Annotated in this window: 36 protein-coding genes and 1 pseudogene (1 of these 37 running past the window's edge); 10 read left to right on the forward strand and 27 right to left on the reverse strand. The window is 66.1% G+C overall.

The features are described 5' to 3' along the window. Together ACCQ07_RS17180 and ACCQ07_RS17185 are read right to left on the reverse strand one after the other, a co-directional pair. Positions 1-696 carry the 5' portion of a hypothetical protein gene (locus tag ACCQ07_RS17180; protein ID WP_209261399.1) on the reverse strand. 339 nt of this gene lie to the left of the window's left edge, so the window shows 696 of its 1035 coding nt (coding positions 1-696); it begins with the start codon at positions 694-696; the stop codon falls past the left edge of the window. A 128-nt stretch (positions 697-824) separates the two neighbouring features. After that, the gene (locus ACCQ07_RS17185; protein ID WP_011348572.1) at positions 825-1664 is read right to left on the reverse strand and encodes a glycosyltransferase family 2 protein; all 840 of its coding nucleotides are present in this window, start codon (positions 1662-1664) and stop codon (positions 825-827) included. Between the two features lie 603 nt (positions 1665-2267). Here ACCQ07_RS17185 and ACCQ07_RS17190 point away from each other — a divergent pair. The 4 genes from ACCQ07_RS17190 to ACCQ07_RS17205 all read left to right on the forward strand — a co-directional run bounded on the left by ACCQ07_RS17190 (position 2268) and on the right by ACCQ07_RS17205 (position 7209). Continuing rightward, a complete protein-coding gene (locus tag ACCQ07_RS17190; protein ID WP_071118496.1) occupies positions 2268-3425 on the forward strand; it encodes a phosphotransferase enzyme family protein in 1158 nt (385 codons plus the stop codon). A 31-nt stretch (positions 3426-3456) separates the two neighbouring features. Then, positions 3457-5619 carry a TonB-dependent receptor gene (locus ACCQ07_RS17195; protein ID WP_372363486.1) on the forward strand — a complete coding sequence of 721 codons (2163 nt, stop codon included), beginning with the start codon at positions 3457-3459 and terminating at the stop codon, positions 5617-5619. Positions 5620-5799: 180 nt separating this feature from the next. Next, positions 5800-6375, forward strand: coding sequence for a nicotinamide riboside transporter PnuC (gene pnuC / locus ACCQ07_RS17200; protein WP_008573740.1), 576 nt, complete (start codon positions 5800-5802; stop codon positions 6373-6375). A gap of 105 nt (positions 6376-6480) precedes the next feature. Continuing rightward, the gene (locus ACCQ07_RS17205; protein ID WP_008573738.1) at positions 6481-7209 is read left to right on the forward strand and encodes a UTRA domain-containing protein; all 729 of its coding nucleotides are present in this window, start codon (positions 6481-6483) and stop codon (positions 7207-7209) included. A gap of 433 nt (positions 7210-7642) precedes the next feature. Here the strand turns inward: ACCQ07_RS17205 and ACCQ07_RS17210 are convergent, their stop codons facing one another. From ACCQ07_RS17210 to xerD, 20 genes and pseudogenes are all read right to left on the reverse strand, one after another. Continuing rightward, positions 7643-8482, reverse strand: coding sequence for a glycosyltransferase family 2 protein (locus ACCQ07_RS17210; protein WP_372356802.1), 840 nt, complete (start codon positions 8480-8482; stop codon positions 7643-7645). Then, positions 8479-10788 (reverse strand): type II secretion system secretin GspD, encoded by a 2310-nt coding sequence (gspD, locus tag ACCQ07_RS17215; RefSeq protein WP_372363487.1) that lies wholly within the window; start codon positions 10786-10788, stop codon positions 8479-8481. Before gspD ends, ACCQ07_RS17210 begins: the two co-directional genes overlap by 4 nt. After that, entirely contained in the window at positions 10785-11582 is a 798-nt protein-coding gene (gene xpsN, locus ACCQ07_RS17220) for a type II secretion system protein XpsN (protein ID WP_011348579.1), read from the reverse strand. Before xpsN ends, gspD begins: the two co-directional genes overlap by 4 nt. Then, the gene (gene gspM, locus ACCQ07_RS17225; RefSeq protein WP_005913511.1) at positions 11572-12225 is read right to left on the reverse strand and encodes a type II secretion system protein GspM; all 654 of its coding nucleotides are present in this window, start codon (positions 12223-12225) and stop codon (positions 11572-11574) included. The genes xpsN and gspM overlap by 11 nt, the downstream gene beginning before the upstream one ends. Further along, positions 12209-13330 carry a PilN domain-containing protein gene (locus ACCQ07_RS17230; RefSeq protein ID WP_005913509.1) on the reverse strand — a complete coding sequence of 374 codons (1122 nt, stop codon included), beginning with the start codon at positions 13328-13330 and terminating at the stop codon, positions 12209-12211. Before ACCQ07_RS17230 ends, gspM begins: the two co-directional genes overlap by 17 nt. Beyond that, positions 13327-14178: a type II secretion system minor pseudopilin gene (locus ACCQ07_RS17235; protein ID WP_005913507.1), complete on the reverse strand. Its 852-nt coding sequence runs from the start codon at positions 14176-14178 to the stop codon at positions 13327-13329. The genes ACCQ07_RS17230 and ACCQ07_RS17235 overlap by 4 nt, the downstream gene beginning before the upstream one ends. Next, positions 14175-14810 carry a type II secretion system protein J gene (locus ACCQ07_RS17240; RefSeq protein ID WP_218507103.1) on the reverse strand — a complete coding sequence of 212 codons (636 nt, stop codon included), beginning with the start codon at positions 14808-14810 and terminating at the stop codon, positions 14175-14177. The genes ACCQ07_RS17235 and ACCQ07_RS17240 overlap by 4 nt, the downstream gene beginning before the upstream one ends. After that, complete coding sequence (xpsI, locus tag ACCQ07_RS17245) at positions 14807-15223, reverse strand: type II secretion system protein XpsI (protein WP_008576216.1); 417 nt, start codon at positions 15221-15223, stop codon at positions 14807-14809. Before xpsI ends, ACCQ07_RS17240 begins: the two co-directional genes overlap by 4 nt. After that, a complete protein-coding gene (gene xpsH / locus ACCQ07_RS17250) occupies positions 15220-15729 on the reverse strand; it encodes a type II secretion system protein XpsH (RefSeq protein WP_372363489.1) in 510 nt (169 codons plus the stop codon). Before xpsH ends, xpsI begins: the two co-directional genes overlap by 4 nt. Before the next feature lie 9 nt (positions 15730-15738). Then, positions 15739-16170: a type II secretion system major pseudopilin GspG gene (gene gspG / locus ACCQ07_RS17255; protein WP_003490502.1), complete on the reverse strand. Its 432-nt coding sequence runs from the start codon at positions 16168-16170 to the stop codon at positions 15739-15741. Between the two features lie 270 nt (positions 16171-16440). After that, positions 16441-17658 (reverse strand): type II secretion system protein XpsF, encoded by a 1218-nt coding sequence (xpsF, locus tag ACCQ07_RS17260; protein ID WP_003490504.1) that lies wholly within the window; start codon positions 17656-17658, stop codon positions 16441-16443. A gap of 175 nt (positions 17659-17833) precedes the next feature. After that, the gene (gene gspE / locus ACCQ07_RS17265) at positions 17834-19561 is read right to left on the reverse strand and encodes a type II secretion system ATPase GspE (RefSeq protein ID WP_014091052.1); all 1728 of its coding nucleotides are present in this window, start codon (positions 19559-19561) and stop codon (positions 17834-17836) included. A gap of 129 nt (positions 19562-19690) precedes the next feature. Continuing rightward, on the reverse strand, positions 19691-21574 hold the full coding sequence (locus tag ACCQ07_RS17270; RefSeq protein WP_372363490.1) for a diffusible signal factor-regulated S8 family serine peptidase: 1884 nt from the start codon (positions 21572-21574) through the stop codon (positions 19691-19693). 223 nt (positions 21575-21797) lie between these two features. Then, positions 21798-28871, reverse strand: coding sequence for an ESPR-type extended signal peptide-containing protein (locus ACCQ07_RS17275; protein ID WP_372363491.1), 7074 nt, complete (start codon positions 28869-28871; stop codon positions 21798-21800). 538 nt (positions 28872-29409) lie between these two features. Then, on the reverse strand, positions 29410-31293 hold the full coding sequence (locus tag ACCQ07_RS17280; RefSeq protein WP_033478556.1) for a S8 family peptidase: 1884 nt from the start codon (positions 31291-31293) through the stop codon (positions 29410-29412). 102 nt (positions 31294-31395) lie between these two features. Next, positions 31396-34593 (reverse strand): YadA-like family protein, encoded by a 3198-nt coding sequence (locus ACCQ07_RS17285; protein WP_218507099.1) that lies wholly within the window; start codon positions 34591-34593, stop codon positions 31396-31398. Positions 34594-35240: 647 nt separating this feature from the next. After that, positions 35241-39287 carry a phosphoribosylformylglycinamidine synthase gene (purL, locus tag ACCQ07_RS17290; protein WP_372363493.1) on the reverse strand — a complete coding sequence of 1349 codons (4047 nt, stop codon included), beginning with the start codon at positions 39285-39287 and terminating at the stop codon, positions 35241-35243. Positions 39288-39591: 304 nt separating this feature from the next. Further along, the gene (locus tag ACCQ07_RS17295) at positions 39592-40389 is read right to left on the reverse strand and encodes a DsbC family protein (protein ID WP_008571787.1); all 798 of its coding nucleotides are present in this window, start codon (positions 40387-40389) and stop codon (positions 39592-39594) included. A 226-nt stretch (positions 40390-40615) separates the two neighbouring features. Continuing rightward, positions 40616-40851: pseudogene (locus ACCQ07_RS17300) on the reverse strand (hypothetical protein); the annotation flags it as partial. A gap of 18 nt (positions 40852-40869) precedes the next feature. Next, positions 40870-41841, reverse strand: a complete 972-nt coding sequence (gene xerD, locus ACCQ07_RS17305) for a site-specific tyrosine recombinase XerD (protein ID WP_041470163.1) — start codon at positions 41839-41841, stop codon at positions 40870-40872. Positions 41842-42196: 355 nt separating this feature from the next. Between xerD and ACCQ07_RS17310 the strand changes: the two genes are divergently transcribed. Beyond that, the gene (locus ACCQ07_RS17310; protein WP_057680831.1) at positions 42197-42664 is read left to right on the forward strand and encodes an RDD family protein; all 468 of its coding nucleotides are present in this window, start codon (positions 42197-42199) and stop codon (positions 42662-42664) included. Between the two features lie 110 nt (positions 42665-42774). Here ACCQ07_RS17310 and ACCQ07_RS17315 read toward each other — a convergent pair whose 3' ends face one another. From ACCQ07_RS17315 to lptF, 3 genes are read right to left on the reverse strand one after another with little or no spacing between them, the layout of a single operon-like run. Further along, positions 42775-43074 carry a hypothetical protein gene (locus tag ACCQ07_RS17315; protein ID WP_014091062.1) on the reverse strand — a complete coding sequence of 100 codons (300 nt, stop codon included), beginning with the start codon at positions 43072-43074 and terminating at the stop codon, positions 42775-42777. A gap of 4 nt (positions 43075-43078) precedes the next feature. Further along, positions 43079-44185 (reverse strand): LPS export ABC transporter permease LptG, encoded by a 1107-nt coding sequence (gene lptG, locus ACCQ07_RS17320; protein ID WP_014091063.1) that lies wholly within the window; start codon positions 44183-44185, stop codon positions 43079-43081. Continuing rightward, entirely contained in the window at positions 44182-45264 is a 1083-nt protein-coding gene (gene lptF / locus ACCQ07_RS17325; RefSeq protein ID WP_008571793.1) for an LPS export ABC transporter permease LptF, read from the reverse strand. The genes lptG and lptF overlap by 4 nt, the downstream gene beginning before the upstream one ends. Positions 45265-45371: 107 nt before the next feature. On the opposite strand from lptF, the gene ACCQ07_RS17330 reads away from it, so the two are divergent. From ACCQ07_RS17330 to ACCQ07_RS17345, 4 genes are all read left to right on the forward strand, one after another. Then, entirely contained in the window at positions 45372-46844 is a 1473-nt protein-coding gene (locus ACCQ07_RS17330) for a leucyl aminopeptidase (protein WP_011348593.1), read from the forward strand. Continuing rightward, a complete protein-coding gene (locus ACCQ07_RS17335) occupies positions 46844-47215 on the forward strand; it encodes a hypothetical protein (protein WP_008571795.1) in 372 nt (123 codons plus the stop codon). Before ACCQ07_RS17330 ends, ACCQ07_RS17335 begins: the two co-directional genes overlap by 1 nt. Then, positions 47215-47640: a DNA polymerase III subunit chi gene (locus ACCQ07_RS17340; protein WP_008571796.1), complete on the forward strand. Its 426-nt coding sequence runs from the start codon at positions 47215-47217 to the stop codon at positions 47638-47640. The genes ACCQ07_RS17335 and ACCQ07_RS17340 overlap by 1 nt, the downstream gene beginning before the upstream one ends. A gap of 198 nt (positions 47641-47838) precedes the next feature. Then, the gene (locus tag ACCQ07_RS17345; RefSeq protein ID WP_372363494.1) at positions 47839-50673 is read left to right on the forward strand and encodes a valine--tRNA ligase; all 2835 of its coding nucleotides are present in this window, start codon (positions 47839-47841) and stop codon (positions 50671-50673) included. Between the two features lie 294 nt (positions 50674-50967). On the opposite strand, the gene ACCQ07_RS17350 is transcribed toward ACCQ07_RS17345, so the two are convergent. After that, positions 50968-53847, reverse strand: coding sequence for a TonB-dependent receptor (locus tag ACCQ07_RS17350; protein WP_372363495.1), 2880 nt, complete (start codon positions 53845-53847; stop codon positions 50968-50970). A 260-nt stretch (positions 53848-54107) separates the two neighbouring features. Between ACCQ07_RS17350 and ACCQ07_RS17355 the strand changes: the two genes are divergently transcribed. Further along, positions 54108-56081 carry a transglycosylase SLT domain-containing protein gene (locus ACCQ07_RS17355; protein WP_127166886.1) on the forward strand — a complete coding sequence of 658 codons (1974 nt, stop codon included), beginning with the start codon at positions 54108-54110 and terminating at the stop codon, positions 56079-56081. Positions 56082-56386: 305 nt separating this feature from the next. On the opposite strand, the gene ACCQ07_RS17360 is transcribed toward ACCQ07_RS17355, so the two are convergent. After that, entirely contained in the window at positions 56387-57520 is a 1134-nt protein-coding gene (locus ACCQ07_RS17360) for a pectate lyase family protein (RefSeq protein WP_008576993.1), read from the reverse strand. Between the last annotated feature and the right edge of the window lie 151 nt (positions 57521-57671).

The following is a 57671-nucleotide window of genomic DNA, read 5'->3' on the forward strand; positions in this document are numbered from 1 at the left end:
CAGATCGACATAGCCGTTGCGGCCGCCCAGCGTGTAGCCACGGCCGCGGCTGTAGCGCAGCTCAAGGCCATAGTCGCCCAGGCCAAGCGCAGGGTCGGAATTGGCAGAAGGATTGTTCGGGTGGTAGGTCTTGCTGCGCCCATACGCGGGGATGCTCACCAGGGCCTGCACGGCACTGCGCCAGACATCGTTCTGCGCGCTCGGCAACGCATAGCGCAAGCCGATTTCCTGATCGGCAAAACCGGTCGTCGTGGTTTGCTGACGGCCGTTGACGGCATCGTGGTTGCTGAAACCCACGTCGTTGAAATAGAAGTTGCCGATGAAGCTGAGCTTTTCGGTCAGACCATGCTCGACATAGACGTTGAGCTGGTCCTGACGGCTGCGGCCATTGCCATCGAACTGCTGGCCGTCGCCGAAGGTCGTGCGGTGGTGGCTGTCGTCGAACCACCCGCGGCCATCGCTATGCAGCGCCTTGACGATCACCAGGGTGTCGCCCTGCGGCTGGGTCCACGCACCGGCCAATGCGGTGCCTGGCAATGCGGCCAGCACACAGCTCAGTGCAAGCGCCGATGCCAGGACCGACAGCGCACGCGGTTGGGTTGGATGGGGATGACACGGCGAGGCAATCGAACTGGACTGCAGCGGGGTAGCGCACGACCGACGTACCCGCCTTTGCGGGTCGTTCTGTAAAGACATTGCACGATTCCTGATGGGGGACCCGGAAGGGACAGGAAGCTAGGGTTGATCACACTTCGGGGCGAAACGTATCACAGTTGCGGCCGGCGCCCCATCACCGACTTATCACAAATTTAACGCGATCCAACTCATTTGTTTTGCAACAAACGCGGCACCTGGGCCACTGCGTGGATCCAGATCGCAAGCCACACGCCAAGCCGCGTCGGCAGCCCGCGTCGATCGGCCTCGAATTTACGAAAATAGCGCCACAATCCACGATGTTTGTGCCACTCCACAAAGAACGGCCGCGCGCGGCTGGAGACCCCGCGTACGTGGAGCACCTGCAGATCGTTGGCCACCGCCACCAGGGCACCGGCCTGGCGGGCGCGCCGGCACAGATCCAGGTCTTCAGCATGCAGCCGGTAATTGCCGTCCCAGCCGCCCAGCCGGTCGAACAGGCTGCGCTGCATCAGCATCAACGCCCCGGAAATGGCATCCACCGGCTGCAGGGCGCGCGACGGATCGGCCGGCACCGCCAGATTGGCGGCGGCGCGCGGCGCGCGCAGCATCGCGGCGAAGTCAGGGTCGCGGCGGCGCACGGCCGCATCCGGGCGCCCCTGCTCATCCACCTGCTCCACCCCCAGCAACACCGCCGGATGTCCCGCTGCCCGGTCGTACAGCTGCAGCAAGGTATCGCGCGCGACCATCAGGTCCGGGTTGATGAAGACCAGCCAGGGTGCCTGCGAATCGCGCGCGCCCTGGTTGCAGGCAGTCGCAAAACCAGGGTTGTCGGGATTGGCGATGAAATGCAGCCGCGCATCGGCCAGGGCATGACGCTGCACCACTTCCAGGGTGTCGTCGCTGGAAGCGTTGTCGACCACGCGGATCTCGCTGATGCCCTCGGCCGCGCGCAATCGCGACAGGCACGCATCGATGGTGCTGCTGCTTTCATAAGTGACGACGACGGCGGCGATCTGGACGGGAGTCATCCGGCCATTATCCGGTGCCGGAGCGGCGCAGCGCCATCTTGGATTGGCCGACGCTCGCTGCGCGACAGGCGCTGCCGCGGCCGCATCGCGCCGACGTCCGGACGCGATTGGAACTGCGCCACGCTTCCGCTTGCACGCAGTGCCCGGGCGCGAACGCGCCTTGCAGCATGGCGACCCACCGCCGCAAGGCGCATACTGCGCGCCCGGAGCCGCACGCGGTTTCCGTTGCCACACTTTTGTGCAACCGGCAAACCGACTGCGCAGCCAGGCAAGCGCGGGCAGCACGCGATGCATGTACCAGGAGTACATCTGCGTCAGAGCGCGTCGCCCGCTGCACCTGATCGCCAGCCGGGTTGCAGGTTGCTTTTGGTGCACTCCCACACCTGATTGTTGAGATGACGGTTAGCGACCTTGCGGTTTCGCGCTGCCTTTTCATTGCTTGCATCGCCGCGACCTGATGGCGGATGCGATGCGACAACGGCCCGGCAGCGCCGTTCTTGTTCTTGCCGGCGCGCGCGCCGCGTCCGCCGCCTCACTCCCGATAACCTGGTCTATACCACTCACCGGCGCAGCACGGTTGCCGCGCCCGTCGGGAGTCAGGCCATGAACGTGCCGCATCAGGTGCATGGCATGAGCCTGGAACTGGCATTGCCGGACTGGCCAGTCCTGACCACCGATGAAATCCATCGCGTGCTGCAGCGGTTTGCGGCGGTGGGCCACCTCACTGCGGTGCGCTGGCATAGCGCGCGCCCGTTCTCGGCAGCGGCCTGCGTGGACACTGCAAGCGGCCCGGTCATCGTCAAACGCCACCACTGCAGTGTGCGCAGCGTAGCCGCGCTGCGCGAGGAACACAGCTTCATGGCCCATCTGCGCTGGGCCGGCGCGCCGGTGGTGGAGGTGCTGCACGACGCCCGGGGCCGCACTGCGCTGGCGCACGCCGATTGGGTGTACGAAGTGCAGCGGGTGGGTGCGGGGCACGACCTCTACCGCGATGCATTGTCGTGGACGCCGTTCTCCGATGTTGCGCATGCGCGGGCGGCCGGCGCCGCGTTGGCGCAACTGCATTGCGCGGCCCAGGGTTTCGATGCGCCGGCACGCTCCACCAGCGTGCTGGTCGCCAATCTGCGATTGTTTGCCCAGGCAGACCCCCTGCAGGCGTTGCACGATGCCTTGCCAACGCGGCCGCACCTTGAAGCAGCCCTTCAGGACCGCCCCTGGCCAGACGATCTGGCCACCCACGTGCTGCCCTGGCATGCCCAGGCGTGGCCGCTGCTGTCTGCGCCAGGCGCGCTACCGCCGCTGTGGACCCACGGCGATTGGCATGCGTCCAACCTGCTGTGGGACACCACCGACGGAGCCACCCGCGTCAGCGCCGTCTTCGATTTCGGATTGAGCGATTGCAGCAGCGCGCTATTCGATCTGGCCACCGCGATCGAACGCAACCTCATCCCCTGGTTGCGGCTGGACACCGGCGCACGCGCACAGGCCGAGCTCGACCAGCTCGACGCGCTGCTGGAGGGCTACGCGCAGCATCGCCCACTGGACGCAAACCACTTGCACCGCCTGGCTGCGCTGCTGCCGATCGTGCATGCCGACTTCGCCTTGAGCGAAATGGAATATTTCGCCGGCATCACGCGTTCGCCCGCCAATGTCGATATCGCCTATCACCGCTATCTGCTCGGCCACGCGGACTGGTTCGCCAGCACCGATGGCCAGCACCTGCTCGCGCATCTGCACGCACGTGCGCGCCGGCTGCCGTGAGCACTTTCCTTTCTCTGTCGAGTCCTGCCCAATGTCCGTTGCCTTCCCCCTGCTGTCCCGCTGCCCACTCGCGCTTGCACTGGCATTGTGCTGCGCCCCCGCACTGGCGCAGCAACAACCCGGCGCCGATGCGGTCGAACTGGACGCGGTCAACGTGCGTGGCGAGCGCGCGCAGACCAGCACGGCATTGAGCGGATTTGGCGCCACCCGGCTGCTGGACGCCCCCGCCTCGATCGCGATCATCGATCGTGCGCAATTGCTCGATCGCCAGGCGCGCGTACTCAGCGAGGTCTTGCGCGCCGATGCATCTGCCGGCGATGCGTATGCGCCGATCGGCTATTACGAAAACTTCGTGGTGCGCGGCTATTCGCTCAATGCCGCCAACAGTTACCGCATCAACGGCATGAGCGCGGTGGGCGAACAATCGATCGCACTGGAGAACAAACAGCAGGTGCAACTGCTCAAGGGCCTGGCCGGGCTGCAATCGGGCGTCAACGAACCGGCCGGACTGATCGACTACCGCACCAAGCGACCCGAGCACGTGCGCAGCGTCACCCTGGGCACCGACGAACAGGGCTCGCGCTATGTTGCCGCCGATCTGGGCGACTGGTTCGGTGCCGAACGCACGCTGGGCTTACGCGTCAACGCCGCACGCGAAGACATCGACAGCTATGTCGATCACGCCGACGGCTACCGCAATTTCCTGTCGCTGGCCGGCGACTGGAAGATCACCCCGCAGGCGCTGCTGCAGCTGGACGTGGAGTATCAGCACCGGCAACAGCGCTCGGTGCCCGGCTATCAACTGCTGGGCGGCACGCAGGTACCGCGCGATATCGATGTGCACCGCCTGCTCGGCTACCAGCCGTGGGCGCGGCCGGTGGAAATGGATGCGCTCAACGCGCAGCTGCGTTACGCCTACCAGTTCAACGACGACTGGCGCGCCACCGCCGAAGCATCGCGCAGTCGCTCGAAGATCAACGATTTCTCTGCATTCGCCTGGGGCTGTTATGGCGCGGCAAGTTGCGCCGACATCGCCACGCCGAACTTCTTCAGCGCGCAGGGCGAATACGACATCTACGATTACCGCAGCCCCGACGACACCCGCATGCACGATCAGCTGCGTGCCACGCTCGAAGGACACGTCGCGACCGGCGCGTTTGAGCAACACCTGAGCATCGGCGGCGAGTGGCTGCGCCGCACCATCGACCGTTTTGGTTCGGTCAACGAATTCGTCGGCGGCGGCAGCATCGATCGCGACCCGGAGGTCTTTGCGCAGACCGATGTTGCGCTGGACCCCAAGCAGCGCCGTCTGGACAGCCGCCAACGCGCGCTGGTCATGGCCGACCGGATCGGCCTGGGCGCGCAGTGGGAACTGTCGCTTGGCGCGCGCTACGTGCAACTGAACGAACGCAGCTTCGATCGCGACGGCCTGCTGGAGCGACGCACGCGCAAAGACACGGTACTGCCGCAGGCGGCGCTGCTGTTCAAACCGCAGCAGAACATGTCGCTGTATGCCAGCTACGCCAAGAGCCTGGCGGCCGGCGGCACGGCGCCGTGGTTTGCCGATAACGCCGACCAGATCCTGCCGCCCACCAATGCGTACCAACTGGAAACCGGCGCAAAGATCGACCTGCAGGGCCTGCGTCTGGGCGCGGCACTGTTCGACATCCGCCAGGCCTATCAGTTCACCCAACCGCAGGCCGACGGCGGTCTGCTCTATGTGCAGCAGGGCCGCCTGCACAACCGCGGTCTGGAGCTATCTGCCGACGGTGCAGCGACCCGGCAGCTGCGTCTGTTCGCCAGCGTCGCGGCAATCCGCGCGCGTGCAGAGGACACCGACATTGCCGAGTACGAAGGCCATCAGGCGATCAACGTGCCCAAGCTGCGCGCCAGCGTGCAGGCCGATTACAGCGTGCCCGGTATCGATGGTCTGGCCCTGCTGGGCGGTGTGCAATACAGCGGGCGCAAGTTTGCCGACCGCCTCGGCAACGCCAACGTGCCGGCCTATACCGTAGCCAACCTGGGTGCCCGCTACGCCACGGCGCTGGGCGGGCTGGCGACCACCTGGCGCGTGAACGTGGACAACGTGTTCGACAAGCGCTATTGGCGCGATTCCGGCGAATATCAGGGCGATGCGTATCTGTTCCCCGGTGCGCCGCGCACCGCACGGCTGACGGTGCAGGTGGATTTCTAACCTGCAGTGTAGGCACACATTGTCGGGCAGCGTCGACAGCCGGTCACCGGCGCTGCCAGCTCGCCTGCGGATTGTGCTCGTGGACGACGAGGTGCCGTGTTCCAAGGCTGAACTGTATGCACCGTCGTCCCAACGCCTCCTACGCCGCAACACGTTGACCTATCACGCACCAGGTACCGCATGTCGCTGCTCGAATCCATCGCTGTCGTGATCAACCTGCTGGGCGTGTGGCTCACCGCGCGGCGCATTCGCTGGTGCTGGCCGGTGGGCATCGTGGCGGTGGCGTTGTATGCGTGGCTGTTCTACCAGTGGAAGCTGTACTCGGACATGCTGCTGCAAGGGGTCTACGTGCTGACCCAGCTCTACGGATGGTGGCACTGGCAACCCGGCAACGCTGCAGACACGCGGATACGCCCGCTGCCGATGCCGTCCGCCGAACGCTGGCTTTCGCTGGGCATCGGCGCGGCGTTCGCTGCGGCGCTCGGCGCCTATATGCATTACCGCACCGATGCGGTGCTGCCGTGGCTGGACGCGGCGCTGGCCAGTTTCAGCCTGGTGGCCAGCGTATGGGCAGCACGCAAGCGCATCGCCAACTGGGTATTGTGGATCGTGCTCGACTGCGTCTACGTCGGCGTCTTCATCAGCAAGGGGCTGTACCCTACTGCCCTGCTCTACGCAGGCTTCGTGGCGCTTGCGGTGTACGGCTGGCATAGCTGGAAAACCCAACAGAAACAGAACCTGGCCGTCGCACGCTAAGCCGGTCGCGGTTTGTGCGCGCGTTCTTCTTTACCATCGCAACATGCACGCCTGCCACCTCATTGCCTTGCTCACGCCCTGCGTCTTCCGCCTGCGGTTCGCCGCATGAGCGTGTCGCGCCAACACACCATCACCGAAGCGATCTCCGCACAAATCTCTGCCGGCGAATGGGGACCGGATCAACGCCTGCCGGTGGAACGCGCGTTGGCCGAGCGATTTTCCTGCACCCGCATCACGCTGCGCGAAGCGCTGCAGCAGCTTGAAGCCGAAGGCCGCATCTATCGCGAAAACCGCCGCGGCTGGTTCGTCAGCGCGCCGCGCGTGCGCTACGACCCCACCAGCATCGCCGGCTTCATGCAGTACGTGGCGGCGCAAGGACGCAAGCCGCGCACTGAATTATTGAGCGCCACCCGGCAGGTCGCGGGCGCGGCTTACGCCGCGGCGTTGCGACTGGACAGCCCGTACGACGAGGTGTTCGTCCTGCAACGTCGGCGCTGGATCGACCGCCGCGCAGTGCTGCTGGAAACCAATGTGGTGCTTGCGGACTGGGCGCCGGGCCTGCTCGAACACGATCTGGCAGGGTCGCTGTCCAGCGTGTTCAACCAGCGGCTGGGACTGTTCCTGAGCCGCGCGCAGCTGTCGATGCATCCGGCCGGATTGGACGCGACACAGGCGATGCTGCTGCAGTCCACGCCCGGCACGCCGTGTTTTCGGCTGCAGCGGATCAGCTTTGCCGAAGACGGCCGCGCGGTGGAACTGGATATCGAATCCTGGCGCCACGACGCATTGGATGTGGTGGTGCGGACCGAGGCGCCGACGCGGTCTGCTTTTTAGGGCCGGGAATTGGGAATGGGAATTGGGAATTGGGAATTGGGAATTGGGAATCGTTGAAGAGCGTGCCGCATTGCTGCGTTCGTGGTGTGTGCGGCTTTGCTGCCACCTCGGTGTCATCAACAGCAGATTCGAAGCTACTTGATAGGCCGGATGACGTTTCGGCCAGAACGCATCGGTGACGTGCCGGCGGCATCGACGGGGCACGGCTGCTGATTGGGCGGTGGTTCCGCCTTTCGCCTGATGCAGGCATCACGACATCGATCCGGTCATGCGACAAGTGCGATCGCGAGAGCAGCGAGTGCGGCAGCGGAGTGGAACCTGCAGTTGCGATGTGCGCATGATCGGATGACGAACGTCGTCGTGCCTGCGTGATCCATGTAGATTGCGGACGATCACCGTGCCTGGCGGTGGGCAGGTCGTTCCGGCGGCGACGCTAGGCGTCGAACAACGCGCGTTGCAGATCCGGTGGCGGGAGGTGCGCCAGGAGTTGCGTCAGCTGGTCGCGCTGCGCGCGCAACGGGTCGTGCATGAGGAAATTGGCCAGGCGCGCATGCCAGGCCGGCCAGCGGGTAGCCAGCGCGTCCACGTCGCCTTCGGCCGGGCGGCCCTCGTGCGGGGAGGCAACGAAGGCGGTGTCGCACAGCACGTTACGCCAGCCCAGCCCACCCATGCGCAGGCTCAGATCCACCAGCGCCGCGTACCAGGAGCCGTAACTGCTGGCGTCCAGGCCACCGGCCTTGCGCCGCGCCGTTCCGCGCAACAGCACCGCATGCCCGATCGCCGACGGCAGTTCCGGGTGCAGCGGCGGCATCGCGGCACAGGCAGCCGCAAGCCGCTCGGATGAATCCGGCATCGGGTTGAGTTCGCCCAGCCGCGGCCAGCTGCAGGCCTCGCCCACATTGCTCCATGGCGTGGCGGTGGCGATCGCGGCGTCGCGTGCAAAACACGCGGTCAGCTGCCGCAACCACCCCGGCAACGGGCAAGCATCCAACCCCAGCACCACCACGTCGGCATCGCCGCAGGCGCTGAGCATTTCGTCCAGATGCGCCACCTCGCCCAGCATGCGCTGGCGACGGGTGTAATGCGCCTGCAATGGCGTGCGTGCCAGCCAATGTTCGATCACTGCGCGCCCGCGCGGGCCGGCCTGCGCATCATCGGCCAGCCACACGCGTGTTCCTGCAGGCGTGGCCGCATCCAATGCGCCCAGACACGCATCCAGCGCCTCGTCGTCGGTGCCCACCGGCACCAGCACGACCGGCAGCGCTGCACTCATTGCGGCTTCTGGTTGGGTTTCAGAGGTTCCATGGCCTTGAATTTCTGGCCATATTCGTCGGTGAGATTGCGCGCTTCCTGCGGGTTGCGCACGATCGACGGGGTGATCAGCACGATGACTTCGCGGCGGTTGCTGGTGCGGCTCTTGGTGCCGAACAGCGCACCGACCACCGGCAACTTGCTCAGGAACGGCACGCCATTGCTTCCATTGGTGGTGCTGTCGTCGATCAAGCCGGCCAACATGATGGTGTCGCCGCTCTGCACGGCGGCCTCGGTCTTGACCCGGCGCGTATTGATGTCGACATTACAGGCGGCCGCGTTGATGGTGGCGGTTGCAGACAAGCACGCGGTCGGTCGATCGCCCGGGCTGCTGACCTCCTGCACGATATCCAGGAACACCATGCCGTCCTTGGTGACACGCGGGCGCACCTTGAGGATCACACCGGTATCGATGTACTGCACCGACGAATAGCTGCTATCCACACCGATGCCGGTATTGATCGAGGTGGAGTTGATGGCGATGCGCGAGCCGACGTTGAGCGTGGCCTCGGCATTGTTGCGCACGAATACCGACGGGGTCTGCAGCAGACGCACGTCGGTGACCTTGTCCAGCGCAGTGATGATTGCGGCGGCATTCTTGCCGAGGAAGCTCCACGCCACCCCGTCACCAGTGACCTTGCCGGCAATATCGCCCCAGATATTGCGCCCTGCAGCACTGGGAAGTCCTGCACCTCCACCGAAGCCCGGGCCGTTGCTATTCGAGTCAGTGGCCGCATTGACCGCATTCTCGAAATACCAATTGACGCCATAGCTCAACTGGCCCGTCAGGTTGACCTCGGCTACCTGCGCCTCGATATGCACCTGCATCGGCATCACGTCGAGCTTCTCGATGACGTCGCGGATCGAGCTCCATGCCTGCGGCGTGGAGCGCACCAGCAAGGTATTGGTCTCGGCCACCGCCGAGACACCCACCTTGTCGCCGGCCACTTCCAGCGTCACTGCGCCGTTGCCATTGCTGCGCGGCGACAGCTGCAGGCTGCCGTTACCCAAACCACCACTGCTGCTACCGCTGGTGCCGAAACCGCTGCCCGACGAACTGCCATCGCTGCTGTCGCCGATGCTGCCGCCGGTCATGCCGGAGCTGCTGCCCAGGCTGCTGTCGCGGTTGCCGAGCGTGCCACCGAGCACGCTGGTTTCCGACCCCGGCGCCAGCGACGCATTGGAATCGCCACCGTTGCTGCGGCCACCGAACACTTCCGAAAGCCGATCGGCCAGGTCCTTGGCCTTGATGTACTTCAGCTCGTAGGAGAACAGCCGCACGCCGCCACCGGCGCTGTCGATACGGTCCAGCCATTGCTGGATCTGATCCAGATAACGCGGCTGCGGGGTGATCACCAGCACCGCGTTGGCGTTTTCCAGCGGCATGAAACGGAACATGCCGGCGCTGGGGGTCTTGCTCTGCTCGCCGAACACCTTTTCCAGATCCGCACTGACCTTTTCGGCCTTGCCGGACTGGATCGGAAACACGCCCACCGACATGCCCGACAACCAGTCCACGTCGAAGATCTGCACGGTGCGCAGATAGTTTTCCAGCTCGGCGCGAGTGCCGCCCAGGGTGATCACATTGCGCGCCGGGTCGGTGCCGACGATGGCATTCGGGCGCGCGTACGGCTCCAGCACCTTTTTCATTTCGCTGGCGGAAATGAACTTCAGCGGCACCACGCGCACCTCGAAACCGCGTGCGGCAGAGGGCGATGCGGTGCTGGGCGCCACGGTGCCGGCCAACGCCTGGTCGGCCGGCACGATGTTGTAGCGGCCACCGCTGAATACCATGCGGGCGTTGTTCCAGCCCAGCACCATCTCCAGCAGGTTCAGCGCCTGCGCGGGCGACACCGGATTGGGCGTGGCCAAGGTCACGGTGCCCTGCACGCCGGGCGCGATGACGTAGTTCTGGCCGAGCATGTCGCCCAGGATCGCCTTGACCACCGCCTGCACCGATTCGCCTTCGAAATTGAAGGTGGCACTGCCGCTGCTGGCCATGCCCAGCGTGGGCGCCGGCGCGGACGCGGCGCCCTGGTTGATCATGGTGCCGCTGCCGCGCCGGATCACCGGACTGGGCTTGGCACTGGCGTTGGCGTTGCCATCGGCAGCCTGCTCGGCGGCGGTCTGGGTGGCGCCGGCAGCACCGACTTGCGGATCCAGGCGCGCGTTGCGGCGCACGTCCGGCGGCGGAGTGGTGGCGCAACCGGCCAGCAGGCCAATCAGCAGGGACACGGGAAACAGGCGCGGCGTCATGCGTTCACTCATTGGGTCTGACCGGGGGTAGAGCCGCTCTGGCGCTGCTGTTGCAGCTGGCGGCGTCGGGCTTCGATGCGTTCGCGGATGGCACGCATCTGATCGTCGGAGGGGCGTGGGGCTTCCTGCGCGCCATCGCTGCGCTGCGGCGGCACGGTTGGCGGTGTCTGCCCGCCTGGCTGCTGCTGTTGCACCGGCGCGACCGGTTGCGGTTGCGGCGGCTGCGGCGGGGCAAGTGCGGCAGCGTCGGGGGACGGTACCGGCGGGGTGGCAGTGGCGGCACCCCGTGCGGCGGCATTGGCGGTGGGCGGCTGCCCGCCCTGGCCGTTGAACACATGCAATTCCAGGGTTTGCGTGCCGCTGGGGCCTTCGATGGTTGCGCTACGCGGCTGCAGGGCGAGCAGGCGCCAGCCTTTCACCGCTTCGCCGCCCAGCTGCACGCGCACCGAATCCTGCGGGTCCAGGGTCAACGTCGCCATCTTGAAGTTGTCCGTCAGCAGCACGCCGGTCAGGCGTACTGTCGAAGCGGCGCTGCTGCCATCGTTGCCGGACAGGAAGAACGGATGCGGCAGGCGGTCTTCGGCAAACGCCGGGTGCGCGGCGATTTCCGAATATTTCTCGAATGGGCCCAGGCGCTCCGGCGCCGGTGCCGGCAACGTGGGCAGACGCTGCACCAGCGCCGGGTCGTCGGGCAGCAGCTCGACGCGCTTGCCCAGGCCGGCGACGGCCAGCACGCACACCAACAGCGCCCAACCGACCACGGTGGCCAGCAGCCAGGTGCGCAGGCCGATCATGTCAAGGCGCATTGCTGGCCTCCGCCGCGTTGGGGGCAGCAGGTGCGGCCTCGTTGTTCAGCGGTGCGGCGCTGGCGCCCGGGCGCAGATAGCCGGCCAGCTCGAAGGCGATATCCAGGCCGTTGCCGCTTTCGTTGGGCGAGAGCTGGTAGCGCTGCGCCATCACGTTGAGGTTGTCCACGAACAAGCGCGGCGTGCCGTTTTCCAGGCTGTACAGCACCGAGGCCAGTTCCGGCGTGCCGCAGCGCAGACGCACCTGCACCGCCACGCGGGTGAAGCGGTTCTTGCTCTCCGGCTGCAACGGCGAGCGATTGCTGATGGCGCAGCTGCGGTTGCCAGGACTGGCCTCCACCACCGCGCGTTCCAGCCGCTGCACCAGCCCGGCGGAGGCGAGTTCGGCCGAGGTTTCCGGCAGGAAGCCCGGGCGGCTTTCCAGCGTCTGCCGCGCCTGCTGCAGCCGCTTGCTGACTTCCGGCGCCTGCTGCAATTGCACGCGCACGCGCAGCTCGCGTTCGCGCAGCGCCTGCAGGTCGTCCTGCACCGCGATCATCGGTTGGGTGAACCATGGGTGCACCAGCACCAGGTAGGCCACGCCGATCACCAGCAACAGCAGGCCCAAAGCGATCCAGCGATCGCGCTTAACGCTGCGTGGCATCGGCCGCCTCCTTCGCATCGGGGCCGGCAAGCTCGGCGGTGATGGTGAAACGGTCGACATTCCGGCCGGCATCGCTCTGCAGCACGCCGGTCAACGACGGCGTACGCCACAACGGCGAGCCTTCCAGACGACGCACCAGCGAAGAGGCTTCGTTGCTCAATCCGATCAACTGCAGTTGCCCGCCTTCGACCGAAAATTTTTCTAGATACGTGCCACCGGGCAGGCGCCGGCTCAGTTCGTCCCAGATTTCGACCGAGGTCGGGCGGGTGGCGCGTTGCTGCTGGAAGAACCGCGCGCCTTCGACCAGGTCCATCAATTGCTGCCGTTCGGCAGCGACCTTGCGCGCGCGCGCGGCGTTGGCCTGCACCTTGGCGCGCAGATCGTCGGCGGCCTGACGGCGGTTGTCGAGCAGCAGCCAGCCGGCAACGGCCAGCAGCACCAGCGCAGAGGCGGCCAGCAACAGGTTCCAGCGCTGCATCGGGTCGCTGCGGCGCAGGCGTCGCGTCGGCGGCAGCAGGTTCACGCCCAACGGCAGGCCATTGGCGTCGGTCACATCGATGCCCGACAGCGCGCTGTTCCATGCGTCCGGCACACCGGCCGGGCCATCGATCATGCGTCGCGGCACCACCACCAGTTCGGCATCGAGCTGGCCGTCTTCGCGCACATCGAGCACGCGCGCATCGAAATACACCTGGTCGGCAGTGAACGGGGTTTGTCGATCGATCTCGAAACGCGCCACGTCCTGCAGGCGTGCCGCTGCCGCTGCGGGCAGGCGCAATGGCCGGCGCAAGGCGTGCGCGGCCGGCAACAGCCAATGCCGCGGCAGGCCTTCAAGCGCTGTCGGCAGCAAGCCATTGACTTCCTGCGGATGCACCGGCCACGGCAGGCTGGCGACGGTGTCGCAGCTGTGATCGCGCTGGCGCAGCAACTGCAGCGTGTCGCCATCCTGTTGCAACAGCAGGCGTGCCTGCGACAGGCCCAACTGCCATTGCCACCGCTGCGGCAGCCAGGCCAGCAGCGATTGTTGCCACCAACGCCAGAAGCCTCCGGCTCCCGGCATGGCGCGTACGCCGATACGACCCAAGGTATCCCGCCATGCGGTCATTGCACTGCTGCTCCCTCTTCCCAACGCAACACGGTATAGGCCGACCCTGGTAATGCGGACGCGCTGGTCGACACCACCGCCCGCAACACGGCCTCGCGTCCCTGACTCAGTCGCGCCCGGCTCTCGATACTATAAGTGTCAGACCCACCGACCGTCGCCTCGCTGCCCGGCAAACCCAGCGGCGCGTCACGCTGGGCCAGCAGTTGCTGCGCGTCCAGACCCATCGCGGTGAGCACCGGGGCGGGCGCAAAACGCGCTTCAGGCCGCGAACGACCGCTGTACAGCGTGACGTTGGGCAACAGCTTGCGATACAGCTCGCCGTCGATGCCCAACACCAGGCGCAGTTCGCCCAGGGTTTCGAATGGACTGTCTTTTGCGCCATACGGCAGCCCGGCATCGGCGTAATCGCGATCTTCCGCGCCACCGCCGGGCTGGCTCAATGAATCGCCATCGCGCCAATCGACGATGGCACCGGCGATGCGCCCGGCACTGGCCTGCTCGCCGCCCACCGCGCGCACCAGACCGGCGAGCAAGGTGGGCTCGGCCATGTTCAGATCCACCTTGCCGCTTTCATCGGTGATACGAATCTCCACGCTGGCATCGTCCATCTGCCAGCGATAACGTCGGCCGTCCGGGCGCCAGCGTGCCTGGGTGTCGGCATCTTGCAAGCGAAACAATGCGTATTCCAGGCCAGAACGTGCGTACTCCTGCGCCTGCGCGCCGTTGCGCAGCATGCTGCCCTGCAGCGCTTCCACGCGCGCGGTGAGCGCGAACGCACCGATCATCGCGGTAAGCAATGCGATCAACCACAACACCAGCACCAGCGCGGCACCGCGCGAACGACTCATTGCCCTGCCCCCGGGTTGCTGGATTGCGGCAACGCCACCACCAGCGGCGGCCATGCGGCATCGTCGCTGCGGATGTCGATGCGCACCATCAGCGGCAAGCGGTCGTGCCATTCCCACTGCGGCAGCCATGCGCTCAGGCGCCCGGTTTGCGGATCCATCCCGCGATACCGAAAACTCACCTGTTGCACGCCTTGGGCAAGGGTCTCCGGCGGCAGCGGGCTGCTTTCTTCGATCGACTTGCCGGACTGCAGCATGGTCAAGGCAATCAGCAGGTTGCGCCGATCGCCATCGCCGGCGACCGACAGGTCGTGCAGATACGGCCCGCCGCGGCCCAGGTAATCGGGCACGTCTGCGGCAAAGCGCAGGCGTTGCGGCTCGCCGATGAACAGGATCGGCTGCTGGCTTTGCGTATCGATGCCCATGGCGATCGGCAATGCGGCGGCCAGCCGCCGCCGCAGGAATTCTTCCACCGCACGTACGCGCTCGCTGCGCTGTGCGATCGCTTCGCCGCGCTGACTCACCGCACTGGCCGAGCGCAAGGTGGCAAACGCCAACGCCAACCCACCGACCAGCAACATCGTGGCCAGCAGCACTTCGATCAAGGTGAAGCCTGCGCTGCGCGAACGGCTCATGGCGGGCTGCCCTGCGTGTTGGCCGCCACCAGCCGCAACGTGCGCCATTGCAGCATCTGATTGGGCTGCTCGCCCCAGCGCACCACCAAGGTCAATTGCAGCAGCCGGTGCGCGCCGGGCGACATCGGCGCCTGCGGGTTGCGCCGTGGCTCGTCGTACGGGCGCACGTCCATCGACCAGCGAAAGTGGCCGTTTTCGAACGTGCCTTGCTGCTGCTCGGGCTGCAGCGGCTTGTCGATGCCCTGCACGGCCAGCAGCGACTGCGCGTGCAAGGTGGCGCGCGTGCTTTCATCGGCCGCGCGCACCTGGCGTGCGGCGCCGGACAACGACCCCAGCAACAGGGTCAATGCCAACGCCAGCAACGCGAAGGCAACGATCACTTCGATCAGGGTGTAACCGCGCTGACGCTTCATGGCGCCGGCGTCCGCAAGGGGCCCGAACGCACCTCACCGGTGATCCAGCCCACGTCCACGCGCCATCGGGCGTCCTTGACCTGCAGATCGATGCGCCCGCCGGTGGACGCACCATCCGGAAAGAACTGGATCGCGCCCTGATCCTGCCGCGATTGCACCTGGCGCGCGCCGGTGAAGCGCACTTCCAGCGACGGCGGCAGATCGCCGTGATGGCCGCCGGGTGCTTCCCAGCGCCGCTGCTGCGGGTCGATCAGAAACCGCTGCGGTGTGCCGGTGGCAATCGCCTGGGTGCGCGTGTAGCGCAGCTGCGAGGCGATGGCCTTGCCGGCAGTGCGCAGGCGCATGCCGTCGATGCCGCCGTTCAATGCTGCGGCAGCAAGCACGCCGGCTATTGCGATCAACGCGATCACCAGCAGCATCTCCAGCAACGAGGTGCCACGCGCGCGTGCCCGACCAGGGCCGACCACTTCATGCCGATGACGCAACGGCTGACACGCAACGCGCATGGCGAGCGCTTATTGGTACTTGATGTCCGCGTCGTAACTGCTGCCACCGGGCTTGCCGTCCTTGCCCAGGCTGATCAGATCGAACGGCTGACCGTCGCCGGGCGCGCGGTATTCGATGGCGTGGCCCCATGGGTCGTTGAGTTCGGCCGGCTTGGCGTACGGGCCCAGCCAACCGCTGCTGTCGCCGGGCTGGGTGACCAGGTCATCGAGTTTGCTCGGCAGCTTGCCGGTGTCGAGCTGGAAATTCTCGATCTTGCCGGCCAGCGTCTGGATCTGCGACTTGGCCAGATTGGCCTTGCCGCGATCGGCACCGCCCAGCACGCGGCTGCCGACCAGCGTGAGCACCGCACCGATCAGCACGATGACGATGATGATTTCCAGCAAGCTCATACCGGCCTGGCCTGCGCGCGACGGACTGCGGGTGATGGAACGCTTGATCATGAACGATTTCCTTGCACGTCGATGAAGGATGCTGCCGCCAACACATGACACGGCGGGCATTGCAAAGGTTCCCGCATGGGTGTCGTGCGGTCACCGGAACGTTGTGGTGAATACGCTGCCCGGTCAAGCGCGTGGCTGACAGGGCATTGCGCGCGCTTGGCCGTTGGACGCGGCACACGCGCGGGATGTGCAGTGTACGAGCGCGCCATGCCGATTCCGAGCAGCGGCTGTGCTCGGGTGAAGACTGCACCGTTGCACAGAGCTCCGCTCTCAGCCGATTGCATTGGTGAGGTCATACAGCGGGACCAGGACCGAAATGATGACAAGCCCCACCACCGAGGCCAGTACCAGCGTGATGAACGGCACCAGCGCAGCCAGTGCGCGGTCGATGGCCTGCGCGGTTTCCAGCTCGAAGGTGTCGGCGGTCTTGAGCAGCATCGTGTCCAATGCGCCGGACTCTTCGCCCACCTGGATCATCTGCAGCGCCAGCCGCGGAAAGCGCTTGCCGCGTGCCAGCGACATCGACAGGCCATGGCCGTTCTTGACGTCGTCGGCCGCATTGGCAACATCCTCCACCAACGCCAGATTGGACATGACGTTGCGCGCGATGCCGATCGCCGCCAGCAACGGCACGCCATTGCGCAGCAAGGTGCCCAGGGTGCGCGTCAGGCGTGCGGTTTCCAGCCGGGCAATCAGGCTGCCGACCACCTTCTGGCGCAGCAGCCATTGGTCCAGCGATGCACGGAACGCGGCATTGCGACGCTTGCGATCCAGCCACAGCCCCAGCACGCCCGGCACGACGATCAGCACGATCCACCAGTCGCGCACCAGCAGGCCCACGCTCAACACCGCCTGGGTAAACCATGGCAGTGCCACATCCAGGCTTTCGTACATCTGCGCAAATTGCGGCACCACGTAACCGAGCAGGAACAGCAACGCACAGCCCACCACCGCCAGCAGGATGGCCGGGTAGATCAGCGCGTTGATCACCTTGCCCCTGAGCGCACGGCTGCGCTCCAGATAATCGGCCAGCCGCTGCAGCGTGTCCTGCATGCTGCCGCCAGCTTCGCCGGCGCGCACCATGTTGATGTACAGCTTGGAAAACAGCCCGTGCTGGCGCTCGAGTGCGGACGACAACGGCGCACCGCCGCGCACGGTATCGCGCACATCGCCGATCACCCGCCGGCTTTTTTCGTCTTCGGGCAGATCCATCAGAATCGACAGTGCACGGTCCAGCGGTTGCCCCGCGCCGATCAACGTGGCCAGTTGCTGGGTGAATTGCACCAGCGCCGCATTGTCGAACGGCTTCTTGCGCAGCAGCATGCGCAGCGACGGCGAATCGTTTTCGCCGGTGGCCAGGCGCGTTTCCACCGGCAGATGGCCCTGTTCCTGCAGACGCAACGCCACCTCGGCATCGCTGGCCGCTTCCATCTGGCCGTCGAGCATTTCGCCGTGGGCGTCCAGGGCCTTGTAGCGGTAGAGGGGCATCAGGCTGGGAGGCCGGGATTGGGGAATCGGGAATCGGGATTCGGGAAAAGCACATCGCTGCGTATTGGCGACATCGCGCACGCATCGCTGTGCACGCACAGCGGAGCCAGCGGGTGGCCGTGCTGGCGGTTCGTTGGTCCGGTGCCTGCCAGGCGTGTTTCTGTCGCGTTACCGATCACGCATCCTCCGTGACGCGCAGGACTTCTTCGATGGTGGTTTCGCCGCGCAGGGCCTTGGACAGCCCATCTTCGTACATGGTGCGCATGCCGGCCTGGCGGGCGAGTTGTTCGATTTCGCCCATGCCGGCACGGCGCATCACCGCACGGCGCAATTCGTCGTTCATCACCAGGAATTCGACGATGGTGGTGCGGCCCAGATAACCGGTGGGCGCGGTGGCCGAGGGTCGCGGGCGATACAGGAAGATCTCGCCCTCCGGTTGCAGGCGACGCAGGTCGAACCTGGCGATTTCTTCCGGCGAGGCGGCGTAGCGCTCGGCGTTGGCCAGGTCGAGTTTGCGCACCAGGCGCTGCGCCAGGATGCCGTTGATGGTGGAGGTGAGCAGATAATCCTCCACGCCCATGTCGAGCAGACGGGTGATGCCGCCGGCCGCGTTGTTGGTATGCAGCGTGGACAGCACCAGGTGGCCGGTGAGCGCGGACTGGATCGCGATGCGTGCGGTTTCCAGGTCGCGCATTTCGCCGATCATGATGATGTCCGGATCCTGACGCACGATGCTGCGCAATGCGTTGGCGAAATCCAGCCCGATCTGCGGCTTGGCCTGGATCTGGTTGATGCCTTCGATCTGGTATTCCACCGGGTCTTCGACAGTGATGATTTTCACATCCGAGGTGTTGAGCTGGCTCAACGCGGTGTACAGCGTGGTGGTCTTGCCCGAGCCGGTGGGGCCGGTGACCAGCATGATGCCGTGCGGTTGCTCCAGCACCTTGCGGAACTGCGGCAAGAAGTCTTCGGTAAAGCCCAGCTTGTAGAAGTCGAACACCACCGTTTCGCGATCCAGCAGGCGCATCACCACGCTTTCGCCATGCGCGGTGGGCACGGTGCTGACGCGCAGGTCCAGCTCCTTGCCCTGCACGCGCAGCATGATGCGGCCGTCCTGCGGCAGGCGGCGCTCGGCGATGTTGAGCTTGGCCATGATCTTGATGCGGCTGATGACTGCAGCAGTGAGCTTGGCCGGTGGGCTTTCGCCTTCCACCAGCACGCCGTCCACGCGGTAACGCACCTTGAGCCGGCTTTCGAACGGTTCGATATGGATGTCGGAGGCGCGCAGTTCCACCGCGTGCTGGATCACCAGGTTCACCAGCCGGATCACCGGCGCTTCGGAGGCCAGATCGCGCAGCGCTTCGATGTCGTCGCTGCTGTTGGCATCGCCATCGGCGGTTTCCACGATGGTGCCCATCGCACTGCGGCCCTGGCCGTACCAGCGCTCGATCAGGTCATCGATTTCCGAACGCAGGCCCACCTGCAACAGCAACGTGCAGCCGGTGGCAAGACGCACCGCATCAATGGCGTAATCGTCGTAAGGATCGGCGATCCACAGCTCCAGCCGGCCATCGCGTTCGCCGACCGGGCACAGATGAAATTGCTTGAGAAAGCGCAGCGACAACCCCTGTACTTCCGGCAGCATTTCCGGCGGCGTGTCGCCGAGCTGGCGTGCGTCCACCAACGGCAAGCCAAGCACATCGGCGCAGGTTTCTGCATGATCGCGTTCGGACACCAGACCCAAACGGCCGAGCAAGGCGAGCAGGCCCATGCCGGATTCGGCCTGCAATTGGCGCGCGCGCAGCAGATCGGTGTCTTTCAGACGACGGCGTTCAAGCAGCGCATCGACGATGCGCGTCTCCGCACTTCGATGCTCGATTGGATCGACGGCAACCGCGTTCACACTCGTCTCCACTGGTCCGGCGCCGACTGTAGCAGTTTGCCGCGACGATCAACCGCACGCATTTGAAACGCCCTGAAAAACAATGCCCCCGGCGATTGGCCGGGGGCATCGGTCACACTATTTCGCTACTTACTGTCGTGCAACGAGCGTCAGCTTCGCGTAGCTCGCCGCGCCGACCAACTTGATGTAGTAGGTGCCGGCCTTGGGGGCAGTGAAACGCACGGTTTCGCTGTTGCCCGGACGGGTCGACTTGGCGTCGTAGCTTGTGGCGCTGGGCTCGGCCTCGAAGCTGACGTACATCGACACATCGCCGGTGCCGCCGTAGGTCATGAAGCTGAGCACGGCGCCGGCCTTGGCCTCGAAGCTGTACAGCGTGGAGCTGCCGGCGGTACCGCTCAATCCAGCAACAGGCGCCTTGTTGGTGAGCGCAATGGCGCTCGGCGCGCAGCTCTCGGTGGCCGGGTCGCACGGCTCCTCCAGCACGGCTTCCAGCGCGGCCTTGGCGTCGACGATACCGCTGCCGATCGGGGTGCTGGCCGGCGGAGTCACCGGGAAGGGGCGACTGGTCTGCTTGAGCAGGGCTTCGACCGCAGCCGGGGTCAGCGGGCCATCGCCCAGACCGATGGCTGCGCTCTGCACCAGCGCCACGACGCCGGCCACGTGCGGCGAGGCCATCGAGGTGCCGCCTAGACCCATATAGGTATAGCTACCGGAGGTCGGCGTGGTCGCACCGGTGTACCCGGCCTGCCAGACGTAACCGCCCGGATTGCCGTCCACGCTACCGCCGCCGCCCGGGCCAGAGAGGTCGACCTTGCTGCCGTAGTTGGAGTAGTAGGCGATGCCACCGGTGATGCGCGTGGCGCCAACGGTGATGGTGTTGTTGCAGCTGGCCGGCGAATGGTTGGCCGCATCTTCGCTGCTGTTGCCGGCCGCGACCACGACGGTGGTGCCGCGCGACACCGCGCCATTGATCGCCAGCTGGGTGGCCGAATCGCAGGGCTCGCCGCCCCCGAGGCTCATGTTGATCACTTCGGCCGGATTGGTGTTGGCCGGCACGCCGTCGACGCTGCCGCCGGAGGCCCACACGATCGCATCGGCGATGTCGGAGGTGTAGCCGCCGCAACGGCCGAGCACGCGCACCGGCAGGATGGTCGCCTTCGGCGCGACGCCCGCCATGCCCACGCCGTTATTGGTCGCCTCGGCCACGGTGCCCGAAACGTGGGTGCCGTGCCAGGAACTTTCCTGCGCCTGCGAGCCCGCGTAGCAGACGTTGTCGGCCTCTTCCCAGTCACCGTAATCGAGTGCGCCCGGCACGCGCGCATCGGTGGGACGACGCGAGACTTCGGCGTCGGTGATGAAGTCGTAGCCCTGCAGGAGATTGCCGGCAAAATCGGGGTGATCCGGCAGGATGCCGGTATCCAGCACCGCCACCACCACGCCTGCGCCCTGCGACAGATCCCAGGCGCCCGGTGCGTTGATGCCGCCGTTGGGGTTGCTCAGGTGCCACTGGTACTGGGCGTAGAACGGGTCGTTGGGAACCAGCTGCGGGCTCACGTCGGTGGCAGGAAGGCTTTTGCTGATATCGATCGGGCGCAGCATGCGGTCGATCTGCACGTCGGCCACGGATGGGTCGTTCTTGAGCTCGACCACCACCTTGTCCACCTGCGCGGCGGTCAGCGTGCTGGACAGCTTGATCAGGTCCGAGCCGATGCCCAGCTTGCGCACATACGTCGCCTTGGCGGCGGCAGCGCTGCTGCGCGCGCCGGTACTGGCGCCAACGCGGCCCACCGCGGCCTGCACGGCGCTCAGCTTGCTGCTGCGATCGGTTGCAGCGGCGGTATTGTCCTTGTAGCGCACGATCAACCGGCTACCGAACGCTTCGCCGGCCGGGGCTGCCTGGGTCGGTTCCTTGACCAGCAGTTTGGGGGCGGCAGCGAGCGTGCCAGAGGCACCGAGGGCCATCATCAGGATGGCGCCGGTCAGCGGGTTGAGACGGAAATTCTTGTCGATCACGGTGAAGTCCTCTTCGTATTTTTCGTGAATCAGGCTTGGCGCAGCCGGCGCAATCGCTGCGTAGCCGCGGTGCGGTGCGCTGCGTCCTTGTCGGCCACCCCTGGTACGGCCATCACTCCATGCGAATCCGTTGGCCGGCCCAGCCACGGTCCTTGCCCGCCCCCTCAGGCCTTGCAGATCGCGACGGCGCACCTGGCGCCGCCGCGCTTGATGCGAGAACGCCTTACCAGCCGAAACCGGCACCCACGCCGATCGAGCTGTCGTCGCCGCTGAGTGCGCCGCCCACGGTGAGGGTGGCGCGCGGGCTGATCGCACGCTGGTAGCCCACCGACAACGCCGACTCGCCGTTCTGGAAACCGACACCGGCACCGATGCGGTTCTGCGAGGCGATACCGGCCACGCTGGCGGACATGTTCAACATCGCCGAGCTCATCGCGCCCTGGCGATCCAAGCGACGGTTCTGCCGGCGCAGGCGGTCTTCGATATCGCCCTGGTAGCTTTCGAAGCTGTCGGCCATCGCGTTGTAGCGGCTGTCGGTGTAGCTGTTGGCGGCGGCAACGCCGCTGTCCAACTGGCCCTTGTTGACCGCATCGGTGGCACGCGTACCGGCCGCCACATTGGCCACCTGACGCTCGCCGCCCACGCTGCCCACCGACACCGTGTTGGCACGGTCGGCAACCGAGCCCTGGCCCAGTGCGACGGCGCCTTGTGCCGTGGCACGGGCGCCCTGGCCGATCGCCGTGCCCGACGCGGCCGTCACCTGCGCGCCTTCGCCCATCGCCACGGCATTGGTCGCCACCGCCGCGATCTGCGTATTGGCACCCACCGCCGTACTGCCGTCGGCATTGACGCGGGCATTGCTGCCGATGGCGGTGTCGTTGGGACCATGCGCATACGCGCTGCCGCCAATTGCAGTACCGGTGACGTGGTTGGCCACTGCTGCCGTACCGACTGCCGTGGACGTGGCCGCCGGCGTGATGCTGCCGTCCATTGCGGCGGTGGGCGTGCCCTGCACCGCGGCCGTTGCATTGCCCGCAGTGCTGGCGACATTGCTGGACATATCGCTGACCGCAGTCGCCGCCACTGCCGGTACCGTTGCGGTGCGCAGCGATGCGGTGCGTGCGGCGGTGCTGGTCGGCGTGCTGCCACTGCGTGCATCCAGCTCGCTGACCTTGCTGTCCAACGCCGTCAATGCCGCACCGACATTGTTGTAGCTGGCCCCCTGAATCACGTAGGTCGGCGCAACAAATACGCCTTGCGCACCGATCGCCGCACCGCCGCCGAGGAAGCTGGCCGCATTGCTCAACGACTGGAACAACTGGCCGCCATTGATCGCATCGGTGCTGGCACTGGCAATCGTGCCCGCACCCACATTGACGATACGGCGCGTGGCCGGGCCGCCGCGGCCGTCGCCGCTGCCCACCGACACCGTATTGGCATCGTAGGTGCGCGAGCCCGAGCCCAATGCCACCGAATCGGCACCGCTGGCGCCAGCGTTGGCACCCAGTGCCACGGCATTGCTGCCGCTTTCGCGCACGAAGGAGTTGTAGCCCAGCGCAACGCCGTTTTCGCCGATGGAATTGGTCTGCCGGCCCATCGCGGTGCTGTTCACGCCGCTGGCGCTGCTATCCACACCCATTGCGCTGGCACCGGTGGCCGAGGCACGGCTGCCGGAGGCAACCGCCACGCTGCGTGCGCCACTGGCGGTGGCGCCGGCACCTGCCGCCGTGGCGCGATCGCCAGTGGCCGAGGCCACGCCGTCGCCGGTGGTCTTGAGCATGCCGCTGGTGGTCTGCACATCGGCCGCCAGCGCATCCAGTTGCCCCTTGTTGACCGCGTCGGTGGCCGCCTGGCCGGCGCTGACGTTGACGATGCGGCGCGTGGCCGGACCACCGCGGCCATTGCCGCTACCGATCGACACCGTGTCGGCTTCGTAGGTGCGCGAGCCAGACCCCAGTGCCACCGAATCGGCACCGGTCGCACCCGCATTGGCACCCAGTGCCACGCCGTTGACCGCGCTTTGGCGCACGAACGAGTTGTAGCCCACCGAGACTGCATTTTCGCCGATGGCATTCACCTGACGACCGACGCCGGTGCTGTTGATGCCGGTCGCCGACGCATCCACGCCAACCGCACTGGCGCCGACCGCATCGGCGCGGCTGCCGCCGCCCAATGCCAGGGTGTTGTCTGCAAGCGCCGCCGCGCTCTGGCCCAAGGCGCTGGCATTGACGCCGTCGGCATAGGAATTCCAGCCGATGGCGGTGGTGTAGTCCGCGGTGGCCCAGGCACCGGCACCGAATGCCGCTGCGCCCGTGCCGGAGGCACGTGCCGGGATGAACCCGAAGAACGTGCTGCCGCCCACGGCCACGCTCTCGTCGCCGGTGGCTTCGCTGAATTCGCCGACGGCGACCGCGCTGGCACCGGAGGCCAACGCAACGGCGCCGACGGCGGTGCTGTAATCGCTCGACGCGACCGCGCCATAGCCCAGTGCCGACGACAGGCGGCCGGTCGATTCGCTGTAACCGCCGAAGGCGGCGCTACCGACATTGGATGCGGTACTGCGGAAACCCGCAGCGATGGCCTGATTGTCGGACGCCACCGCTTCGCTGCCCAGCGCTGTGGTGTAGGTCGAAATCGCCTGCGCGCCTGCACCATTTGCCGTGGCGCCGATATCGCTGGCCAACGCGTTGCTGCCGACCGCGCTGCTGTTTTCGCCCAGCGCCTGGGCATTGCTGCCCAGCGCTGCCGCGCCGGTGCCGCCAGCCAATGCGCCTACGCCCACGGCCGTGGCGTTCTCCACCACGGCCTGCGCGCCCGCACCCAATGCGGTGGTGCCGGTACCGGTGGCATTGGCACCCTCGCCTGCCGCCAGCGCGTTATCGCCCTCGACGTAGGCACCTGCATCGCTATCGGCGCTGCCGCTGGCCTGGAAGTATTTGCTCGTGGCTGCGCCGGCTTCGGCAACGGCGTTGAGCTGGTCCAGATTCACCGCGTCGGTGCCCTGCGTGCCGGCCGCCACGTTGGTGATCTGACGCTCGTTGCCGGCACTGCCCACCGACACCGCGAAGTCGCGATCGGCCACCGAATCGGCGCCGAGCGCCACGCTGCTTTCGCCGGTTGACTCGGCAAAATTACCCAGCGCCGTGCTGTTGAGACCCGGCGCCCACGCCGCGCCACCGACGGCAGTGGAGTAATCGCCGGAGGCTTCGGTCGGCAACAGACCGAGCAAGGCGCCGCCGACCGACACGCTGTGGTAGCCGCTGGCCACACTGCCCTGGCCGGCGGCAACACTGTAGGCACCCGTGGCGGCCGCATCGCCGCCCACGGCGACGGTATTGGAGCCGCTGGCAGTGCTGAAATTACCCAGCGCGGTGCTGTTGAAACCGCTGGCGCTGGAATACCCGCCCAAGGCGGTGGAGTAGTTGGACGTCGCCTCGGCACCGAAGCCGAATGCCGCCGCGCTGGTGCCGTTGGCAACGCTCTCCGCGCCGACGGCAGTGGCCGATTCGCCGCTGGCGCTGGCGAAATAGCCCATCGCGGTGGATTCGCTGCCCTGCGCTTCGCTCAATGCACCGACCGCCAGCGCGCCATCGCCATACGCACCGGCGGCGGCGCCGAGTGCGGTGCTCTGCGCACCGGCCGCTTCGCTTTCGCCACCCACGGCCACGGCATAGTCGCCGCTGGCCTGGCTGAAGGCGCCATTGGACACGCTGCCAAAGCCGCTGGCCGCTGCGTTGTAACCGGCCGCATTGGCGTATTGCGCAGTGGCGCTGGCGCCGCTGCCGATGGCCACCGCACCGATGGCGGTGGCCTGGCTGCTGGACCCGAACGCACTGCTGTAATCGCCGTCGGCCGTGGCATTGGAGCCGGCGGCGGTCGCGTCTTCGCCCTGCGCATCGGCGGTGCCGGTGCCGGTGCCGGCGTACAGGCGCGCGGTGTTTTCAGCGGCGCCAGCCACGGCGTTGAGCTGATCCAGGTTCACCGCATCGGTGCCCTCGGTGCCGGCCGCAACATTGGCAATCTGCCGCTCGCTGCCGACTGTGCCAACCGACACCGTGTTGGCGCGATCGGCGAGCGAACCTGCACCCAGCGCAACGCTGTTGTCGGCAGGTGTATACGCACCGCTGCCGAGACTAATGCTCTGCTCGCCCGAAGCATTGGATTGCCAGCCCAGCGCGACACTCTCGGTACCAAGCGCAAAGGACTGGCTGCCAAGCGAAGTGGTGCTTGTCCCCACCGCGTTTGCGTAAGTGCCCAAGGCGGTTGACGAATAGTTGTTCGCCCGCGCACTCGCGCCCAGCGCTGTACTGTAGTAACCATCGGCCAAACTTTCGGTACCGATTGCGGTGCTGTTAAAACCCCGCGCAACACTGGCGGAGCCCAGCGCTGACGATGCGACACCGCTGCTGATACTTGCCTGGCCGATCGCCGTTGCATCACGCTCATTGGCGACACTGAAACCGCCGATGGCCGTACTGGAATCCCCCGACGCCATGCTGACGATACCCAGCGCGGTAGCGTTGTTAGCAACAGCACTGCTGTTGTTCCCCACTGCCGTGGCAGAAGAGGCACTGGCGCTGGCGTAGTTACCAATGGCCGTGCTCATCTCACCGGCTTGGCTGCGCGCGCCGAGCGCAATGCCCTGGTCGCCTTCAGCCTGCGCTTCCCAACCCAGCGCAATGCTCTCATCGCCGGTCGCCCTGGATTGGCCGCCGAGCGAAATGGCACGCGGACCATATGCATTTGCGTAGGTGCCCACCGCAATCGAGCCGGTATCGGCCGCAGCCGCATTCGCGCCCACTGCCGTGCTGTTGTCGCCGTAGGCGAGACTTTCGGTACCGATGGCGGTGCCACCGTCACCCCACGCCACACTGGCAAAACCCAGCGCGGTCGATGCAGTCCCATTGCCGATGGTTTCGTAGCCGATCGCCGTTGCACCGCGCCCATTGGCGATGCTGGTGCCGCCCACGGCGGTGCTGAAATATCCCGATGCGTTGCTGTCGCCGCCGAGTGCGGTGGCGTAGTCATCGCCGGCACTGCTGTTGAAACCGACTGCAGTGGCATTGGCGATGCTGGCGTTGGCATTGCTGCCGACGGCCGTGGTGCCCAGCGCAGCGGCCTGACTGCTCGCACCGAGCGCAATGCTGTCATCGCCCGACGCGTTGCTGGCGCCGCCCAGCGCAACGGTGCGCTCGCCGAAGGCGCTGCTGTTTGCGCCGATCGCCGTGGATGCAGTGCCGCCGGCCGCGGCATTGGCGCCGAAAGCAGCGCTGTCGGCACCGAAGGCCACGCTTGCACCACCCACGGCGGTACTGGTGTCGCCGAATGCCACGCTACCCACACCCAGTGCCGTGGCGTCCGCGCCATTGGCGATGCTCTCGTAACCCAGCGCCGTCGCGCCGCTGGCGGTGGCCTGGCTCGCGCCGCCCACTGCGGTGCTGGCATCGCCCGAGGCGCTGCTGTTGCCGCCAAGCGCCGTGGTGTTCTGCGCCACCGCAGTGCTGTTGAAGCCGACTGCCGTGGCGTTGTCGGTGGTGGCATTGGCGCCACTGCCAACGGCAGTTGCACCCTGCGCAGATGCCGCACTGCTGGAACCCAGCGCGGTGCTGTAGTCGCTGTCGGCCAATGCGTTGGAACCGGCAGCGACGCTGTCGGTGCCTTGTGCGATCGCAACGCCATCGCCGGTTGCGACGAAGGAGCGCGCAGTGGTGGACGCCACATCGGACACCGCAGTGAGCTGATCGAGATTCACCGCATCAGTGCCCTCGGTACCTGCCGCCACATGGGTGATCTGGCGCTCTGCGCCATCAGCACCCACCGACACGGTATTGGCGCGCGTGGCGACCGAGTTGGCGCCCAACGCCACCGAATTGGCGCCGCGGGCAGTGCTGTAATAGCCCAGCGCCGTGCTCAGTTCGCCGCTGGCCCACGATTCCGGACCCACGGCAGTTGCGCCTTCGCCCGGTGCATACGCGAAGTAGCCCACGGCGGTGGCTTCGGTGCCGGAGGCTTCGCTGAGCGTGCCCACTGCCGTGGTGTAGGCGCCTGATGCGATCGCACCGGCGCCGAGCGCGGTGGAGGCTTCGCCGCTGGCCTGGGTCTGCACGAAGAAGCCCAGACCCGGGATGTAATCGACCGGACCACCGACCGCGGTGCTGCTGGTGCCGCTGGCGCTGGTCTGCGTGCCCACGGCGGTGGCGTAATCGCCTGCCGCATTGGCCACCGCACCGAACGCGGAAGACTGCGTACCGGCCGCATAGGCACCGACGCCGAACGACGAGGCGGCGAAACCATCGGCATTGGCGCTGGCGCCGACTGCGGTTCCGCCGACGCCGGCACTGGTGGCGCCGGTGGTAACCGGCACGCCGCCGTTGGTGACCAACGGCTCGCCGTCTTCGTCCACGGCAGCGCCGCCCACCGCCACGCTCGCCGGACCATTGGCCTGTGCGTTGTGACCGAATGCTGCGCTGTTCTGCCCGGAGGCCAGCGCGTTTGCGCCCACCGCAGTGGCGTTGTTGGCTACCGCATTGGCACCGGTTCCCAGTGCCGTGGTCGCCGTGCCGACGGCATTGGCGCCGTCGCCGGCAGCCAGGGCGCTGTCGCCGTCGACATACGCGCCCACGCTGTCTTCGCCCGGAGAGGCCTTGAAGAACAGCGCGGTGTCTTCGGCCACATCGGCCACGTCGCGCAATTGCGCCACGTTGACCGCATCGGTGGCATTGACGCCGGCAGTGACGTTGGTGATGCGGCGCGTGGCCGGGCCACCGCGGCCATTGCCGCTGCCCACCGACACCACGTCGTCTTCGTGGGTGCGCGAGCCTGCGCCCAGCGCCACCGAATTTGCGCCGGTCACGCCGGCATTGGCGCCGAGCGCCACGCCGTTTTCGCCGCTCTGGCGCACGAAACTGTTGTAACCGATGGCCACGGCGTTTTCGCCGATCGCATTGGTCTGGCGACCGATCGCGCTGCTATTGACGCCACTGGCGCTGCTGTCGGCGCCGGTGGCCACGGCACCGGTGGCGTTGGCATGGCTATTGGCGCCGATGGCGGTGGCCTTGCTGGCCGGCGCCGCGGCGCCGCGGCCCACTTCGACCGATTGCGCATTGGCAGGAAGCGGCGTGGCCAATCCGGCGCCACCCAGCGCAAGGGCGATGGCGGCGGCCAGTGCCAGGCTCTGGCGACGATCGATGAATGCGGCTGAGGCCACCGCTCCGGGGCTGTCGCCGCTGGCCAATTCCGAGGCTACGGCCCACACGCCAAGCGATTTGTTCCAGACCTTGCGATAAATCCGATTCATCGACGCACGACTCCTGAGTTGTTGGACTGGTTTTTGTGGCGAACACCCGGCGGCAGAAGGCGTTCCAGCCTGCAGTGACCGCAGTGATTCGCGCCATGGGCCTTGCGGCGGAGCGGCTCGCGCCTGCTTCCTGGATAGTCAAAAAGTGAACGCTACCCAACCATAGAACTGAGCGGAGTGTTAACAGCCGTCATTTCGGGCGTCAAGTTTTTGACAGAAAGCGAAGAGAAGTGCGCGATTGATCACACTTCGGCTTGCTTTTATTAGATTTTTGATAAATCTTTGGAAAACAGCGACCTAGATCATGTCCTTCGAGACATTTCAGGGCTGAATAGGCGGAACTGGAAAAGACAAAAAAACCCGCTGGCAGGACGCCAGCGGGCTTGGTTGCGCAAAATGCAGGGGTGGCCGGTCAGATCTGCGGCCAACATGCCCCACAGCCAGCATGCGCGGTCGATCGGCGCGCGAGGTGGCCGTGTTTCAGGCGTTCACCGCCAAGGAAATGACGATTTCGCCGAACCGATGGCGACGTGTCGGATCATTGGCGCGCCAGCAGGCTCACCGCGTCGAAACCGCTGCCTTCCAGCTTGAGGATGTAGGTGCCGGCACGCGGCGCAGTGAAGCGCACCGTCTGGCTGGTGCCGCGACGCGTGGACGCGCCGTCGTTGTCGGTGGCGGTGGGCTCGCGCCCGAATGCCACGTACAACCCCGCCTGGCCGCTGCCACCGAAGCTGATGAAACTCAGCACCGCACCCGCCTGCGCTTGGAACGTGAACACCCCCGCATCGCCCGACAGATTGGAGATGCCGCTTTGGACCACGCCATTACGCAGAGGCTGCGCATCCACCTGACACCCCACATCGCCCCTATCGCAGCGACGTAACGCGCGCGCAACTGCGGCTCCGGCATCCACGATGCCGGCCCCGGCCGGCGTTGCCACCGGAATCGACACCGGGAATGCGCGCGCAGTGCGCTTGAGCAGGCTCTCCATTGCGGCCGGCGACAACGGCGGTTTGCCGTCGGCGATCAATGCGCTCTGCACCAATGCGGCGGTGCCGGCCACATGCGGCGACGCCATCGAGGTGCCGGCGTAACGCGTGCCGCCATAGGTGAACTGCCCGGAGGTTGGTGTGGTTTTGCCGGTGTAGAGGGTTTGCCAAACAAAACTGCGGACCGGGCCATCGTTGGTGATGAAGGACATCGAGCTGCCGCCCGGGCCGGCCAGGTCGATCTGACGGCCGAAATTGCTGTAATCGGCAAGCGCACCGGTTGCGCGTGTGGCGGCAACGGCAATCACATTGGCGCAGTTGGCGGGAGTCGTCGTCGATACATCGGCCGTTGAATTACCCGCCGCCACCACCACGGTGGTGCCGCGCGCCACTGCGCCATCGATCGCGGCCTGCATTGCCGAACCGCATGCGCCGCCACCGCCCAGGCTCAGGTTGATCACTTCGGCCGGATCGCGGTTGTCCGGTACGCCATCGACGTGACCGCCGGACGCCCAGACGATGGCATCGGAGATGTCGGAGAGTCGCCCGCCGCAGTGCCCGAGCACGCGCACCGGCAGCACTTTCGCCCTGTAGGCGACGCCTGCCCCGCCAATGCCGTTGTTGGTGGCTTCGGCAACCGTGCCGGCCACGTGCGTGCCGTGCCAGCTGCTGTCGCTGGCCACCGAGAACAGCCCGCAGTCGCCGTCTTCGGCGATCCAATCGCCGAGGTCCAGTGCGCCGGGCACACGCTCGGCCGTGGCGCGACGCGAGAAGAACGGGTCGGTGATGAAGTCGTAGCCGGTGAGCAGATTGCCGGCCAGGTCCGGATGATCGGGCAGGACGCCGGTATCCAGTACCGCCACCACCACGCCTTCGCCCTGCGTTGTTTTCCAGGCTTGGGCGACGTCGATGCCACCCACCGGGTCGATGAGATGCCATTGATTGGTTTGCAGCAGCGGATCGTTCGGCAATGCGCCGCTGGTTTGCAGCGGATACATGCGCAGATCTACCTGCGCCGATTCGACCGCCGGGTCTGCGCTCAATTCCTGCACAAGCCGGTCGGCATCGGCACGACTGAGCTGGGCGGGCAATTTGATCAGTTCGCCGCCCGCGGCAAGCGTGCGCAGATAGGTTGGCGCTGCGGTGGCACTGGTGCGTGCGGCAGGCGCAAGACGGACGGATGCGCGCGAGGCGGCCGCACTGACTGCCGCCGAGGCACTGCGGCCGATATCGCGCGCGGTACCGACTTGCCCGCTGCGGTAGCGGACGATGATTCTGTCAACCGGCGCATTGGCCATGGCCTGTTGGCGTTGGGCACTGGCTGCTGCCGCATCGGCGTTGGCATCGGCGTTGGCGGCCAACGCTGTACTGCACGACGCCGCCAGGACACAGCAGGCAAGCACAAGGACCTGCGTAGAAGAACTCTGGATCACGATGGGATTCCTTCGAGGTGAGTGCGAAAGGGCATGACGAAGAAAGCGCGCCGCCCGGCAACGGGCGGCGGGAATGCATGCGACCGCGTGGCCGTGCTGCGGCTACCAGCCGAAACCGGCGCCCAGCCCAACCGATCGGTCATCGCCGCTGAGTGCGCCGCCCACGGTGAGGGTGGCGCGCGGGCTGATCGCACGCTGGTAGCCCACCGACAACGCCGACTCGCCGTTCTGGAAACCGACACCGGCACCGATGCGGTTCTGCGAGGCGATACCGGCCACGCTGGCGGACATGTTCAACATCGCCGAGCTCATCGCGCCCTGGCGATCCAGGCGACGGTTCTGCCGGCGCAGGCGGTCTTCGATATCGCCCTGGTAGCTTTCGAAGCTGTCGGCCATCGCGTTGTAGCGGCTGTCGGTGTAGCTGTTGGCGGCGGCAACGCCGCTGTCCAACTGGCCCTTGTTGACCGCATCGGTGGCACGCGTACCGGCCGCCACATTGGCCACCTGACGCTCGCCGCCCACGCTGCCCACCGACACCGTGTTGGCACGGTCGGCAACCGAGCCCTGGCCCAGTGCGACGGCGCCTTGTGCCGTGGCACGGGCGCCCTGGCCGATCGCCGTGCCCGACGCGGCCGTCACCTGCGCGCCTTCGCCCATCGCCACGGCATTGGTCGCCACCGCCGCGATCTGCGTATTGGCACCCACCGCCGTACTGCCGTCGGCATTGACGCGGGCATTGCTGCCGATGGCGGTGTCGTTGGGGCCATGCGCATACGCGCTGCCGCCAATGGCCGTGCCGGTGACGTGGTTGGCCACTGCTGCCGTGCCCACTGCCGTGGACGTGGCCGCCGGCGTGATGCTGCCGTCCACGGCAGCGGTGGGCGTGCCCTGCACCGCCGTGCTTGCGGAAAGCCCAGTTGCAGTGGCCGTCGCTGCAGACGACAAGGCACTGTCGGCTGTGGCGTCGGTTGCCAGCGCTGCCGGCTGCACGCCATCGGCTGTTGCGTCGACCGCTGCAGTGCGCGCCGTTGCCAGGCGTGCGACAGATGCACGTGAGGCAGCTGTTGCCGCGCCGCCTCGGGCATCCAGCTCGCTGACCTTGCTGTCCAACGCCGTCAGTGCCGCACCGACGTTGTTGTAGCTGGCCCCCTGGATCACGTAGGTCGGCGCAACAAATACGCCTTGCGCACCGATCGCCGCACCGCCGCCGAGGAAGCTGGCCGCATTGCTCAACGACTGGAACAACTGGCCGCCATTGATTGCATCGGTGCTGGCACTGGCAATCGTGCCCGCACCCACATTGACGATACGGCGCGTGGCCGGGCCGCCGCGGCCATTGCCGCTGCCCACCGACACCGTATTGGCATCGTAGGTGCGCGAGCCCGAGCCCAGAGCCACCGAATCGGCACCGCTGGCGCCAGCATTCGCGCCCAGTGCCACGGCATTGCTGCCGCTTTCGCGGACGAAGGAGTTGTAGCCCAGCGCAACGCCGTTTTCGCCGACGGAATTGGTCTGCCGGCCCATCGCGGTGCTGTTCACGCCGCTGGCGCTGCTGTCCGCCCCTATCGCGCTGGCGCCGGTGGCCGCGGCACGGCTGCCGGAGGCAATCGCTACGCTGCGCTCGCCGGCAGCAACCGCACGGCTACCCAACGCAGCACTGCCCTGGCCAACGCTGGAGGCATTGAAGCCCACCGCGGTGGCAGATGCGCCAAGCGCGCTGCTTGCGCCACCCAGTGCCATGGCGCCCTGTCCCTGCGCAGATGCCGCCGCTGCGTCCGTGGTGGCCGGCGTCACTGCCAGATAGCCATCAATGCGTGACGTGGCGGCGCGCACCGTATCGAGCTGGGCCACATTCACCGCATCGGTGGCTTCGGTACCGGCTGCAACGCTGGTGATCTGGCGCGTCAAGCCGGCTTGCACATCGCCGACCGACACCGTATTGCTGCGAAACGCATAGGAGTGCGCACCCAGCGCAACCGCGCTGGATGCCGAACGATTCCAGGCATCGTCGACCCAGGATCCCACCTTCGCGCCGTAACCGATCGCCACGGCATCCACGCCGTTGGCCTGCGCGTCCGCACCAATGACGGTGCTGTCGCCATTGAACTGCGAGGTCATCGCACGCGCGCCTAACGCCACGCTATTTTCGTTGTAAGCGGTGCTGCCATGTCCGATCGAGATGCCGCCATCGCCGGACGCCAGGGCAAAGCCGCCCAATGACACGGTGCGTGGTGCGAACGACCCGGCGCTGTGCCCGATCGCTACCGCATCGGTATTGCCGGGCGCATTCGGAAACACGTTGGAATCGTAGCCAATGGCAATCGCATAATCGGATTGGCTTTGCGCACCCGAGCCCAGCGCAATGCCGCCAAGACCGGTCGCTGCGGTAATCGAGCCGAAGTTGCTGACGCCGCCCACGACAACGCTCTGTGCTCCGCTGGCCAATGCGGTGTCGCCAACTGCGACGCTACTGGCACCGTCGCTTCGCGCCCTGTAACCGAATGCGGTCGAGGTGTCTGCGCTGGCGCGCGAGGAATAACCGCCGGCAGTGGAAAGAAAGCCACTGGCGCTGGAAAGCCCGCCCACGGCGGTGGCACCGTCGCTGGAAGTCTGTGCGCGATACCCCAGCGCCGTGCTCTGCACGCCACTGGCGCTGGCGCCGCTGCCGATGGCGCTGGCATACGGCGTGCCCGCTACCGCACCACCGCCCACAGCCGTGGCGCCCACACCTGAGGCCTGCGTGGCCTGTTCGCGTTGGCCGATGACGAAGCCGTTGGCATCGTAATCAAACACGGTCGTCACGCCGCCAACCGCAATCGCCGATTCTCCCGCGGCCGCAGCGTTATGACCGATCGCGGTCGCGTCGCGGTCCAAGGCCAGGCTTCCACCGCCCAATGCCATGGTTCCATCGCCTAGCGCATTGCTCGCATTGCCCAATGCCAGCGCATCCTCGCCGTCCGCGAATGCCGGGATCTGCGCATCGGCGGCGGATATTGCTGCCACTTGCGTGGCGCTGTCGTTGGCTCCTGCAGTAGCGACCTGAGCCACCGTGCCCGCCTCGCCCGGGCACTGTCGCCTGCCATCGATCACCTGGCACTGCGTGGTCGCTGCCGCCGGCGTGGTCGTGGCGCAGGCCGCCCCGGCCATGCCGAACAACACGATCACCATTGCCGTGGCCAGCACTCCGCCGGCATGGTCGCGCGGCAGTCTCCCCTGCGTATTTCCCACCGTGCGAGCACGCGTCACCGTTTGGTCGTGAGCACAAGACGCGCGACCAGCCTCCAGATAAATTCGCTTCATTAACGCCTAACTCCCCATTTTGGTCTGGTGTGTAAAAAACCGACCACCGCACGAACAGATCGCACGGTCCCCCTGAGGTTTTATATTCGCGCGCACTTGCTTCAGCGATGGAGTTTTCCACCGCGAAAGATTCAACACAGTAAATAAGAAGATGCGGAGATCGAAAGATCGATAACGCCGGATGAATTTATTGAAAAAACCAACTTTCAAATGCGATTGCCGTCACACATAGCACGCAATCAGTCATGCGAAATAAATAACTAATACTTTTGTTAGTTATTTCAAAATGACCAGGTGCCGATTAATTATTTAGTCCCATCTTCGCTGCCACCACAAAAATAGTCTCGAAACAATTCCGAGGCGCATGTGGGTAATCGCGCGACCATCGTCATCGAGCCGCTCCATCGCCTGATTCGAGCGCGCCACACGCGCCACCGGTCGCGTGTGCCCGATGCTGGCGAGGCCGGCAACCACGCATGGGTTTGCAATGGGCACCGCGCAATGGAGTGGTAGCGGCAGCGCGCGACGAGCCTGCAACCGATTCCAATTGCAGATTCAGCGCGCCTGCCAAAACGACAACGGCCGTGTGCATCGCTGCACACGGCCGTCGGATCATGCGTCAGCGGCTGCCGATCAGCCGCACGCCATCAACCGCACCACACCCGCGCGTTGCGGAACATCCGCAGCCACGGCGAGTCGTCGCCCCAGTCGGCCGGGTGCCAGCTGAGGTTTGCGCTGCGTGGCGTACGCTCCGGGTGCGGCATCAGGATGGTGACGCGGCCGTCGCTGCTGGTCAGCCCGGTGATGCCGTCCGGGGAACCGTTCGGATTGAGCGGGTACTGCGAGGCCACCGCACCATCGCCATCGATGTAACGCAGCGCCACGCGTGCAGCGGCCTGGTCCACGGCGCTATCGAACGCTGCGCGGCCTTCGCCGTGCGCCACCGCCACCGGAATCCGCGAGCCCGCCATGCCGCGCAGGAAGATCGACGGCGACTCCACCACTTCCAGCAGCGCGGTGCGCGCCTCGAACTGCTCGCTGCGATTGCGCAAAAAGCGCGGCCAATGCTCGGCACCGGGAATGATGTCCTTGAGCTGGCTGAGCATCTGGCACCCGTTGCACACACCCAGCGCGAACGTATCGCTGCGTGCAAAGAACGCGGCGAACGCATCGCGCAACGCCGAGCGTTCCAGGATGGATGTCGCCCAGCCGCGGCCGGCGCCCAGCACGTCGCCGTAGCTGAAACCGCCGCACGCCGCAAAGCCCACGAACTCGCCCAGGTTCACGCGGCCCTCGATCAGGTCGCTCATGTGCACGTCGTAGGGACGGAAACCGGCGCGCTCGAAGTTGTAGGCCATCTCGATCTGCCCGTTGACGCCCTGCTCGCGCAGGATCGCCACCTTGGGCCGCGTACCGGTAGCCACGAACGGCGCCGCCACATCGTCGGAAGGGTCGAACACCAGCTTCGGACGCAGGCCTGGCGCCTTGAAATCGCGTGCCAGCGCGCGCTCCTCATCGGCGCTGTCCGGGTTGTCGCGCAGCTTCTGCATCGCATGGGTCACCGACCACCAGGCGTCGAACAACTCTTCCCAGCGCCACTCGGCCAGCACGCGGCCCTGCCCGCTCACGCGGATGCGCGGCGCGCCGGTGGGGCGTGCGATGCGCTGCGCGCACTCGGTCAGCGCATGCCGCTCGACCAGATCGGCGAACGCGGCGCGGTCCTCGCTGGCGATCTGCACCACCGCACCCAGTTCTTCGTTGAACAGGCTGCGGAACGCATCGTCGCCCCACGCATCCAGCGTGATATCCAGGCCCTGCCGCGACGCAAACGCCATCTCGCACAACGCAGCAAACGCACCGCCATCGCTGCGATCGTGATACGCCAGCAACAGCCCGGCCTCGCGCGCGTCGCGGATCAACTCGAAGAAACTGCGCAGACGCTGTGCATCGTCCAGATCCGGCGCCTCGCCGCCGAACGCCGGCAGCGCGCTGTCGTCGGCATACACCTGCGCCAGCACCGACCCGCCCAGCCGCTGCTTGCCGCCCCCCAGCCCGATCAACCACAGCTCGCTGTCTTCCCCGCTGCGCAGCAACGGGGTCAGCTGCGTGCGCACATCGGTCACCGGCGCGAACGCACTGATGATCAACGAGACCGGCGAAACGCTTTTGTGAGAGACGGGATTGGAGATTGGAGATTGGGGATTCGCAACAGCGGCGGATTCCGGTGTGTTGCCAATCCCGAATGCCGAATCACCAATCCCGGCTTCAGCCCACTGCGCCTGCATCGACAGCGAATCCTTGCCCACCGGAATGCTCAGCTCCAGCGCCGGGCACAACTCCATGCCGATGGCGCGCACCGCGTCGTACAGCAACGCGTCTTCGCCGCTGTGGCCGGCGGCGGCCATCCAGTTCGCCGAGAGCTTGATGCTGTCCAGCCGCTGCACCGGTGCCGCGCACAGGTTGGTGATGGCTTCGCCCACGGCCATGCGCGCGGATGCGGCGGCATTCAACAGCGCCAGCGGGGTGCGTTCGCCGATCGACATCGCTTCGCCTTCGAAGGTCTCGAAGCCGGCCAGCGTGATCGCGCAATCGGCCAGCGGCAGCTGCCACGGGCCGATCATCTGCTCGCGTGCGGTCAGCCCGCCCACGCTGCGGTCGCCGATGGTGACCAGAAAGCTCTTGGACGCCACGGTGGGATGCGCCAGCACACGCAAACCGGCCTGCTGCAGGTCCAACGACGCGGTCTGCAGCACCGGCCACCTGGGAGCGGCCGGATGCGCGGCATCGCGATGCATCTTCGGCGCCTTGCCGAAGAGCACGTCCATGGGCAGATCGATTGGAAGCTGGGATTGGGGATTCGGGATTCGGGATTGGTTAGAAGCGGCATCGGTTGCCGGCAATGCGCCGTTGCGAATCCCGAATCCCGACTCCCCAATCCCGTTATCCAGGACGCCATACCCCACCACCAGCCGCTCCTCTTCCGTGGCCACACCGACGGCGGCAAACGGGCAGCGTTCGCGGGCGCAGATAGCGGCGAACTCTTCCAGGCGCGCCTGCGGCACGCCGAGCACGTAGCGTTCCTGCGATTCGTTGCACCACAGTTCCAGCGGCGACAGCGACGGGTCGTCGGTGAGCACGCGGCCCAGGTCGATGATGCCGCCCACCCCCGAATCGTGCAGCAGCTCGGGAATGGCGTTGGACAAACCACCTGCGCCCACGTCGTGGAACCAGCGGATCGGGTTATCCACGCCCAGCGCCACGCAGCGGTCGATGACCTCCTGGCAGCGGCGTTCCATCTCCGGGTTTTCGCGTTGCACACTGGCAAAATCCAGCGCCTCGGCGCTGTCGCCGGCCGCCACCGAACTGGCCGCACCGCCGCCCAGGCCGATCAGCATCGCCGGGCCGCCGAGCACGATCACCGCATCGCCCGGCTGCAGGCGCAGCTTTTCCACCTGGTTGCGATCGATCGCGCCCAGGCCACCGGCCAGCATGATCGGCTTGTCGTAGGCGCGGGTCAGGCCCTGGCCTTCGGCCAGCTCGAAGCTGCGGAAATAGCCGAGCAGGTTCGGGCGACCGAATTCGTTGTTGAACGCGGCGCCGCCCAGCGGGCCGTCGAGCATGATGTCCAGCGCCGGCGCCATGCGCGGGTTCAGCGCGCGCGGCGCTTCCCACGGCTGCGGCAGGGTCGGAATGCGCAGGTGCGAGACCGAAAACCCGGTCAGCCCGGCCTTGGGCTTGCCGCCACGCCCGGTGGCGCCTTCGTCGCGAATTTCGCCGCCGGCACCGGTGGCCGCGCCGGGGAACGGTGCGATCGCGGTCGGGTGGTTATGCGTTTCCACCTTGATCGCAAACGCCGACGGCAGCACCGCTTCGCTGCGGTATTGGCCGGTGGCCGGATCCGGGCGATAGCGCGCGGCCGGCACGCCTTCCACCACCGCCGCGTTGTCGCTATAGGCCGACAAGGTGTGCTGCGGGGTCTGCTGATGGGTGTGCTTGATCATCCGGAACAGCGAGCGCTCCTGCGGCTTGCCGTCGATGGTCCAGCTGGCATTGAAGATCTTGTGCCGGCAATGCTCGGAGTTGGCCTGGGCGAACATCATCAGTTCGACGTCGGCCGGGTCGCGGCCCAGCGCGCCGAAACGTTCGCGCAGGTAGTCGATCTCGTCCTGCGCCAGCGCCAGGCCCAGGTCGCGGTTGGCCTGCTCCAGCCCATCCAGCGGCACGCGCTGCAACTGGCCCGGGTCGGGCACGTTGAACAGCGCTTCGGCGGCAGCGGCCGACCCGAGCAGCGATTGCGTCATCGGGTCGTGCAGCAGTTTGGCCACGGCGGCCTGGGCGGCTGCGTCGTCCGGCCAGCCGGCCAGGTCGATGCGGGTGCCGCGCTCCACGCGCTGGATCGGCTGCCCGGCCCCGCGCACCAGCTCGGTGGCCTTGCTCGACCACGGCGACAAGGTGCCCAGGCGCGGCACCACGTAGCGCGAGGAGGCATCGGCATCGCGCGCGGCGGGCGCGGCGTTGGCCTGCAGGATCCGCTGCAAGGTGGCCTGGTCGGGCGACTGCCCGGCCTCGGCACGGATGAAGTACACGTGCCAGGCGCCAGTGAGACGCAGCGCGGGAACGAGGGTTTGCAGGCGGGTTTCGAGCCGAGCGCGGCGGAACGGCGAAAGGGCGGAAGCGCCCTCGAGGACCATCATGTCCGGGGAACCGTGTCAGAAACGGGGCTGCAGATTGTAACGGAGCTGATGGATCGACGCCGGACCGGGCGTGCGATGGCCGGGAATCGGGAATCGGGAATGGGGAATCGTCGGGCGGGAGCGTTGTCGCCGCTTCCGTGCCAGCGAGTTGCGCCGGCCAGCATGAAGGAGGCGGCCAGATGGCGGCTACCCCTCAGAAACGGCAAAGGCCCGGATGCAGTCGCACCTGGGCCCTTGTCGTTGCGCAAACGACCACCGCAACGTCGCCATCGGCGACGCCACGATGATCAGAGCCGAGACGGCCTCAGCGGCTGCCGCCTGCCGTGCTCACGGCACGCTTTTCCAGCGCCTCACGCAACTGCGCTGGCGGCAGGTAGCCACCGAGCTGGGTGCCGTCGGGCGCGAAGATCGCCGGCGTTCCGTTGACGCCCAGGCGCTGGCCAAGGTTGTATTCCATCGACACCGGGTTCTTGCAGTCCTTGGAGGCGACCGGCTGACCCGACTTGGCAGCGGTGAGCGCCTGCTTGCGATCGGCAGCGCACCACACCGCAATCATTTCCTTATGGTCCTGGCTGCCCAGGCCCATGCGCGGGAACGCGAGGTATTCCACCGCGATGCCCTGCTTGTTGAGCTCGCCGATCTCGCTATGCAACTTGCGGCAGTAGCCGCATTCCACATCGGTGAAGACGGTGACGGTGTACTTCGGGTTGGCCGGCGCGAACACGATGCGGTCGGCCTTGGGCACGGTGTCAAGCTGCTTGCGGCGGTAGGCCAGCAAGCCCGGGCTGGCGGCGAACTGCTTGTTCTGGATGTCGAACGGCTGCGCCTGGATCAGGTAACGGCCGTCGTCGCTGACGTATAGCACCTGCCCGCCGACGACCACTTCGCGGAAGCCGGGGAACGGCGCAGCACCGATGTAATCGGGCTTGAAATCCGGGTCCAGCGCCTTGAGCGCCGTGCTCACGCGCTGGTCCACCGTGCCGGTGGCGGCGGGCGCGGCGGCGGGCTTGGCGCCGGCAGTGCTTGCCGCAGGCTGCGAGGATTGTGCGCAGGCGGTAAGGCTGATCGCGCCCAGCAGCGCGGCGATGGCAAGACGATACATTCACGCATCCAGATGGAATGAGGTGCCCAGATTCTCGCACAGCGCAGATGAAGCCTGGCCGCGGCCGCGACAGATTGTGAACGCTACAGGCACCCCGTTGCTGCACCTGCTGGACAGACGCAATACGGAGCGTGGCCTGCCGGGTCTGGCGGCGGGCTGGGCACTTTCGCCGTCGCAAGGCGCCTTGAAGGTGCCCGTAAGCGTCGTCCCCCGCTCTGATTGTTTCCTGGAGTGCACCGCCGCGTGACGTCCGGCGCTGAGCGTCAGCTCGAGGTATGACAACCAGGAGGTCACGCCAGCCGATGCCAGCCTGACCAGCAACGCCGCCGGAGCCGCCGAGCGTGTCTGGCGAGCCACCCAGCAACGTCGGCTGGCGATGTTGGTGCGGCCGCCAGCGCGGCGATGACCTGTTGGCAGTTCTGCCGCAACCGCGACAGGTGCGTCGCCGGCACGCATGCGCATGGCAGGGCGCTGGGCCGACTAACCGCGCGGATGATGGCTGGCGTGCAGTTTCTGCAGATGCTGGCGCGCCACCAGCGTGTAGATCTGGGTGGTCGACAACGAGCTGTGGCCCAGCAGCATCTGCAACGCGCGCAGGTCGGCGCCATGGTTGAGCAGATGGGTGGCAAAGCTGTGGCGCAGCCCGTGCGGGCTGACCGTGTCCGGGTCGATACCCGCGACCGCCGCATAGCGTTTGACCAACGCCCAGAACTGCTGTCGGCTGAGCGGCCGGCGCGCGGCGTCGATGAACAATGGCACCTGCCCGTCCACCGCCGCCACCGGCTTGTTCGCGGCCAGCAGCGGGCGCGCCTCGCGCAGGTAACGCTCCAGCCAATGCTGGGACTCCTCGCCCAGCGGCACCAGCCGGTCCTTGCTGCCCTTGCCGGTCACCCGCAGCACGCCCTGGCGCAGGTTCACCCCCACTGCCGGCAGGTTGACCAGCTCGCTCACACGCAGGCCCGCGGCGTACATCAACTCCAGCATGGCGCGATCGCGCAGGCCTGCCGGGGTGTCAACGTCCGGCGCGGCCAGCAATGCCTCGATCTGACTTTCGGTCAAGGCCTTGGGCAGCGAGCGTGGCAGTTGCGGCGGATCGATCAGGGCGGTGGGGTCGTCGCTGCGCACGCCATCGCGCAGGCACAGCCCGTAGAACGCACGCAAGGTCGACAACAGCCGCGCCGTGCTGCGCGGGGAATAATTGGCCTGGGTACGCCAGCGCAGATAGTCGAACAGGGCGGCACGGTCGATGCCGAGCAAGCCGCCATGTGCGCCGTCGCGCCAACGCGCCAGCCCTTCCAGGTCGCGCCGATAACTCTCCAGGGTCTGCCGCGCCACGCCTTGCTCGGCCCAGAACCGGTCGAGAAACCGTTCGATCACGCTGGCATCGGCCGCCTGCACCGGTGGCAGCTGGCGGGCAAGTTGGCGGCGTTCGGCGGGGCTGCTGGCAGACATCGCCACAGCATAAAACGCGGCGCGCGTTTTGAGCGCCAATGCGCGTGGGTTGCCGGTAGGTGTGTTGCCTGCGCGCGCGGGGCGGTAGATGTGCGCGTCATTGTTCTGCCTGATCAGCACGCGTCGGCCGCAGGCGCAAAGGCGACCCGGATCGCGACGCCAGCGCCGCCATGGCCGGTAGGTCCCGGCATGGGCATACGCCCGATTGAACACGCCGCGTCTGCGCACCAGCCGTCGCGCCAGGATGCGATTGATCGCCGTTCGATGCGTGGCGTGCGTCAGCGCGTGCAGGCACCAGAGCGCGGCTACTGCAGCGCGGCGTTGCGCCGTGCTTGGCGACCGTTATGCTCGCGCCATGACCTCGATCCCTTCGCCTCGCGTTGCGCGCCCCCCTGCCCTGGTGGGCTGGCGGCTGCTGGCGTTGTGCTACGACGCCTGGCCGGTGCTGGCGCTGTCGATGCTGATCTCCACCGTGTTCACGCTGGGCTTTACGCTCGCCGGGCACCCCGCGCGCGAAAACATCGCGCCTTTCAGCGGCTGGCAATGGCTGTTGTGGCTGTGCTGCTGGATCGCCGCAGGTATCTACGCCACCGTGAGTTGGCGGCGCGGCGGGCAGACGCTGGGCATGCGCCCCTGGCGGCTGCGCTTGATCGACCCACAGGTGTCATGGCGTGCGCTGTGGATCCGCTATGCCGTCGGCACCTTGTCGCTGGCGCTGGGCGGGCTGGGGTTCTGGTGGGCGTGGCTGGATCGCGACCGGCTGACCTGGCACGACCGTGCGAGTCACACACGGCTGGAACGGATTGCCAGGCCATTGAAGTAATCAGGTCGGCAGTCCATCACCCGCATATCCAGGCTCCGGCATGTTCCATGCATGCGACTTCTACCTGGAGTGGGACGGGGCCGGCGGCAGTGACCAAGCCAGGCTGCGGCTTATTTGGCGCCCAAGAAGACGCGCGCAATCAGCCACTGAAACGCATGCCCAACTGCATACAGCACTGCCAGAAATGGCGGAACCAACAACGCATAACTTGTCGCCCAAGGCATGTTGGTCAACCAGGCATCCGCGTGGAGAGCATCCAGTGCGATCAGCTGAGGCGTCAACGGCAGTTGCAGCAGAACGAAGTGGCCCTTGGGATCGCCCTGAGCGCTGAGCGCTCCCCACACGCAAAAAGCAGCCGCCGCCAGATACAGCAGGCAGAGCGCCACACCCAACACGCTTACCCGCCGCATGCGCTCAGCTACTACGCCTGCGGAACAACCACGCCGACACACCCAGCATCACCATGGGCGGCAGCGCATAGGCAATGCGGTAATCCAGCTTGAGGGCGCCGGCCATGCGGCCGAAGAACAGCTGCAGCAGCCAGAAACCCAGCGCGAACAGGATGCCCAGGAACAGGCGCTTGCCCAGGCCACCGCTGCGCAGCGAGCCGAACGAGAACGGGATTGCCGCCATGCACAGCGCCAGCACGTTGAGCGGATAGAACCACCGGCTCCAGTACTGATCTTCGTAATCGCGCGCGTCCAATCCATTGCGGCGACGGTATTCGATGCTCTGCTCCAGATCGTGCGCAGAAAGATTGCGCGGCTTGGCCAGGCCAGCGGCCAGCGCGGCAGGATTCAGTTGCGACTGCCACGGCAATTCGGGAAAGGTTTCGCGCTGCACCGAGCGTTCCTGGAAGGTGTCGCGACGGACCTGACGCAGGGTCCAGCGGCCGTCGCGGTGTTCGGCCACCGAGGCGTAGGTCAACTGCTGCATCCTGCCACTGGAATCAAGGTGGTAGAGCCGCACATCGTGTAGATCGAGTGCGGTGCCACCGCCATCGAGCAGCTTCTCTTCACCGCTCAATGCATTGAGGAAGGTGTCGCCCTCGCGTGCCCACAGCCCGGCGTAGCGCGAAGACGCCATATCGCTGTTGAAGCGGGCACTGGCCTTGAGCGTGTCGGCCTGGTTCTGTGCCCACGGCCCGATGGTTTCGCCACTGATCACCATGCTGGCGGTCAGCAGCGCCATCGCTGCGACGACCGATGCGGACATGCGCTTGCGCGACACGCCCAGCGCGCGCAGCGCCGTCAGCTCGGAGGTGGCGGCCAACTGGCCCAGGCCCATCAGCGCGCCAATCACCGCGGCAGTCGGGAACAAGGTATAGGCCCGGCGCGGCACGGTGTAGGCCACGTAAGCCACCGCGTGCCCGAAGGTGTAGCTGCCCTGCCCGATGTTCTTGGCTTCGCTGGCGAAGGCGTTGACCAGATCCAGCCCCAGCAGCACCGCCCAGGTCAGCAGCACGGTGAACAGCACCACGCGACCGACATACCAATCGTGGACCCGCGGCGTCAGCTTCATGCGCGCGCCCCCGGCCGACGCACGCGGCCATCGCGCGCATACGCCCACACCGCCACGGCCAGCAGCGGCAGCGTCAACCACCACAGGCCCAGCGCCGCCGGAGTCTTGCCATTGGCGATCCACTGGGTGCCGACGATCATCAGATTGGTGCCCACCATGTAGGCCAGAAACGCCAGCATGATCCGGCCATAACGCTGTTGCCGCGGCGCACTGCGCGACAACGGCAAGGTGAGCAAGGCAAACGCCAGTGCCAGCAACGGCGGCGCCAGGCGCTCATGCAGCTGGGCGCGCGCGGCAGGGCGCTCGTCGGACAGCAGCTGGGTGGTCCACATCACTTCGGGGTCGTTGGCATCGTGCACGCGGGTGCGATCTGGCAAGGCGATATCGCTGCTGGCGAACTTCATCAAGCGGTAGTCCAGGGTCGCGCCGCTCGCCGGGCCCTCGGTGCGGTAGCCATCGTCCAGGCGCAGGTAACGGTCGGTCTTGCCTTCGAAGAACATCGCGCCGCGGTCGGCGGTGACCACATCGATGCGGTCGTTCTGCTGGCGCTGCATGAAGACCTTGCCCAGGCCCTTGCCGTCGGCAGAGATCGTTTGCAGGTAGACCACCCCGCCGCCGGACAACGGCGTGAACTGGCCCGACTCCAGGCCGGCCATCAGCACGCTGCGGTTGGCATCTTCCAGCATCGCCTCGGCGGTACGGCTCGCCCAGGGGCCCAGCCACAGCGAGCACAACCCGATGACCACCACCACCGGCACCACCAGCATCAGCATCGGCCGCAGCATGCGCCTGGGGCCCACGCCAATGGCGGTAATGACGGCCATTTCTGAATCGCGGTACAGCCGCGCCAGTGCCAGCAGCAGGCCCAGCATCAAGGCCAGCGGCAGGATGATGGGCAGATACGCCACGAATTGCAGCCCTACCTGCGACAGCAGCAAGCGCGCCGGGATGCGGCCGTCGGCGATATTGCCGAGGATATCCACCAGCACGCCGCCGACGCTGACGACCAGCAGCACGATCAAGGTGGCCAGGAAGCTCTGGGTGAAATCGCTAAGCAGGTATCGATCGAGCTTCGGCATGGGGTGGGCTTGTTTTAAACTCTCGGATTCGTTCGCGGCGCCGCCAGCCTAGTCCGGTTGGCGTAAACAGCCCGCGATTGTACGGATTTGCCTACGGAATCTGATCAATGGCCCTGCAATTCACCCTGAACCAAGACGCGCCGGCAAGCGCTGCCGTCGACTGCATCGTGGTTGGCGTGTTCGCCGACAAGACCCTTTCGCCCGCTGCCCAGGCGCTGGACAGCGCCAGTCAGGGCCGCTTGACGGCCTTGGTCGCGCGCGGCGACGTGGCCAGCAAGACCGGCAGCACCACGCTGCTGCACGACCTGCCCGGCGTCACCGCGCCGCGCGTGCTGGTGGTCGGCCTGGGCGAAGCCGGCAAGTTCGGCGTGGCGCCCTACCTCAAGGCCGTCGGCGATGCGACCCGCGCGCTGAAGACCGGCGCGGTCAGCACCGCCCTGCTCACCCTGACCGAACTCAGCGTCAAGGCCCGCGATGCGGCCTGGAACATCCGCCAGGCGGTGACCGTCAGCGACCATGCCGCCTACCGCTACACCGCCACACTGGGCAAGAAGAAGGTGGACGAGACCGGCCTGACCACCCTGGCGATTGCCGGCAACGACGCCCGCGCGCTCGCCGTGGGCGTGGCTACCGCCGAAGGCGTGGAATTCGCCCGCGAGCTGGGCAACCTGCCGCCGAACTACTGCACCCCGGCCTACCTGGCCGAGACCGCCGCGGCATTTGCCGGCAAGTTCCCGGGTGCCGAAGCCGAGATCCTGGACGAGGCGCAGATGGAAGCGCTGGGCATGGGCTCGCTGCTGTCGGTGGCACGCGGCTCGGCCAACCGCCCGCGCCTGATCGTGCTGAAGTGGAACGGCGGCGGCGACGCGCGCCCGTACGTGCTGGTCGGCAAGGGCATCACCTTCGATACCGGCGGCGTCAACCTCAAGACGCAGGGCGGCATCGAGGAAATGAAGTACGACATGTGCGGTGGCGCCAACGTCATCGGCACCTTCGTGGCCACGGTCAAGGCCGAGCTGCCGATCAACCTGGTGGTGGTGGTGCCGGCGGTCGAGAACGCCATCGACGGCAACGCGTACCGCCCGTCGGACGTGATCACCAGCATGTCCGGCAAGACCATCGAAGTCGGCAATACCGATGCCGAAGGCCGCCTGATCCTGTGCGATGCGCTGACCTACGCCGAGCGCTTCAACCCCGAGGCGCTGGTGGACGTGGCCACGCTGACCGGCGCCTGCATGGTGGCGCTGGGTCACCAGACAGCCGGGCTGATGAGCAAGCACGACGACCTGGCCAACGAGCTGCTGGCCGCCGGCGAACACGTGTTCGACCGCGCCTGGCGCCTGCCGCTGTGGGACGAATACCAGGGCCTGCTGGATTCCACCTTCGCCGACGTCTACAACATCGGCGGCCGCTGGGGCGGCGCCATCACCGCCGGCTGCTTCCTGTCGCGCTTCACCGAGAACCAGCGCTGGGCGCACCTGGACATCGCCGGCGTGGCCAGCGACGAAGGCAAGCGCGGCATGGCCACCGGTCGCCCGGTCGGTCTGCTGACCCAGTGGTTGCTGGATCGCGCCGCCTGATGTCGCCGCGCGCTGCACTGGCGCTCATCGCTGGCTTCTCCGTCGTGAACGGAGCCGCCAGCGCGGTGCCGGGCTGGACCAGCCCCGGCATCGATCTGCTCTGGATCGTCGTGCAGCTGTTGCTGTTGTTTGTGTGGCTGGCGGCCGACAGCCGCCGGCTTGGCTACCGCCGGCCGGCCTGGATGAATATCGGCATCGTGGCCTTGGCCGTGCTGTTCCTGCCGGTGTACCTGTACCGTTCTCGCCCGCCCGGGCGCCGCCTGCGCGCATTCGGCGGCCTGCTGTTGGCCGTGCTTGGCTGTGCGGCCCTGTTCGTGGCCGCCGGCATGACCACCGAATTGTTGCTCTCCTCCCGCTTTGTGACCGCCTGATGCCCCGTGCCGACTTCTACCTGATCGCCAAGCCGCGCTTCCTCAACGAACCGCTGCGGCTGGTCTGCGAGCTGGCGCGCAAGGCCAACGACGCCAACCTGCCCACCTTGATCCTGGCCCGCGATACGCAGCAGGCCGAGGCGCTGGACGACCTGCTGTGGGCGTTCGACGACGAGGCCTACGTGCCGCACCAGATTGCCGGCACCGATGAGGAAGACGAACTGGCCCCGGTGCTGATTGCCGCCCCGGAGTTCGCCGCCCCCTCGCGCCCGCTGGTGATCAACCTGCGCGACGACCCGTACCTGGGCGCCTGCGACCGCGTGCTCGAAGTGGTGCCGGCCGACCCCGCTGCCCGCGAACCGCTGCGCGAACGCTGGAAACAGTACAAGGCCCTGGGCCTGGAACTGACCAAGTACGACATGTGAGTGCGGCGGGGATTGGGGAGTTGGGATTGGGGATTCGTAAAGCAGATCTTGCGTCTCCAACGACTGCATCCAACCTCAGACAGCCGATCTTCGCTCCGCAGCACGAACACCGACGTTGACGAGTGGATTGCCGGTGACTCTCGCCGGCCCCATGACGCAACCAATCCCGAATCCCGAACAACGAATCCCGGCGCCCCTATGACCACCCTCGCCTCCAGCTACGACCCCTCTTCCTTCGAATCGCGCCTGTACGCGCAGTGGGAGGCAGCCGGTTATTTCGTGCCGTCCGGCAAGGGTGAGCCGTACACCGTGTTGCTGCCGCCGCCCAATGTCACCGGCACGCTGCACATGGGCCATGCGTTTCAGCAGACGCTGATGGATGCGTTGGTGCGCTATCACCGCATGCGCGGTTACGACACCTTGTGGCAGGTGGGCACCGACCATGCCGGGATCGCCACCGAGATGGTGGTCTCGCGCAATCTGGCGCTGGAAGGCAAGGGACAAACACGCGATTCGCTGGGGCGCGAGGGCTTCATCGCCAAGGTGTGGGAGTGGAAGGCCGAATCCGGCGACACCATCGAGCGCCAGATGCGCCGGCTGGGCACCTCCAGCGATTGGTCGCGCAGCACCTTCACCATGGACCCGCAGCCATCGGCCGCAGTCAACGAAGCGTTCGTGCGCTGGTACGAGCAAGGCCTGATCTACCGCGGCCAGCGCCTGGTCAACTGGGACCCGGTGCTGAAGACCGCGATCTCGGATCTGGAAGTGGAAAACGTCGAAGAAGACGGCTTCCTGTGGTCGATCCGTTACCCGCTGGCCGATGGCGTCAGCTACGAACACGTCGAGCACGATGCCGACGGCAACGAGACGCTGCGCGAAACCCGCGATTATCTGGTGGTGGCCACCACGCGCCCGGAAACCATGCTGGGCGATACCGCGGTGATGGTGCACCCGGAAGATGCGCGTTATCTCACGCTGCATGACGCCCGCATCGTGCTGCCGCTGACCGGCCGCCAGGTGCCGGTGATCACCGACGATTATGTCGACCGCGCCTTCGGCACCGGCGTGGTCAAGGTCACGCCGGCGCATGACTTCAACGATTACCAGGTGGGCGTGCGACATGACCTGCCGCTGATCAATCTGTTCACCGTCACCGCCACCATCAACGAGAATGCGCCGGAGCGCTATCGCGGCCTGGATCGTTATGACGCACGCAAGCTGGTGCTGTCGGAACTGGAAGACCTGGGCGTATTGGTCGAAACCAAGCCACACAAGCTGCAGGTGCCGCGCGGCGATCGCACCGGCCAGGTGATCGAGCCCTACCTCACCGACCAGTGGTTCGTGAAGATGGATGCGCTGGCAAAGCGCGGACTGGAGCTGGTCGAAAGCGGCCAGATCAAGTTCGTGCCGCCGAACTGGATCAACACCTATCGCCACTGGATGGAGAACATCCAGGATTGGTGCATCAGCCGCCAGCTGTGGTGGGGCCATCGCATCCCGGCGTGGTTCGACGAGGCCGGCAAGTGCTACGTGGGCCATGACGAAGCGCAGGTGCGCGCCAAACATGGCCTGGGTGCGGAGATTGCGCTGCACCAGGACAGCGACGTGCTGGAAACCTGGTTCTCCTCGCAGCTGTGGCCGTTCTCCACGCTGGGCTGGCCGGATGCGCAGGCGATGGCCGAGCGCGGCTTCGCGCGTTATCTGCCGTCGTCGGTGCTGGTCACCGGCTTCGACATCATCTTCTTCTGGGTGGCGCGCATGATCATGGCCACCGACAGCTTCACCGGCCAGGTGCCGTTCCGCGATGTCTACATCACCGGCCTGATTCGCGATGCGCAGGGCCAGAAGATGTCCAAGTCCAAGGGCAACGTGCTCGATCCGCTGGACATCATCGACGGCATCAGCATCGAGGATCTGGTCGCCAAGCGCACCCATGGCCTGATGCAGCCGCGCATGGCCGAGAAGATCGAAAAAGCCACGCGCAAGGAATTCCCGGACGGCATCATCGCCCACGGTGCCGATGCGCTGCGCTTCACCATCGCCGCGCTGGCCACGCATGGCCGCGACATCAAGTTCGATCTGGGCCGCGCCGAGGGCTACAAGAACTTCTGCAACAAGCTGTGGAACGCCACGCGCTTCGTGTTGATGAACACCGAAGGCGCACGCTTTACCGGCGTGCCGCAGCCGCGCACCGAAGCGGAAAAGTGGATTTTGGCGCGCCTGGACAAGGCCACCGCAGAAACCCACGCGCATTACGCCAACTATCGCTTCGACCTGCTCGCGCAGTCGTTGTACGAATTCGCCTGGAACGCGTTCTGCGACTGGTTCGTGGAGCTGGCCAAGCCGGCGCTCAACAACCAGGACGCCGACGCGGCCGCCAGCACGCGCCACACGCTGCTGTATGTGCTGGAGTCGTTGCTGCGCCTGTTGCACCCGCTCACCCCGTTCGTCACCGAAGAGTTGTGGCAGCAGGTCGCGCCGCGCCTGGGCATCACCACTGCGACGATCTCGTTGCAGAGCTTCCCGCAGCCCGGCGATGTCGACACCAGCAGCTATGCCACCGCTGAAGCCGATGTCGAATGGCTCAAGTCGATGGTGTCGGCGCTGCGTCGCGTGCGCAGCGAATTGAACGTGCCACCGTCCAAGCAGGTGCGCCTGCTGCTGCAGGCCGGCACTGCCGACGACCGCCCGCGCGTTGCCCGCTTCGCCTCGCAGCTGTCGTTCCTGCTCAAGCTCGAACGCATCGACTGGCTGGACGCTGGCCAGGACACACCGCCGTCGGCAGCCGCCATCGTCGGCGAACTCACGCTGCTGGTGCCATTGGAAGGCCTGGTCGACATGGATGCCGAACGCACTCGCCTGGACAAGGAAATCAAGCGCGTGGAAGGCGAGATCGCCAAGTGCAACGGCAAACTCGGCAGCGCCACCTTCGTGCAGAACGCACCGGCCGCCGTGGTCGAACAGGAGCGTGCGCGCTTGAACGACTGGACCACGCAGCTCACCGGCCTGCGCGAGCAGCGCGCGAAGATCTGAAGCGGTTGATCAGCTGCTAGCGTATCGAGGGCGTAGTGCCCTCGCCGCTTGCGGGACCAGCCGTTACATCAGCATGTCCGTCATGTCTTGATTGCAGACATACGCACCGACCAGCTCGACTGGTCCTTGCCCGCCCACCGTCGCGGGACCCTTGGCGGCATGGATGCTGCCAAGGAGCCTACAAGGACGTACTTGCGGCGTGTCCTGCGATGGTGGGCGGGCGAGGACCCTGCAGGAAAGCCGCAGCGCCAGTGCCGTTTTGCCAACGCATCGCACCAGCCAGGCACCGTTGGACTAGAACTTCAAATCCACACGCGCATACCAGAAGCGTCCGCCGGGAATATCGTAGGTGGATGCGTCGTAACCATTGAGGGAGCACGACAGGCAGATCGGTGGATCCTTGTCGAAGACGTTGTTCAGGCCGGCCGTGAGTTGCAGGCCCTTGAGCCAATCGATGCGATAGCCCACGTGCGCGTCGTGATAGGTGATCGCATCCAAGCGGTTGGTTCCCACCGACGGATCCGAACACACCGCAAACTCCACCGCGTCACCGCACTGCTCGGTGAGCTTGGAAATGTGCCGCGCAGTCCACGAAGCCGTCCAGTTACCCAGCGACCAATCCAATACCGCGTTGCTGGTCCACTCCGGAATTGCGCTGTCCACCACCTCGATGCCCGGCCCTTGCGGCTGTCGCTGACCCGCCGCACCCAGCGCCTCGTAGCGGCCTACCAAGGTGTTCTGCCACGATAGCTTGAAGCGCCCGAATGCGGTTTGCGGCAAGGTCCAGAATAGATCCACGTCCCAGCCGTCGGTCTTGATCGAGCCCAGGTTGGTCAAGCGGTTATTGAAGGCGTTGATGCCGCCGGTGGATGCCCGCCCGATGCCATCGCAGTACAACGCATCCAGCGTATCCACGCACAGATCCAGCTGCGTCTGCGCATTGATCGCCTGGATCGCGCCATCTACATGATGGCGATAGAAGGTCACCTCCAGGTCGAGGCGGTCGGACCAGCTGGCATCGCTCGCAAATCCCGGGCTGAAGACGAAGCCCGCACTGAAACTGCGCGAACGCTCTGGATCGAGTTGCGCGTTACCGCCGGTGGTGACCGAGATCTGCTGGTTGGCCTGCTGATAACCGGCAGGCACACCGAGTGCTGCGCAGTTGGCCGCACTGCCGCGCGGCGCCGTACCGCCCAGACCGATCGAGCACGGGTCCGACAACTGCAGGTCCGCACGCGCCGCCGAACCGAACAGCTCGCCGATGGTGGGCGCACGGAAGCCCTCGGCATAACTGGTGCGCAACACGAACTCATCGGTGACCTGCCAACGCAGGCCGTACTTGGGCGTGAATTCGCCACCGAATGTCGAATAGTCCGAATAGCGCCCGGCGATATTCAGATCCAGTTTGTCGCCCAATGCGGAGTTGGCGAAGATCGGAATATTGAGTTCGAGATAGGCTTCGTTGACGTCGTAGCTGCCTGCCGTGGGCAAGGAGGGCACGCCGTTGTAACGCCCGGCCACGGTGAGCGGATCGGGCCGATAAGAGCCTTCGTACTTGCGGTATTCGTAACCGCTGGCGAACGACACCGCACCGCCGGGCAACTGGAACAACTCGCTGCTGAGGTTGGCGGTGAACAGGCTCAATTCGTTCTGGCTGCGGTCGCGCACCACCGGTTGGATCCAGCGCAACATCTCCGGCGTGATGCTGCCGGCACCGCTGAAGATATCCAGCGGCACGCAGCCGGCCACGGCCGCGCAGGCAGCCGGGTCGCCCAGCGCCAGGTTGATGTTGTAGAGGTTGTAGCTGCCGTAGTTGGTCTGCTCGGCCTTGTTCTTGCTGTACATGCCGTTGACGTCCCAGAACCAGGTCCGCCCTGCGCCTTCGAACGTGCCGACCAGGCCGGTGCCGAAATATTGGGTATCGACCTGTTGCTCGTAACGCCGCGGCCCGCCTTCCACCGGCCTGCGACCGATCTGGATCAGATTGGTGGCCGAATCCAGATCGAATCCGAACGGGTTGAACGGATTGAGCGCGGAGATCACGATGTTGTCGGCCAGCGGGTTGCCGGTACCGGCATCGGGCCCGAGGAAGATGGGCTCCGGTGCGGCCTGGTTGGTCGATTCGCGCCGGTTGCCCAACGCCTTGACGTACCACTGCACGTCGTCGTTGAAGTAATAGCGGAACTGTGCAAACACGCCCTTGCGCTCGGACGGCGTCAGCAACAGGTTCTGCTCGGCAAAGTTGTAGCGGTCTGCGGTGCCGAAGCAGTGATAGTCGTCGCTGCGCGTGCAACCGCCGCTACCATCGTATTGCGGTGTGCCCACGCCGGCATTGGGCGTAAGGTTCTGGCGCACGCCGGTGTTGGGATCGACGAACTGGAAGCGGCCATCCGGCGTTGCCGAGCTGGCGAAGGTCAGCCCGGTGCCAGGAATCGGGAAGCGGGCCTGCGCACGATCGCGCGCATAGATCGGATCCTGTTTGACGTAGCTGGCGCCCAAAAACAGGCTGAAATTCTCTCCGCTTTTACCCCAGGCCAGATCCATGCCCTGGTTGGCGCCATCGCCCTTGCCGTACTGCCCGTAGTTGAGCGTGACCTGCGCACCGTCGAACGTGCGACGGGTGATGATGTTGACCACACCGGCAATCGCATCCGAGCCGTACAGCGACGAGGCGCCGTCTTCGAGCACTTCGATGCGCTCGACGATCGCCAGCGGAATGGTGTTGAGATCGGTGGACGAACCCACGCCGGAGGCGGAGGATTCATTGACCCAACGAATGCCATCCACCAGCACCAGCACACGCTTGGAACCGAGATGGCGCAGATCCACCTGCGCCGAGCCTGCACCCACGCCACTGCCATCGGGCGGAAAGCCGAAGTTGCCGGACGAATTGAACTTGGCGTTGAGCGCCGAACCGGACGCGGTGAGCTCCTGCAGCACTTCGCCGATGGAGGTCAGGCCGGTGCGTTCGATATCGGCGCGATTGAGCGTCTGGATCGGTACCTGGCCCTGCAATTCCGCGGTCTTGATGCGCGTGCCGGTGACCTGCACGCTGTCGAGCGTGCGCGTGTTCGGTGCGGACTCGGGCTGTTGCGCCCAGGCCAGTGTGGGAATCAGACACAACGACAACTGCACGGCCAGGCATGACCGACGGGGGCCAATCAGACGCTTCATCCTTTCTCTCTCCAGAAGGATTCTTGAGTGTCCGCACGCCCCCGTGCCCTGCGGTCCTTCCCAATTCTTAAACGAAACATTAACGCACCGCAACTGGCGGTGCAGCAGCGCACCGCGCGGCAGCGGTCGCAACAAGGTGTCATCTGCACGCACACGCGTGCTCGACCCATAGCGCTTGCAAGCGAAGACCTTCCTCACCATCACGCGCAAGCGACGCGCATTCACTCAGGCGCTCAGGCGTGCTTGGGTATCATCACTTCATGACTTATGCCCCCCGCCTTGCCACTGTTTTCATCGGCCTGCTGTGCCTTGGCAGCACCGCATTGCACGCGCAAACCCTCGACCCGCAGTTGACTGCCATGCGCGATGCCATCGCGGCCGCAGAGCGCGGCCAGACCGATGCCGGTCAGCTCGCTGCGCTGAGCCGCCATCCACTGTATGGATGGCTGGAATTTGCCGCGCTCAAGCGCACTATCGACACTGTCTCCAACGCGCAGGCGCAAGCATTCTTGCAGCGTTACGCCGGCCAGCCCGTGGCTGAAAGCTTCCGCAGCACGTGGTTGCCGGCAGTGGCGCGGCGGCAGGACTGGAACACGCTGCTGGCCAACTGGAAGTCCACCGACAACGTCGGCCTGCGCTGCGCGCAACTGACCGCGCGCCTGGCCACTGGCAAGGCCGATGCCCAATGGAGCCGCGATGCGCTGACGCTGTGGCGCAATGGCAAGGCGCTGCCCGATGCTTGCGATGCAGTGGTCGCCGGGCTGGAATCGCGCGGTGAACTCACGCCGGCGCTGCGCTGGGAACGTGTGGAAGCTGCTGCCGATGCACAACAGCCTGCGATCATGCGTACGGCCGCACGCGGGCTACCCGCCGCCGATCTGGCCCTGGCCACCGATTACGCTGCATTTCTCGACAAGGTCCACCCGCGTGCACTAGGTTGGCCCAAGACCGAGCGCAGCCGCCGCATCGCGGTGGACGGGCTGGCCAAGTTGGCCAAGAGCGATCCCGACGCTGCCGAGCAGCAGCTACCGCAACTTGCCGGTGCGCTCGGCTTCAGCCAGGCGCAGCGTGGGCAGGTGCTGTACCAGATCGCATTGTGGACCGTCGCCTCGTACCTGCCGGATTCGGCGCGTCGGCTCAATGCCGTACCGGACGCGTCCTACGACGAACGCCTGCACGAATGGCGTGCACGTGAGGCGATGTCGCGCGGCGACTGGCCGGCGGCATTGGCCGCGATTCGCAAGATGCCGGCGAGCCAGCGCAGCGACTCACGTTGGCAGTACTTTGAAGCCCGCCTGGCCGAAAAGACCGGCGCTGCTGCGGCGGCCCAGCCGCTGTATCGCGCCGCCGCGCAATCGCCGACCTTCCACGGATTCCTGGCCGCCGACCGCCTGCAGCAGCCTTACCGGCTGTGCCCCTGGGAGCCCAACGACAGCGCGCAGGCGAAGGCCGCTGTTGCGCGCGACCCGGCCCTGGTCCGCGCAATCGCGTTATTTCAGATCGACCGCCCCGGTTGGGCCGTGGCCGAATGGAACGATGCCGCCACCCGCTTCGACGACACCCAGCGCCGTCTGGCAGTGGAAGTTGCCGGCGACAACGGCTGGTTCGACCGTGCGGTGTTCGCGCTCGGCAAGCAGCCGGACGAACAACGGCTGTATGCGTTGCGTTTTCCGCTGCACCACGACGACAGCATTCGTCGCGAGGCCGCCAAGAATGCGATCGACCCCGCCTGGGTGGCTGCGGAAATTCGTGCCGAAAGCATCTTCAATCCGCGCGCGCGCTCGCCGGCTAACGCAATGGGCCTGATGCAGGTGTTGCCTGGCACTGGCGCGGCCGTCGCCAAGGGGATCGCCCTGCCCGGCTATGCGGGTGCCACCAGCCTCTATGAGCCGGACACCAACATCGCCATCGGCACGGCGTATCTGCGCCAGTTGCTCAACACCTACGGACTGCCCTACCTCACCATTGCCGCCTACAACGCAGGTCCAGGCCCCACCGGGCGCTGGCAGTCGCAGCGGCCGAATTTCGAGCCGGACTTCTGGATCGAAACCATCAGCTACAAGGAAACCCGCGACTATGTCGCGCGCGTGTTGGCCTTCAGCGTGATCTACGACTGGCGCCTCAACGGCGACATGCTGCCGCTCAGCGACCGGCTCATGGGCAAGCTGGTGGACAAGCGCTTGAAGCCGGTCTGTACCCCGGGCCAGGCAGCCAATAACACCGCGCAGGATTGAGCGACGCCAGGCGCCCTGCACGGTTGCAGGGCCTTGGCGAGTGCGTAGCGCCGTCATTGCGTACGGCAGCTGACGCAGCATGGACGCCACGCAGGGACCGGCAAGGATGTACCTGCAGCGCGTCCAGCGATCATGGATAGGCATGGATGGGTAAGAGTGTTGCAAGCAGCTCCCGACTGCCCGTTGCAACGCCGCTACTTCCGTGAGACCCCACATCGCCACGCGGAACGCACAACGCCCGCATCACTGCGGGCGTTGTGCAACGACGTGCGGCGCTGACTTTGCAGCCCTGCAACCAGTGGCGGTTAGAGCTTGCCGGCGCCTGCCTTGGCCTTGACGTCTGCAGCGACCTTGTCGGCCGAGAGCAGGTTGTAGGTATAGGGCGGGGTCCAGCCGATGTTGGTATTCCACGAGCACGACAGCGCCTTGCCATTGAGCAGGGAACCCTGATCGCGATACACGCTGCCACCATAGTCGGCGGCAATCTTGTCGCAGCTGCTGACACCGCTGATCTCGAACACGTTCCGCTCGGAGAAGATCTTCGACTCCTTGCCCACGCCATGCGCGTAAGAGAACGGATAGACCTTATTGCTGGTGCTGCCGACGTGGTAGTTGTTGTACAGATGCACCTGACCGAAGCGCACACGCGGAGCGCGCGCGGAAATGTTTTCGAACAGGGTATTGTGAATGGTGACCTTGAGCTTGCCGCTGTCGGTACTGGACGCGCTGTCGCTGGAGCCGATCAGGTTGTTCTTCTCGTGCGACTTGAAGGCCGAATACGAGACGGTGACGAAATTGGCGCCTTTCTTGATGTCCATTGCGCCGTCGTGGTGCTGCTTCGGACGGCCATTTGCGGTGCCGTTCTGATCGTCGGTCCTGCGGCCATCGGTGAAGGTGACATGGTCCACCCACACGTTGCTGGCGCCTTCCACGGTCAGGCCATCGTACTCCGCATTCCAGTTGCCGGCACTGCCGTCATCCGGGTCCCAGACCGGTTCCGGGTCCCATGGATTTTCGATGGTGAGGTTGCGGATGATGACGTCGTTGGCCTTGACGTACATGTAGCCTTCGCGGATTTCCGCGTTGCTGGTGATGCCTATCAAGGTGGTCTTGGTCGGAATATCCAGGCGCGCACGTGACTTCATGTCCGAGGTCTTGGTGTACGGCTTGCCTTCGCTGATATCGATGATGCCGCTGACCTTGATGATGCGTCCGTTGCTACCGACGCTTGCGCTCAATGCAGCTTTCAACTCGGCGGCATTCTTGACGGTGTAGATATTGGCGGCAGCCGCTTTGGAGCCGCCCTTGGTGCCGCCGTTCTGGGTTGCCCAGCCCGTGGTTGCAACCTCCAACGCCGCATCGGCATAGGCAACGCCGGTGAGCAGCAACGACCCAACGAACAGCGACGCGGCGGCCGCCGTCGAAAATTTCGGCTTCATCTTGATCTCTCCCTCAGATGGGTTCGATGCGCCGCGCAGCGGCGCACCCCTGGTCCAGCAGACTCGGAACGTATTATTCAGCTGTGGAATATTCCATTCCGCGGAGCCGATACTAGGAGCATTGCAACCGCTTGTATCTAGACGTTTTTCG

The sequence above is a fragment of the Xanthomonas sp. NCPPB 3583 genome (assembly GCF_041475715.2).
Taxonomy (GTDB): Bacteria; Pseudomonadota; Gammaproteobacteria; order Xanthomonadales; family Xanthomonadaceae; genus Xanthomonas; species Xanthomonas euvesicatoria.

Coding starts and splice junctions, on each gene's coding strand:
- ACCQ07_RS17355 (WP_127166886.1), top strand. CDS start 54,108: ATGACTTATGCCCCCCGCCTTGCCACTGTTTTCATCGGCCTGCTGTGC.
- ACCQ07_RS17240 (WP_218507103.1), bottom strand. CDS start 14,810: ATGAGCCGTTCGCGCAGCGCAGGCTTCACCTTGATCGAAGTGCTGCTG.
- ACCQ07_RS17275 (WP_372363491.1), bottom strand. CDS start 28,871: ATGAATCGGATTTATCGCAAGGTCTGGAACAAATCGCTTGGCGTGTGG.
- xpsN (WP_011348579.1), bottom strand. CDS start 11,582: ATGCGCCTTGACATGATCGGCCTGCGCACCTGGCTGCTGGCCACCGTG.
- lptG (WP_014091063.1), bottom strand. CDS start 44,185: ATGAAGCTGACGCCGCGGGTCCACGATTGGTATGTCGGTCGCGTGGTG.
- ACCQ07_RS17315 (WP_014091062.1), bottom strand. CDS start 43,074: ATGCGGCGGGTAAGCGTGTTGGGTGTGGCGCTCTGCCTGCTGTATCTG.
- ACCQ07_RS17335 (WP_008571795.1), top strand. CDS start 46,844: ATGTCGCCGCGCGCTGCACTGGCGCTCATCGCTGGCTTCTCCGTCGTG.
- ACCQ07_RS17350 (WP_372363495.1), bottom strand. CDS start 53,847: ATGAAGCGTCTGATTGGCCCCCGTCGGTCATGCCTGGCCGTGCAGTTG.
- gspM (WP_005913511.1), bottom strand. CDS start 12,225: ATGCCACGCAGCGTTAAGCGCGATCGCTGGATCGCTTTGGGCCTGCTG.
- ACCQ07_RS17345 (WP_372363494.1), top strand. CDS start 47,839: ATGACCACCCTCGCCTCCAGCTACGACCCCTCTTCCTTCGAATCGCGC.
- xpsI (WP_008576216.1), bottom strand. CDS start 15,223: ATGAAGCGTCAGCGCGGTTACACCCTGATCGAAGTGATCGTTGCCTTC.
- ACCQ07_RS17210 (WP_372356802.1), bottom strand. CDS start 8,482: ATGAGTGCAGCGCTGCCGGTCGTGCTGGTGCCGGTGGGCACCGACGAC.
- ACCQ07_RS17185 (WP_011348572.1), bottom strand. CDS start 1,664: ATGACTCCCGTCCAGATCGCCGCCGTCGTCGTCACTTATGAAAGCAGC.
- ACCQ07_RS17230 (WP_005913509.1), bottom strand. CDS start 13,330: ATGACCGCATGGCGGGATACCTTGGGTCGTATCGGCGTACGCGCCATG.
- xerD (WP_041470163.1), bottom strand. CDS start 41,841: ATGTCTGCCAGCAGCCCCGCCGAACGCCGCCAACTTGCCCGCCAGCTG.
- ACCQ07_RS17195 (WP_372363486.1), top strand. CDS start 3,457: ATGTCCGTTGCCTTCCCCCTGCTGTCCCGCTGCCCACTCGCGCTTGCA.
- lptF (WP_008571793.1), bottom strand. CDS start 45,264: ATGCCGAAGCTCGATCGATACCTGCTTAGCGATTTCACCCAGAGCTTC.
- ACCQ07_RS17295 (WP_008571787.1), bottom strand. CDS start 40,389: ATGTATCGTCTTGCCATCGCCGCGCTGCTGGGCGCGATCAGCCTTACC.
- ACCQ07_RS17340 (WP_008571796.1), top strand. CDS start 47,215: ATGCCCCGTGCCGACTTCTACCTGATCGCCAAGCCGCGCTTCCTCAAC.
- ACCQ07_RS17285 (WP_218507099.1), bottom strand. CDS start 34,593: ATGAAGCGAATTTATCTGGAGGCTGGTCGCGCGTCTTGTGCTCACGAC.
- ACCQ07_RS17310 (WP_057680831.1), top strand. CDS start 42,197: ATGACCTCGATCCCTTCGCCTCGCGTTGCGCGCCCCCCTGCCCTGGTG.
- ACCQ07_RS17235 (WP_005913507.1), bottom strand. CDS start 14,178: ATGAGTCGTTCGCGCGGTGCCGCGCTGGTGCTGGTGTTGTGGTTGATC.
- pnuC (WP_008573740.1), top strand. CDS start 5,800: ATGTCGCTGCTCGAATCCATCGCTGTCGTGATCAACCTGCTGGGCGTG.
- xpsF (WP_003490504.1), bottom strand. CDS start 17,658: ATGCCCCTCTACCGCTACAAGGCCCTGGACGCCCACGGCGAAATGCTC.
- ACCQ07_RS17330 (WP_011348593.1), top strand. CDS start 45,372: ATGGCCCTGCAATTCACCCTGAACCAAGACGCGCCGGCAAGCGCTGCC.
- ACCQ07_RS17190 (WP_071118496.1), top strand. CDS start 2,268: ATGAACGTGCCGCATCAGGTGCATGGCATGAGCCTGGAACTGGCATTG.
- ACCQ07_RS17360 (WP_008576993.1), bottom strand. CDS start 57,520: ATGAAGCCGAAATTTTCGACGGCGGCCGCCGCGTCGCTGTTCGTTGGG.
- gspG (WP_003490502.1), bottom strand. CDS start 16,170: ATGATCAAGCGTTCCATCACCCGCAGTCCGTCGCGCGCAGGCCAGGCC.
- purL (WP_372363493.1), bottom strand. CDS start 39,287: ATGATGGTCCTCGAGGGCGCTTCCGCCCTTTCGCCGTTCCGCCGCGCT.
- ACCQ07_RS17205 (WP_008573738.1), top strand. CDS start 6,481: ATGAGCGTGTCGCGCCAACACACCATCACCGAAGCGATCTCCGCACAA.
- gspD (WP_372363487.1), bottom strand. CDS start 10,788: ATGAGTGAACGCATGACGCCGCGCCTGTTTCCCGTGTCCCTGCTGATT.
- xpsH (WP_372363489.1), bottom strand. CDS start 15,729: ATGCGCGTTGCGTGTCAGCCGTTGCGTCATCGGCATGAAGTGGTCGGC.